General features: G+C 72.6%; 47 protein-coding genes, 3 tRNA genes and 2 pseudogenes (1 of these 52 running past the window's edge). 28 read left to right on the forward strand and 24 right to left on the reverse strand.

Annotation, left to right across the window (positions count from 1 at the left end; genetic code table 11):
- The 6 genes from IO29_RS22520 to IO29_RS22545 form a co-directional block, all read left to right on the forward strand.
- Positions 1 to 564, forward strand: a 564-nt coding sequence (locus IO29_RS22520) for a CbiX/SirB N-terminal domain-containing protein (protein WP_324608210.1), incomplete at its 5' end; no start/stop codon positions are given.
- A gap of 41 nt (positions 565 to 605) precedes the next feature.
- Positions 606 to 1,853, forward strand: a complete 1,248-nt coding sequence (locus tag IO29_RS22525; RefSeq protein ID WP_051707654.1) for an FAD-dependent oxidoreductase — start codon at positions 606 to 608, stop codon at positions 1,851 to 1,853.
- 82 nt (positions 1,854 to 1,935) lie between these two features.
- Positions 1,936 to 3,273: a deoxyguanosinetriphosphate triphosphohydrolase gene (locus IO29_RS22530; RefSeq protein ID WP_030383286.1), complete on the forward strand. Its 1,338-nt coding sequence runs from the start codon at positions 1,936 to 1,938 to the stop codon at positions 3,271 to 3,273.
- Between the two features lie 144 nt (positions 3,274 to 3,417).
- Positions 3,418 to 4,683, forward strand: coding sequence for an NAD(P)/FAD-dependent oxidoreductase (locus IO29_RS22535; protein ID WP_030383287.1), 1,266 nt, complete (start codon positions 3,418 to 3,420; stop codon positions 4,681 to 4,683).
- A 226-nt stretch (positions 4,684 to 4,909) separates the two neighbouring features.
- Positions 4,910 to 6,820: a DNA primase gene (gene dnaG / locus IO29_RS22540; RefSeq protein ID WP_030383288.1), complete on the forward strand. Its 1,911-nt coding sequence runs from the start codon at positions 4,910 to 4,912 to the stop codon at positions 6,818 to 6,820.
- A 263-nt stretch (positions 6,821 to 7,083) separates the two neighbouring features.
- Positions 7,084 to 8,091, forward strand: coding sequence for an RNA polymerase sigma factor (locus tag IO29_RS22545; protein WP_324608195.1), 1,008 nt, complete (start codon positions 7,084 to 7,086; stop codon positions 8,089 to 8,091).
- A 196-nt stretch (positions 8,092 to 8,287) separates the two neighbouring features.
- Here the strand turns inward: IO29_RS22545 and IO29_RS22550 are convergent, their stop codons facing one another.
- The 4 genes from IO29_RS22550 to IO29_RS22565 all read right to left on the reverse strand — a co-directional run bounded on the left by IO29_RS22550 (position 8,288) and on the right by IO29_RS22565 (position 14,228).
- Positions 8,288 to 10,219, reverse strand: coding sequence for an ABC transporter ATP-binding protein (locus tag IO29_RS22550; protein WP_030383290.1), 1,932 nt, complete (start codon positions 10,217 to 10,219; stop codon positions 8,288 to 8,290).
- A complete protein-coding gene (locus IO29_RS22555; RefSeq protein ID WP_030383291.1) occupies positions 10,219 to 11,952 on the reverse strand; it encodes an ABC transporter ATP-binding protein in 1,734 nt (577 codons plus the stop codon). The genes IO29_RS22550 and IO29_RS22555 overlap by 1 nt, the downstream gene beginning before the upstream one ends.
- 172 nt (positions 11,953 to 12,124) lie before the next feature.
- Entirely contained in the window at positions 12,125 to 13,579 is a 1,455-nt protein-coding gene (locus IO29_RS22560) for a xylulokinase (protein WP_030383292.1), read from the reverse strand.
- 343 nt (positions 13,580 to 13,922) lie between these two features.
- Positions 13,923 to 14,228 carry a hypothetical protein gene (locus tag IO29_RS22565; RefSeq protein ID WP_030382086.1) on the reverse strand — a complete coding sequence of 102 codons (306 nt, stop codon included), beginning with the start codon at positions 14,226 to 14,228 and terminating at the stop codon, positions 13,923 to 13,925.
- Between the two features lie 168 nt (positions 14,229 to 14,396).
- On the opposite strand from IO29_RS22565, the gene IO29_RS22570 reads away from it, so the two are divergent.
- The 3 genes from IO29_RS22570 to IO29_RS22580 all read left to right on the forward strand — a co-directional run bounded on the left by IO29_RS22570 (position 14,397) and on the right by IO29_RS22580 (position 14,858).
- Positions 14,397 to 14,469 (forward strand) — tRNA-Asn (locus IO29_RS22570).
- A 5-nt stretch (positions 14,470 to 14,474) separates the two neighbouring features.
- Positions 14,475 to 14,547 (forward strand) — tRNA-Asn (locus IO29_RS22575).
- A 234-nt stretch (positions 14,548 to 14,781) separates the two neighbouring features.
- Positions 14,782 to 14,858 (forward strand) — tRNA-Ile (locus tag IO29_RS22580).
- 54 nt (positions 14,859 to 14,912) lie between these two features.
- Here the strand turns inward: IO29_RS22580 and IO29_RS22585 are convergent.
- Positions 14,913 to 15,491, reverse strand: a complete 579-nt coding sequence (locus tag IO29_RS22585) for a hypothetical protein (RefSeq protein ID WP_030382087.1) — start codon at positions 15,489 to 15,491, stop codon at positions 14,913 to 14,915.
- Positions 15,492 to 15,719: 228 nt separating this feature from the next.
- Here IO29_RS22585 and IO29_RS22590 point away from each other — a divergent pair, with 228 nt between their 5' ends.
- On the forward strand, positions 15,720 to 15,941 hold the full coding sequence (locus IO29_RS22590; RefSeq protein ID WP_158709336.1) for a hypothetical protein: 222 nt from the start codon (positions 15,720 to 15,722) through the stop codon (positions 15,939 to 15,941).
- Between the two features lie 260 nt (positions 15,942 to 16,201).
- Positions 16,202 to 16,363 carry an FxSxx-COOH cyclophane-containing RiPP peptide gene (fxsA, locus tag IO29_RS36025; protein WP_234307635.1) on the forward strand — a complete coding sequence of 54 codons (162 nt, stop codon included), beginning with the start codon at positions 16,202 to 16,204 and terminating at the stop codon, positions 16,361 to 16,363.
- 157 nt (positions 16,364 to 16,520) lie between these two features.
- On the opposite strand, the gene IO29_RS22595 is transcribed toward fxsA, so the two are convergent.
- On the reverse strand, positions 16,521 to 17,252 hold the full coding sequence (locus IO29_RS22595; protein ID WP_030382089.1) for an SDR family oxidoreductase: 732 nt from the start codon (positions 17,250 to 17,252) through the stop codon (positions 16,521 to 16,523).
- A 70-nt stretch (positions 17,253 to 17,322) separates the two neighbouring features.
- Here IO29_RS22595 and IO29_RS22600 point away from each other — a divergent pair, with 70 nt between their 5' ends.
- The 7 genes and pseudogenes from IO29_RS22600 (at position 17,323) to IO29_RS22625 (ending at position 27,894) form a co-directional block, all read left to right on the forward strand.
- The gene (locus IO29_RS22600; protein ID WP_030382090.1) at positions 17,323 to 18,180 is read left to right on the forward strand and encodes a LysR family transcriptional regulator; all 858 of its coding nucleotides are present in this window, start codon (positions 17,323 to 17,325) and stop codon (positions 18,178 to 18,180) included.
- 198 nt (positions 18,181 to 18,378) lie between these two features.
- Complete coding sequence (locus IO29_RS22605) at positions 18,379 to 19,635, forward strand: TIR-like protein FxsC (RefSeq protein ID WP_051707655.1); 1,257 nt, start codon at positions 18,379 to 18,381, stop codon at positions 19,633 to 19,635.
- A complete protein-coding gene (fxsT, locus tag IO29_RS22610) occupies positions 19,632 to 23,639 on the forward strand; it encodes an FxSxx-COOH system tetratricopeptide repeat protein (RefSeq protein ID WP_030382092.1) in 4,008 nt (1,335 codons plus the stop codon). The genes IO29_RS22605 and fxsT overlap by 4 nt, the downstream gene beginning before the upstream one ends.
- Positions 23,640 to 23,746: 107 nt before the next feature.
- Positions 23,747 to 25,030: an FxsB family cyclophane-forming radical SAM/SPASM peptide maturase gene (locus IO29_RS22615; RefSeq protein WP_033225753.1), complete on the forward strand. Its 1,284-nt coding sequence runs from the start codon at positions 23,747 to 23,749 to the stop codon at positions 25,028 to 25,030.
- A gap of 248 nt (positions 25,031 to 25,278) precedes the next feature.
- Positions 25,279 to 25,983: pseudogene (locus IO29_RS39615) on the forward strand (aKG-HExxH-type peptide beta-hydroxylase); the annotation flags it as partial.
- A gap of 108 nt (positions 25,984 to 26,091) precedes the next feature.
- Positions 26,092 to 26,901 (forward strand): AAC(3) family N-acetyltransferase, encoded by an 810-nt coding sequence (locus IO29_RS39620; protein WP_051707672.1) that lies wholly within the window; start codon positions 26,092 to 26,094, stop codon positions 26,899 to 26,901.
- 99 nt (positions 26,902 to 27,000) lie between these two features.
- Positions 27,001 to 27,894, forward strand: coding sequence for a DUF4231 domain-containing protein (locus IO29_RS22625; RefSeq protein ID WP_030382095.1), 894 nt, complete (start codon positions 27,001 to 27,003; stop codon positions 27,892 to 27,894).
- A gap of 22 nt (positions 27,895 to 27,916) precedes the next feature.
- On the opposite strand, the gene IO29_RS22630 is transcribed toward IO29_RS22625, so the two are convergent.
- The 4 genes from IO29_RS22630 to IO29_RS22645 form a co-directional block, all read right to left on the reverse strand.
- A complete protein-coding gene (locus IO29_RS22630; RefSeq protein ID WP_030382096.1) occupies positions 27,917 to 28,402 on the reverse strand; it encodes a hypothetical protein in 486 nt (161 codons plus the stop codon).
- A gap of 145 nt (positions 28,403 to 28,547) precedes the next feature.
- A complete protein-coding gene (locus IO29_RS22635) occupies positions 28,548 to 29,585 on the reverse strand; it encodes a rod shape-determining protein (protein ID WP_030382097.1) in 1,038 nt (345 codons plus the stop codon).
- Between the two features lie 154 nt (positions 29,586 to 29,739).
- The gene (locus IO29_RS22640) at positions 29,740 to 30,729 is read right to left on the reverse strand and encodes a S66 peptidase family protein (protein ID WP_030382098.1); all 990 of its coding nucleotides are present in this window, start codon (positions 30,727 to 30,729) and stop codon (positions 29,740 to 29,742) included.
- A 99-nt stretch (positions 30,730 to 30,828) separates the two neighbouring features.
- Positions 30,829 to 32,295 carry an acyl-CoA synthetase gene (locus IO29_RS22645; protein ID WP_030382099.1) on the reverse strand — a complete coding sequence of 489 codons (1,467 nt, stop codon included), beginning with the start codon at positions 32,293 to 32,295 and terminating at the stop codon, positions 30,829 to 30,831.
- 211 nt (positions 32,296 to 32,506) lie between these two features.
- Here IO29_RS22645 and IO29_RS22650 point away from each other — a divergent pair, with 211 nt between their 5' ends.
- Positions 32,507 to 33,382 (forward strand): ATP-grasp domain-containing protein, encoded by an 876-nt coding sequence (locus IO29_RS22650; RefSeq protein ID WP_030382100.1) that lies wholly within the window; start codon positions 32,507 to 32,509, stop codon positions 33,380 to 33,382.
- A 52-nt stretch (positions 33,383 to 33,434) separates the two neighbouring features.
- On the opposite strand, the gene IO29_RS22655 is transcribed toward IO29_RS22650, so the two are convergent.
- Positions 33,435 to 33,962, reverse strand: coding sequence for a MarR family winged helix-turn-helix transcriptional regulator (locus IO29_RS22655; RefSeq protein WP_234307637.1), 528 nt, complete (start codon positions 33,960 to 33,962; stop codon positions 33,435 to 33,437).
- A 91-nt stretch (positions 33,963 to 34,053) separates the two neighbouring features.
- Here IO29_RS22655 and IO29_RS22660 point away from each other — a divergent pair, with 91 nt between their 5' ends.
- Positions 34,054 to 34,860: an oxidoreductase gene (locus IO29_RS22660; RefSeq protein WP_051707657.1), complete on the forward strand. Its 807-nt coding sequence runs from the start codon at positions 34,054 to 34,056 to the stop codon at positions 34,858 to 34,860.
- A gap of 279 nt (positions 34,861 to 35,139) precedes the next feature.
- Here IO29_RS22660 and IO29_RS22665 read toward each other — a convergent pair whose 3' ends face one another.
- The gene (locus IO29_RS22665; RefSeq protein ID WP_030382103.1) at positions 35,140 to 36,450 is read right to left on the reverse strand and encodes an NsdA family TPR-like regulatory protein; all 1,311 of its coding nucleotides are present in this window, start codon (positions 36,448 to 36,450) and stop codon (positions 35,140 to 35,142) included.
- 279 nt (positions 36,451 to 36,729) lie between these two features.
- Between IO29_RS22665 and IO29_RS40085 the strand changes: the two are divergent.
- Together IO29_RS40085 and IO29_RS22670 are read left to right on the forward strand one after the other, a co-directional pair.
- Positions 36,730 to 36,864, forward strand: a pseudogene (locus IO29_RS40085) (epimerase); the annotation flags it as partial.
- An 88-nt stretch (positions 36,865 to 36,952) separates the two neighbouring features.
- Positions 36,953 to 37,726: an NAD-dependent epimerase/dehydratase family protein gene (locus IO29_RS22670; protein WP_267881986.1), complete on the forward strand. Its 774-nt coding sequence runs from the start codon at positions 36,953 to 36,955 to the stop codon at positions 37,724 to 37,726.
- On the opposite strand, the gene IO29_RS22675 is transcribed toward IO29_RS22670, so the two are convergent.
- Positions 37,723 to 38,598 carry a glycosyltransferase family 2 protein gene (locus IO29_RS22675; protein WP_030382104.1) on the reverse strand — a complete coding sequence of 292 codons (876 nt, stop codon included), beginning with the start codon at positions 38,596 to 38,598 and terminating at the stop codon, positions 37,723 to 37,725. The genes IO29_RS22670 and IO29_RS22675 overlap by 4 nt on opposite strands.
- A gap of 88 nt (positions 38,599 to 38,686) precedes the next feature.
- On the opposite strand from IO29_RS22675, the gene IO29_RS22680 reads away from it, so the two are divergent.
- Positions 38,687 to 39,382, forward strand: a complete 696-nt coding sequence (locus tag IO29_RS22680; RefSeq protein WP_063738122.1) for an LbetaH domain-containing protein — start codon at positions 38,687 to 38,689, stop codon at positions 39,380 to 39,382.
- Positions 39,383 to 39,557: 175 nt separating this feature from the next.
- Here the strand turns inward: IO29_RS22680 and IO29_RS22685 are convergent, their stop codons facing one another.
- The 5 genes from IO29_RS22685 to IO29_RS22705 form a co-directional block, all read right to left on the reverse strand.
- Positions 39,558 to 41,063, reverse strand: coding sequence for an arabinosylfuranosidase ArfA (locus IO29_RS22685; RefSeq protein WP_030382106.1), 1,506 nt, complete (start codon positions 41,061 to 41,063; stop codon positions 39,558 to 39,560).
- A 29-nt stretch (positions 41,064 to 41,092) separates the two neighbouring features.
- Positions 41,093 to 41,956 carry a carbohydrate ABC transporter permease gene (locus IO29_RS22690; RefSeq protein ID WP_030382107.1) on the reverse strand — a complete coding sequence of 288 codons (864 nt, stop codon included), beginning with the start codon at positions 41,954 to 41,956 and terminating at the stop codon, positions 41,093 to 41,095.
- Positions 41,953 to 42,897, reverse strand: coding sequence for a carbohydrate ABC transporter permease (locus IO29_RS22695; protein WP_030382108.1), 945 nt, complete (start codon positions 42,895 to 42,897; stop codon positions 41,953 to 41,955). Before IO29_RS22695 ends, IO29_RS22690 begins: the two co-directional genes overlap by 4 nt.
- Positions 42,894 to 44,252, reverse strand: a complete 1,359-nt coding sequence (locus tag IO29_RS22700) for an extracellular solute-binding protein (protein WP_030382109.1) — start codon at positions 44,250 to 44,252, stop codon at positions 42,894 to 42,896. The genes IO29_RS22695 and IO29_RS22700 overlap by 4 nt, the downstream gene beginning before the upstream one ends.
- Positions 44,253 to 44,576: 324 nt before the next feature.
- The gene (locus tag IO29_RS22705; RefSeq protein WP_030382110.1) at positions 44,577 to 45,491 is read right to left on the reverse strand and encodes a LysR family transcriptional regulator; all 915 of its coding nucleotides are present in this window, start codon (positions 45,489 to 45,491) and stop codon (positions 44,577 to 44,579) included.
- 217 nt (positions 45,492 to 45,708) lie between these two features.
- On the opposite strand from IO29_RS22705, the gene IO29_RS22710 reads away from it, so the two are divergent.
- The 3 genes from IO29_RS22710 (at position 45,709) to IO29_RS22720 (ending at position 49,408) form a co-directional block, all read left to right on the forward strand.
- A complete protein-coding gene (locus tag IO29_RS22710; protein WP_078618466.1) occupies positions 45,709 to 47,274 on the forward strand; it encodes an MFS transporter in 1,566 nt (521 codons plus the stop codon).
- Positions 47,271 to 48,029, forward strand: a complete 759-nt coding sequence (locus tag IO29_RS22715) for an SDR family NAD(P)-dependent oxidoreductase (RefSeq protein WP_030382112.1) — start codon at positions 47,271 to 47,273, stop codon at positions 48,027 to 48,029. The genes IO29_RS22710 and IO29_RS22715 overlap by 4 nt, the downstream gene beginning before the upstream one ends.
- A gap of 236 nt (positions 48,030 to 48,265) precedes the next feature.
- Positions 48,266 to 49,408, forward strand: a complete 1,143-nt coding sequence (locus IO29_RS22720; protein WP_051707660.1) for a DUF3500 domain-containing protein — start codon at positions 48,266 to 48,268, stop codon at positions 49,406 to 49,408.
- A gap of 10 nt (positions 49,409 to 49,418) precedes the next feature.
- Here the strand turns inward: IO29_RS22720 and IO29_RS22725 are convergent, their stop codons facing one another.
- The 3 genes from IO29_RS22725 to IO29_RS22735 all read right to left on the reverse strand — a co-directional run bounded on the left by IO29_RS22725 (position 49,419) and on the right by IO29_RS22735 (position 51,965).
- On the reverse strand, positions 49,419 to 50,024 hold the full coding sequence (locus tag IO29_RS22725) for a DinB family protein (RefSeq protein ID WP_030382114.1): 606 nt from the start codon (positions 50,022 to 50,024) through the stop codon (positions 49,419 to 49,421).
- Positions 50,025 to 50,337: 313 nt separating this feature from the next.
- Entirely contained in the window at positions 50,338 to 51,195 is an 858-nt protein-coding gene (locus tag IO29_RS22730) for an SMP-30/gluconolactonase/LRE family protein (RefSeq protein ID WP_030382115.1), read from the reverse strand.
- Complete coding sequence (locus IO29_RS22735) at positions 51,192 to 51,965, reverse strand: IclR family transcriptional regulator (protein ID WP_030382116.1); 774 nt, start codon at positions 51,963 to 51,965, stop codon at positions 51,192 to 51,194. Before IO29_RS22735 ends, IO29_RS22730 begins: the two co-directional genes overlap by 4 nt.
- Before the next feature lie 169 nt (positions 51,966 to 52,134).
- Here IO29_RS22735 and IO29_RS22740 point away from each other — a divergent pair, with 169 nt between their 5' ends.
- Positions 52,135 to 52,725, forward strand: coding sequence for a hypothetical protein (locus IO29_RS22740; protein WP_030382117.1), 591 nt, complete (start codon positions 52,135 to 52,137; stop codon positions 52,723 to 52,725).
- Positions 52,726 to 52,820: 95 nt separating this feature from the next.
- A complete protein-coding gene (locus tag IO29_RS22745) occupies positions 52,821 to 53,279 on the forward strand; it encodes an RrF2 family transcriptional regulator (protein ID WP_030382118.1) in 459 nt (152 codons plus the stop codon).
- A gap of 31 nt (positions 53,280 to 53,310) precedes the next feature.
- Here IO29_RS22745 and IO29_RS22750 read toward each other — a convergent pair whose 3' ends face one another.
- The 3 genes from IO29_RS22750 to IO29_RS22760 all read right to left on the reverse strand — a co-directional run.
- Complete coding sequence (locus tag IO29_RS22750) at positions 53,311 to 54,906, reverse strand: substrate-binding domain-containing protein (RefSeq protein WP_030382119.1); 1,596 nt, start codon at positions 54,904 to 54,906, stop codon at positions 53,311 to 53,313.
- 453 nt (positions 54,907 to 55,359) lie between these two features.
- Positions 55,360 to 57,090 (reverse strand): pyridoxal phosphate-dependent aminotransferase, encoded by a 1,731-nt coding sequence (locus IO29_RS22755; protein ID WP_037840579.1) that lies wholly within the window; start codon positions 57,088 to 57,090, stop codon positions 55,360 to 55,362.
- A 153-nt stretch (positions 57,091 to 57,243) separates the two neighbouring features.
- Positions 57,244 to 57,671: the 3' portion of an aldose epimerase family protein gene (locus IO29_RS22760; protein WP_030382120.1), read on the reverse strand. It continues 787 nt past the right edge of the window; only the last 428 of its 1,215 coding nucleotides appear in the window; its start codon lies beyond the right edge, outside the window; it ends in the stop codon at positions 57,244 to 57,246.

Below are 57,671 nucleotides of genomic sequence, written 5' to 3' on the forward strand. Positions count from 1 at the left end.
ATCCCCACCGCCGCCCACCAGACACGCGCCCCCACCCTCGTCGCCGCCCCCCTCGGCCCCCACCCCCTCCTCGTCGACACCCTGCACACCCGCCTCCTGGAGGCCGGCTGGCGGGCCGAGCCGGACGCCGCCCTCCGCCACCGCACCGCCGTCGTCCTCGCCGCCGCCGGCTCCCGCGACCCGCACGCCGCCGTCGACACCACCCGCACCGCCGCCCTCCTCGCCGACCGCCTCGGCGTCCCCGTCGTCCCCGCCTACGCCTCCGCCGCCACCCCCACCGTCCCCGCCGCCGTACGCGCACTGGCCGCCCGGGGCCGCGACCGGGTCGCCGTCGCCTCGTACTTCACCGCACCCGGCCGCTTCCACACGGAGTGCGCCGCGGCCGCCCCGTGGCTCGCCGCCGCCCCGCTCGGCGCCCACCCCGCGATGGCCCGCCTCGTCCTGCACCGCTACGACGAGGCACTGGCCCAAGCCGCCACCCCGACCGGCCCGCCACCCCGATTCCATGCAGCGAAAAGAGTCCCTGCCAAGGTTGCACTGGTGTCAATCGGCCACCGTTCCTAACGTCGATCGCGCACACCCGCGACGACGGAAGGAACACGCGCATGAACATCCACCCCCGCCCGCACTCCCGCCCGCCCACGAAACGCGCCGTGGTGATCGGCGCCGGGATCGTCGGCCTGACGACCGGGCTCGCGCTGCGCCACGCAGGGTTCGACGTCGTGGTCTGTGAACGCGCACCGGAGATCCGCGCGGCCGGGGCCTCGCTCGGACTGTGGGCGAACGCGCTGGCGGTCTTCAACGCGCTCGCCGTCGGCGACCAGGTGCGCGCCATCGGCGCGCCCACCGAGATGCGCTTCCACGACCCGGCCGGAAGGCTGCTCGACACACCGGAGTTCGGCCCCGGGGACCGCCGGTACCTGCTCGTCCACCGCGCGAAGCTCAACGATCTGCTCGCCGACGCCGTGGGGCGGGCGAACATCCGTCCGGGCACCGCTTTCGAGGCGTACGAGGAGCACGCGGACCGGGTGACGGTCCGGCTGTCCGACGGCGGCACCGAGGACGCCGACGTGCTCGTCGGGGCGGACGGCGCGTACTCCGCCGTGCGCGCCCGGCTCGTGCCGGGCACCCCGGCGCGGGAACACGCCGGTCACCACGCCTGGCGCGCGGTCATTCCGCCCGGCGGCGTCACCGTCCCCGGGGACCGGCTGATCCTGGGCGGCGACCGCTGCCGGGGCGGCTACGTCCGCACGTACGACGGAAGCGTCTACTGGCTCGTCAACCAGTTCGACTCGCCCCCGCCGACCGGCACACCGAAGGAGCAGGCCATGGCCCGCGCCGCCCGCCTGGAGGAGCCGGGAGGCGGCGGCGTCCTGTCCGCGCTGATCGCGGCGACACCCGACGAGGCGATACTGCACCACCGGATCACGCGGGTGCCGCCGCTGCCCCGCTGGGTCTCCGCCCGGGTCGCGCTGGCCGGGGACGCCGCCCACGCCATGTCCCCGCACATCACCGCCGGTGCGACGCTGGGCATCGAGGACGCCGCCCTGCTCGGCCGTCTCCTCGCCGGCACCGACGACGGCGTCCCTACCGACGGCGTCCCTACCGGCGGCGTCCCGACCGACGACGCCCCCGCCGTCGACATCCCCGCCGTCGACATTCCGGCCGCGCTCGCCGCGTACGAGGCCGACCGCATCCCCCGGTACGCCCACGTCGCCGAGCTGTCCGCCGCGGTGGAACACGCGCCCACCCCGCGGGAGTTCGCACGGCACTACGCCGCGTTCAGCCACTGGATGCTCAACCAGCGCCCCGCCGCACCCCGCACCGGAACGGGGGCCCGGCGCATGACGTGAACGGGCGCCGCGACGGCGCCGACACCCCCGTCGCGCCCGACCGGACCCGGCACTGTCAGTGGTGGCGTCTACTGTCGTACCCATGGAAGGAACCGCATCCGGCGCGGGCGCCGTCCCGCGTCGGCCGTACGAGCAGTACGCCACGCGTGGCGGGTACGACGCGGCGGCGGTGGAGCGCTGGGCCCCCGAGCCCGACAAGCGCCCCGGGCGCACGGCCTTCCAGCGCGACCGCGCACGCGTCCTGCACTCCGCCGCGCTGCGCAGGCTGGCCGGCAAGACCCAGGTCGTCACCCCCGGCACCACGGGCTCCGACTGGGACGCCAGCCCCCGTACGCGGCTGACGCACTCCCTGGAGTGCGCCCAGGTCGGCCGCGAGCTGGGCGCCGCCCTCGGCTGCGACCCCGACCTCGTCGAGGCCGCCTGCCTCTCGCACGACCTGGGGCATCCGCCCTTCGGGCACAACGGCGAACAGGCGCTCAACGCTTTCGCCGAGGACTGCGGCGGCTTCGAGGGCAACGCCCAGTCGCTGCGTCTGCTCACCCGCATCGAACCCAAGCGGTTCGCCCCCGACCCCGCCACCGGCGCCCTCGTCGGCGTCGGCCTCAACCTCACCCGCGCCGCCCTGGACGCCGCCGCCAAGTACCCCTGGCCGCGCGGCGCCCACCCCCGCGATCCGGCCTCGCCCAAGTTCGGGGTGTACGAGGACGACCGCCCCGTCTTCGACTGGGTCCGCGAGGGCGCCCCCGGCGACCGCAGCTGCTTCGAGGCCCAGGTCATGGACTGGTCCGACGACGTGGCCTACTCGGTGCACGACGTCGAGGACGGCCTGCACGCCGGCCACATCGACCCCCGCACCCTGCGCGACGACACCGAGCGGCAGGAGATCTTCGCCGTCGCCCGGCGCCGCTACGTCCCCCCGGACACCGATCCGGCGGCACTCGCCGAGGCCCTCGACCGCCTCCTCGCCCAGGACTGGTGGCCGCACGGCTACGACGGCTCGGCGATCGCCCAGGCCCGCCTCAAGGACGCCACCAGCCAGCTCATCGGCCGCTTCTGCCTGGCCGCCGAGGGCGCCACCCGGGCCGCGTACGGCTCCGGGCGGCACACCCGCTACGGCGCCGAACTGGTCGTACCGCCCGGCATCCGCCACGAGTGCGCGGTCCTCAAGGCGGTCGCCGACCGGTACGTCATGCAGCGCGCCGAGCAGGAGCGGCTCCGCGCCGACCAACGGGTCGTCGTCGCCGAACTGGCGGACGCGCTCACCGCCCGCGCGCCCGACGGGCTCGACCCCCAGTTCCGGGCGCTGTTCGAGGAGGCGGCCGACGACCGCGCCCGCAAGCGGGCCGTCGTCGACCAGATCGCCTCACTCACCGACGCCTCGGCGCGCTCGCTGCACGCGCGGCTGACCGGGCGGGTGTGATCATGGGCCGACGGGTGGGGAGGGGGTGGCGGGAAAGGCGCGCCGGGGCGGCCCGGCGTGCGCCGATCGGGCCACCCCCTCTTCCCGCACCGGGCCGCGTGCGGGAGGCTCGCATGTGGCGACATCCTTACGAGGAGGCATCAAGTGGTCGACGCGGATCAGACGTTCGTCATCGTCGGAGGAGGCCTGGCCGGGGCCAAGGCGGCCGAGGCGCTCCGTGCGGAGGGGTTCACCGGGCGGGTGATACTGATCTGTGACGAGCGCGACCACCCCTACGAGCGCCCGGCGCTCTCCAAGGGCTTCCTGCTCGGCAAGGAGGAACGCGACAGCGTCTTCGTCCACGAGCCCGCCTGGTACGCGCGCAACGACATCGAACTCCACCTCGGCCAGACCGTCGTCGCGGTCGACCGCGCCGCCAAGTGCGTCCGCTACGGCGACGACGGCACCGTCGTGCACTACGACAAGCTGCTCCTCGCCACCGGCGCCGAACCCCGCCGCCTGGACATCCCCGGCACGGACCTGGCCGGCGTCCACCATCTGCGCCGGCTCGCCCACGCCGAGCGGCTCAAGGGCACGCTGACCGCGCTCGGCCGGGACAACGGCCACCTGGTGATCGCCGGCGCCGGCTGGATCGGCCTGGAGGTCGCGGCGGCCGCCCGCGAGTACGGCGCCGAGGTCACCGTCGTCGAACCCTCCGCCAGCCCGCTGCACGGCGTGCTCGGCCCCGAGCTCGGCAACGTCTACGCCGAACTCCACCGCGAGCACGGCGTCCGCTTCCACTTCGGCGCCAGGCTCACCGAGATCGTCGGCCAGGACGGCATGGTGCTGGCCGCCCGCACCGACGACGGCGAGGAGCACCCGGCGCACGACGTGCTCGCCGCGATCGGCGCCGCGCCCCGCACCTCGCTCGCCGAGGCGGCCGGCCTGGAGATCGCCGACCGCGCCCACGGCGGGGGAGTCGTCGTCGACGAACGGCTGCGCACCTCCGACCCCGACATCCACGCCGCCGGCGACGTGGCGTCCTTCCCGCACGCCCTGTTCGGTACCCGGCTGCGCGTCGAGCACTGGGCCAACGCCCTCAACGGCGGCCCGGCCGCCGCGCGGGCGATGCTCGGCAAGGAGAGCGTCTACGACCGGGTGCCCTACTTCTTCTCCGACCAGTACGACGTCGGCATGGAGTACTCCGGCTGGGCCCCGCCCGGCTCCTACGACCAGGTGGTGCTGCGCGGCGACGCCGGGAAGCGGCAGTTCATCGCGTTCTGGGTCAAGGAGGGGCGGGTGCTCGCCGGGATGAACGTCAATGTGTGGGACGTCACCGGGCCGATCCAGAACCTGATCACCAGCGGCACCCCCGTGGACACGGAGGCGCTGGCCGACCCGCACACGCCCTTGGAGAGCCTTCTCACCTGAGCAGCGGGAGCGGCGGGAGCTGTCGGTGGGCCACCACAGGCCCTGTCGTCACAGTCCCGTCTGCCTCACGACGCCATGCACGCACTCTCGCCGCACCGGGCCCAGACCCAAGTACGGTCCAGTACGAGGGCCTGGGCCCGGCACGACGAGAGCACGCACCTGACGCCGCGAGGCCCGCCCTGCGGGCGGACGACAGGACTGTGACGACAGGACCTAGAATTCACGCGTGGCAGGACGGATCAATGACGAGGACGTGAAGGCGGTCCGGGACGCGGTTCCCATCGACGCCGTCGTGTCCGAGTACCTCCAGCTGCGCAACGCCGGCGGCGGCAACCTCAAGGGGCTGTGCCCCTTCCACGACGAGAAGTCGCCGTCCTTCCAGGTCAGCCCGAGCAAGGGACTCTTCCACTGCTTCGGCTGCCAGGAGGGCGGCGACACCCTCACCTTCGTGATGAAGATCGACCACCTCTCGTTCTCCGAGGCGGTCGAACGGCTCGCGGCCCAGGCCGGCATCACCCTGCGCTACGAGGAGGGCGGCTACAACCCCTCCCACCAGCGCGGCGAGCGGATCCGCCTGGTCGAGGCGCACAAACTGGCCGCCCAGTGGTACGCCGAACAGCTCGGCACGCACCCGGAGGCCGACACCGGCCGCACCTTCCTCGCCGAACGCGGCTTCGACCAGGCCGCCGCCGTCCACTTCGGCGTCGGCTACAGCCCCCAGGGCTGGGACCACCTCACCCGCTACCTGCGCGGCAAGGGCTTCACCGACAAGGAACTCCTCCTCTCCGGCCTCGCCCAGGAGGGCCGCCGGGGCCCCATCGACCGCTTCCGGGGCCGGCTGATGTGGCCGATCCGGGACATCGGCGGCGACGTCGTCGGCTTCGGCGCCCGCAAGCTCTACGAGGCGGACAACGGCCCGAAGTACCTCAACACGCCCGACACCCCGATCTACCGCAAGTCCCAGGTCCTCTACGGCATCGACCTCGCCAAGAAGGACATCGCGAAGGCCTCCCGGGCCGTGGTCGTCGAGGGCTACACCGACGTCATGGCCTGCCACCTCGCCGGCGTGACCACCGCCATCGCCACCTGCGGCACCGCGTTCGGCGGCGAGCACATCAAGATCCTGCGCCGGCTGCTCATGGACAACGGCTCGGCCCGCGTGATCTTCACCTTCGACGGCGACGCGGCCGGCCAGAAGGCCGCCCTGCGCGCCTTCGAGGACGACCAGAAGTTCGCCGCCGAGACGTACATCGCCATCGCGCCCGACGGCATGGACCCCTGCGACCTGCGGCTGGCCAAGGGCGACGAGGCGGTCGCCGAGCTGGCCGAACCCCGCACCCCGCTGTTCGAGTTCGCGCTGCGCCAGATCGTCGGCCGCTACGACCTCGACACCCCGGCGGGCCGCGCCGCCGCGCTCGACGAGGCGGCGCCGATCGTGGCCCGCATCAAGAACAGCGGCGCGCAGCACGAGGTCGCCGTGCAGCTCGCCGGGCTGCTCGGCATCCTCGACACCCAGTTCGTCGTCCGCCGCGTCGGCCAGCTCGCCCGCTGGGCCCGTGAGCGCGGCGGCCGGGGCCCGGCACCCGCCGCCGACCGGCGCCCGCAGCAGCAGTACGCCGCGGGACCGGCCCGGTCGGGACCGCGCGGCCCCGCGCTCACCCTGCGCAACCCCGTCTACGCCACCGAGCGCGAGCTGCTCAAACTCGCGCTCCAGCGGCCCGAACTGGTCTCCCCGGCGTTCGACGCGTACGGCACCGACGAGTTCACCGCGCCGCCCTACGCGGCCGTCCGCGAGGCGATCCAGGAGGCGGGCGGCGTCGAGCAGGGGGTGCGGGACCCGCAGGAGTACCTGCTCCGGGTACGCGAGGCGGCCCCCGACGACGTGGTCCGCTCGATGGTCACCGAGCTGGCCGTCGAGGCGATCCTGCGCCGCACGGTGGACGAGCACTACGCGGGCGAGCAGCTGGTCACGGTGCGCCGCCGCGCGGTCGAGCGGCGGGTGCGCGACATCCAGAGCCAGCTCACCCGCCTCACCGCGCACGGCGACCCGGCGCAGTTGAGCGCCGTGCAGAACGAACTGTGGGTGCTCCAGCAGTACGACCAGGCGCTGCGGGCGGGCGGCGCGGCGGCGCTGTGAGGGCGGGCCGCCCGTAGCTCCCGCCCCCTGCCGGTAACCGACGGGTCACGGACCGGACGCAAAAAGTCACCGCACGCCCCTCGTGGCGGAGATGTGTCGTACCCCACACTGGGGGCGGTGCCTCAAGTCCTCGGAGCGCGGCCGGCCCGCACCCCACGGATCCCGTACGCCCCCGCGCAGCGACTCATCCGGAGGTCGCCCCCGTGCAGACGCAGACCCTCACGCAGACAGACGGCGCGACAGACGGCGCGACAGACGGTGCGATGGCCGACGCGACGGGCGGTGCGACGGGCGGTGCGGTGGCGGCGGTGGTGCCCGTCGAGCCGCCGCGCGGCCGGGCCGACACGGGTGGCTCCGGGGGGCCCTCCTCCGATCTGTTCCGTCAGTATCTGCGCGAGATCGGCCGTATCCCGCTGCTCACCGCGGCCGAGGAGGTGGACCTCGCCCGCCGGGTCGAGGCCGGGCTGTTCGCCGAGGAGAAGCTCCGCTCCGCCCTCGACCTGGACAGCCGGCTCGCCCTCGACCTCGACAAACTGGTCGTCCGGGGCCGGATGGCCAAGCGCCGGCTGATCGAGGCCAATCTGCGCCTCGTCGTCTCCGTCGCCAAGCGGTACGTCGGGCGCGGGCTGACCATGCTCGACCTGGTGCAGGAGGGCAACCTCGGGCTGATCCGCGCGGTGGAGAAGTTCGACTACGCGCGCGGCTACAAGTTCTCCACGTACGCGACCTGGTGGATCCGTCAGGCCATGTCCCGCGCCCTGGCCGACCAGGCCCGTACGATCCGCGTGCCGGTGCACGTCGTCGAGCTGATCAACCGGGTGGTGCGGGTGCAGCGGCGGATGTTGCAGGAGCGGGGGTACGAGCCGACGGCGGAGGAGGTCGCCGCCCATCTCGACCTGCCGCCGGAGCGGGTGGGGGAGGTGCTGCGGCTCGCCCAGGAACCGGTGTCGCTGCACGCGCCGGTGGGCGAGGAGGAGGACGTCGCGCTCGGCGACCTCATCGAGGACGGCGACGCCGCGAGCCCCGTGGAGTCGGCGGCGTTCCTGCTGCTGCGGGAGCATCTGGACGCGGTGCTGTCGACGCTCGGGGAGCGGGAGCGGAAGGTGGTGCAGCTCCGGTACGGCCTGGCGGACGGCCGCCCGCGCACGCTGGAGGAGATAGGCCGCATCTTCGGCGTCACGCGCGAGCGGATCCGCCAGATCGAGTCCAAGACCCTGAACAAACTCCGCGACCACACCTACGCCGACCAACTCCGCGGCTACCTGGACTGACGCAACGGTTGCGCCCACGCGGCGGAGCCGCAGATCGACACAGCCCCGCGTCCCTTCAGGGGCGCGGGGAACTGCGCACGGGGCGAAGCCCCGTCCGGGGTCAAAGGGGCGGAGCCCCTTGAGGACGGGACGGGTAGGGGCGGCGGGGGCGAGGAAAAAATCCCCCAGCCCCCACGCACCCCCGCAAGGACCCCCCTCAGTCCACCTCCGCCACCGCCTGGGCGAACTGCGCCCGGTACAGGCGGGCGTACGCGCCCCCCGTGGCGAGGAGCACGTCATGGGAGCCCTGCTCCACGATGGAACCGTTCTCCATCACCAGGATCGTGTCCGCGTCCCGGATCGTGGACAACCGGTGCGCGATCACGAACGACGTCCGCCCCGCCGCCAGCTTCGCCATCGCCTTCTGGATCAGCACCTCCGTCCGCGTGTCCACGGACGACGTCGCCTCGTCCAGCACGAGGATCACCGGGTCGGAGAGGAACGCCCGCGCGATCGTGATGAGCTGCTTCTCACCCGCGCTGACCCCCGTCCCCTCGTCGTCGATCACCGTGTCGTACCCGTCCGGCAACGTCCGCACGAACCGGTCCGCATGCGCCGCCCGCGCCGCCTCCTCGATCTCCCCGCGCGTCACCTCGCGCGCGGCCCCGTAGGCGATGTTCTCCGCGATCGTGCCGCCGAACAGCCAGGTGTCCTGGAGCACCATGCCGATGCCCGCGCGCAGTTCGTCGCGGGACATCTTCGCGATGTCGACCCCGTCGAGCGTGATCCGCCCGCCGGTGACGTCGTAGAACCGCATCAGCAGATTGACGAGCGTGGTCTTGCCGGCGCCGGTCGGGCCGACGATGGCGACCGTGTGGCCCGGCTCGGCCTCCAGCGACAGGTCCTCGATGAGCGGCTTGTCGGGGTCGTAGCGGAAGGAGACGTGCTCCAGGGCGACCCGCCCGCGCAGCTCCGCCGGCTTCTCGCCGGGCACGGGGTCCACGCTCTGCTCCTCCGCGTCGAGCAGCTCGAAGATCCGTTCGGCCGAGGCGACGCCGGACTGCACCAGGTTGGCCATCGAGGCGACCTGCGTCAGCGGCATCGAGAACTGCCGCGAGTACTGGATGAACGCCTGCACGTCACCGATGGACAGCGAACCCGTGGCCACCCGCAGCCCGCCGACGACGGCGACCAGGACGTAGTTCAGGTTGGAGACGAACATCATCAGCGGCTGCATGATCCCGCTGTTGAACTGCGCCTTGAACCCCGCCTGGTACAGCTCGTCGTTCTGCTCGGCGAACGCCTTCGCCGACTCCTCCTGCCGCCCGAACACCTTGACGAGGGTGTGCCCGGTGTACATCTCCTCGATGTGCGCGTTGAGCTTGCCCGTCGTGCGCCACTGCTGCACGAAGTGCGGCTGCGACCGCTTGCCGACGCGGGTGGCGACGACGAACGACAGCGGCACGGTGACCAGCGCCACCAGGGCCAGGATCCAGGAGACGTAGAACATCATCACCAGCACGCCGACGATGGTCAGCAGTGAGTTGACGAGCTGGCCCATCGACTGCTGGAGCGTCTGCCCGATGTTGTCGATGTCGTTGGTGGCGCGGCTGAGCACCTCGCCGCGCTGGCGCTTGTCGAAGTACGACAGCGGCAGCCGCGACATCTTCTCCTGCACGTCCCTGCGCAGCCGGGACACCGTCAGGTTGATGGCCCGGTTGGACAGCCGCGTGGACACCGCCATCAGCAGCCCGGCCACCAGGAACGTGCCGAGCGCGAGCAGCAGGACGTTGCCCACGGCGCCGAAGTCGATGCCCTTGCCCGGGGTGAAGTCGGTACCGGAGAGCATGTCGGCGACGTCGCCGTCGCCGCGCTTCCGCATCGAGTCGAGCACCTGTTCCCTGGTGGCGCCGGAGGGCATCTGCCGTCCGATGATGCCGGCGAACACCAGGTCGGTCGCCTTGCCGAGGATCTTCGGCCCGACCACCGACAGGGCCACGCTGAGCACACCGCACGCCAGCATCACCAGCATCGTGGCGCGCTCGGGACGGAACTGGGCGAGGAGCCGTTTGCCCGATCCCTTGAAGTCCATCGATCGCTGGTCGGGGGCGCCCCGTCCGGCCGCCATCCGCCCCATGGGCCCGGCCATCAGGCAGCCTCCGCTTCCGTGAGCTGGGAGAGCACGATCTCCCGGTAGGTCTCGTTGTCCGCCATCAGTTCGTGGTGGCGTCCGGCGCCGACGACCCGGCCCTCGTCCAGGACCAGGATCCGGTCGGCGTCGCGGATGGTCGCCACCCGCTGGGCGACGATCACCACGGTCGCCTCGGCGGTCTCGCGGGCGAGCGCCGCGCGCAGGGCCGCGTCGGTGGCGTAGTCGAGCGCGGAGAAGGAGTCGTCGAAGAGGTAGATCTCCGGGCGCTGCACGAGGGTGCGGGCGATGGCCAGGCGCTGGCGCTGACCGCCCGACACATTGGTGCCGCCCTGCGCGATCGGCGCGTCGAGGCCGCCCTCCAGTTCGCTGACGAAGCCCTTGGCCTGCGCCACCTCCAGGGCGTGCCACAGCTCCTCGTCGGTCGCGTCCGGGTTGCCGTAGCGCAGGTTGGTGGCGACCGTCCCCGCGAACAGATACGGCTTCTGCGGCACCATGCCGACGGTCTTCGCGATCACCTTCGGATCGATCTCCCGCACGTCGACGCCGTCGACGAGGACCTCGCCGTCGGTGGCGTCGAACAGCCGGGGGACCAGGCCCAGCAGCGTCGACTTGCCGCTGCCGGTGGAGCCGATGACGGCGGTGGTCTCGCCCGGCCGGGCGACCAGGTCGACGTGGCGCAGCACCGGCTCCTCGGCGCCCGGGTAGCGGAAGCCCGCGCCGCGCAGCTCCAGATGCCCGTGCCGGCGCAGTTCGAGGACCGGGGCGAGCGGCGGGACCACGCTGCTGGAGGTGTTCAGCACCTCCTGGATGCGCTCGGCGCAGACCTCCGCGCGCGGCACCATCATGAACATGAAGGTGGCCATCATCACGGACATCACGATCTGCATCAGATAGGCGAGGAACGCGGTCAGGTCGCCGATCTGCATGCCGCCGCTGTCGATGCGGTGCGCGCCGAACCAGAGCACGGCGATCGAGGAGAGGTTCACCACGGTCATCACCATGGGGAACATCAGCGCCAGGATGCGCCCGGTGCCCAGCGACACCTCGGTCAGCTCGCGGTTGGCACCGGCGAACCGCTCCTTCTCGTAGTCGTCGCGGACGAAGGCGCGGATCACGCGATTGCCGGTGATCTGCTCGCGCAGCACCCGGTTCACCGTGTCCAGGCGGACCTGCATGCTCCGGAACAGCGGACGCAGCCGGCGCACCAGCAGCGTGACGCAGACGGCGAGCACCGGGACCACCGCGACCAGCACCCCGGACAGCGGCACGTCCAGGCCGAGCGCCATCACGATGCCGCCCACGCACATGATCGGCGCCGACACCATCAGCGTGAACGTCATCAGCGCCAGCATCTGCACCTGCTGGACGTCGTTGGTGGTGCGGGTGATGAGCGAGGGCGCCCCGAACTGGCCGACCTCGCGCGCAGAGAACGACTGCACCCGGTCGAAGATCCCGGCCCGTACGTCCCGGCCGAGCGCGGACGCCGTACGGGCGCCGAAGTACACGGCCCCCGTATTGCACACGACCTGGACGAGCGAGATGCCGATCATCAGCGCGCCGGAGGTCAGGATGTAGCCCGTGTCGCCCTTGACCACGCCGTTGTCGATGATGTCGGCGTTCAGGGTGGGCAGGTAGAGGGAGGCGCAGGTCTGCAAGAACTGAAGCAGGACCAGCAGCGCGATGGGTTTCCGGTAGGGCCTGAGATAGGCCCGGAGAAGTCGTATGAGCACGCGGGAACTCTCGGATCGTCGGCGGCAGGGATGCGGTGATGCACCACCCCCTATCGTCGAACACTCCACCCGTGTTACCTCAAGCGATTAATCCGACTGCGGCACGGGTAGGCGCACGGATTCAGTCCTGAGACGTACGCCACATGGGCGGTTCCGCGGTTCCACGGGCGCCTCACACCCGGAACGCCCCGGGATGTGTCTGTTCGCGTACCGACACATACTGCTGGCGCACCGCCTGACCCACCGCCAGGTCCTCGCCCGCCTCCAGCACCTGCGCGGCCGCGCCCTGCCACACCGGCGGAGTGCGCGGATCGAGCGTGCCCTGCGAGGCACCCAACGCCCAGGCCGCCTGCCGGGCGGCACCGATCGCCGCGTAGTCGGCCGGCTGCGGGACGACGACCTGCGCCGCGAACAGCGAGGGCGCCGCCGCCTGTACGGCGGGCAGTTCGGCGGCGGCCCCGAGCAGGAACACCCGGCGCACCTCGACCCCGCGCCCGCGCAGCACGTCCAGCGCGTCCGCGAGCCCGCACAGCATGCCCTCGAACGCCGCCCGCGCCAGGTGCTCCGGCTTCATCGACTCCCGCCGCAGCCCCGCCAGCGTGCCCGCGGTGTGCGGCAGGCTCGGCGTGCGCTCGCCCTCCAGATAGGGCAGCAGGACGAGGCCGTGCGAGCCCGGCGTCGACTTCATCGACAGCTCCGACAGCGCCTCCAGGTCCGGTACGCCGAGCAGATCGGCGGCGCCGCGCAGCGCCCGTACGGCGTTGGTGGTGGTGACCACCGGCAGATGCATCCCGGTGGCGTCCGCGAGCGAGGTGATCATCCCCGACGGGTCCACCAGGGCCTCGGGGTGCACGGCCGTCACCGAACCGGAGGCGCCCAGCGACACCACCGCGTCACCGAGGCCGATGCCGAGCCCGAACGCGGCGGCCATCGTCTCGCCGGTCCCCGCCGAGATCAGCAGCCCCTCCGGGGTGTGCCCGGCCGCGTCGGCGGGACCGAGCACCTCGGGCAGCATCGCCTGGTGGCCGAGCGCGAGTTCCACCAGGTCCGGCCGGTACGCGCCGCTCGCCGCCGACCAGTAGCCGGTGCCGGACGCGCCGCCGCGGTCCGTGGTCCGGCGCACCGGCCGGCCGAGGAGCTGCCACACCAGCCAGTCGTGCGCCTGCAACAGCACGGCGGTGCGTGCCGCGTTCTCGGGTTCGGTCTTGGCCAGCCAGCGCAGCTTCGTCACCGGCTGGGCGGCGCCCGGCACACAGCCCACCGACTGCGCCCACGCCTGCCGTCCGCCGAGCGCGTCGATCAGATCGGCGGCCGCGACCTGCGCCCGCTTGTCGCCGCCGACGAGCGCCGGGCGGACCGTGCCGCCCTGGTTGTCGAGCGGCACCACCGCGCCGGCCTGCGCGGAGACGCCGATGGCCTGCACCCCTTCGAGGAGACCGCCGCTCGCCGCGTCGCCGAGGGAGAGCAGCCAGGCCTGCGGATCGACGTCGGAAGGGCGCCCGCCGCCCTCCCGCGCCTCCAGCGGATGTGGCGCATACCCCTGCCTGAGCACGGCCCCCGTGTCCGTGTCACACACGACGATACGAGTGAAATCGGGCGAACTGTCCAACCCGGCGACTATCCCCATGGCGGAATTGTGCCGCACGCGTACGACAAGCCGCGCCGCCACCCGGGACGGTTCGTCCGGTTCCACGGGGCGGTCCCCCCGGCTTCGCGCCGCGGACGGTGTCGCTGTCCGGGCGGGCGGTGCCGCCCGCCGGGCCGGGGCGGCGCCGCGGACGGCGTCGCCGTCGGGGGCGTGGCGGTGTCGTCCGCGGGGCCGGGACGGCCGGGGTGCGTACGGGGCCGGGCCCGGGGCGGGGTGCGTACGCGGCCGGGCCCGGGGAGGGGGCGGGAGGGTGGCCCTGGCCTCCCTCGCCGCCCGTGCCCGGGCCCGGCGTACGGTCGTACCGCGGCAGCGCGCCGCGGGGTCACGTCGTGCTCGTGCCCCAGTCGTCGCGGCCGGAGCCCGCCGTGCTGCGGTCGCGCAGCGAACGGACCCGCCGGCTCACCGAGTCCGGCATGCGGTCGCCCACCCTGTCGCTCACCGCGCCGTAGGCCTTGCCGGCGAATTCCCGGCCCTGCTGGGCGGCGGATTCCGCGGTGTTGCGCACCGCGGGGTTCTCCGCCACCCGCCGTGCCGACTTCTTCAGCTGCTCGTAACGCTCGCGTCCGGCCCGTGTGCCCAGTACGTAGCCCACGGCCAGCCCGACCACGAACGTCAGCCGATAGCGCATGACGGCCACCCTTCCCTTGCTCTTGCGTCCCGGTCCTTGCGCGGGCGCCGGTCGTGGGGGATACCGATTGGCGAAGCACCCCCCTGCTTGCGCTAATGTATGTGTCGCAGCGAGCGCGCGCCCTCCGGGGCGGCTACCCGGGTAGCTACGTTCGATGCGACGAGGCATTCCTCCGTAGCTCAATTGGCAGAGCAGCCGGCTGTTAACCGGCAGGTTACTGGTTCGAGTCCAGTCGGGGGAGCTCAATCCTCCGTAGCTCAATTGGCAGAGCAGCCGGCTGTTAACCGGCAGGTTACTGGTTCGAGTCCAGTCGGGGGAGCATGCTGAACGAGGACCCTTCAGGGGTCCTTTTTCATGTCCGCCCGCAGTCGCGCCCAGTGGCCGATCCGGGTCCGGCCGCATGTCCGGTTCACGTTCCGGGAACCGCGTGGGCCGACGCGGAGTCTCCAAGGACAGCAAGGTCGCCGAGCCCCCGCCCACCTGGAGCAGGAGATCGTATGAGCGGCTATGCTGCGGCAGACGGCGCGCACACGTGTACGCGACGCGCCGCAACGGGGCGGTAGCTCAGCCGGTTAGAGCAGCGGACTCATAATCCGCCGGCCGTGGGTTCGAGTCCCACCCGCCCCACCACTGCGGGCGCCTGACGGAGACAGGGGCTCCGTCAGGCGGCGGGTTCGGGGGACGTCACTTCTGCTGGAGGACCGGCGGGCACGTGCCCGTCTCCTCGCCGATGGAGTTGATCTCGGCGTTGGAACGCGAGTCGTCGGCGTAGTTGATCTGGTCGGTGCACTTCGTGTCCGGGTCCTTCGGCGTACCCGCGGACTTGTCGGACTTCTCGACCGGCGGGCAGGTGCCGGTGTCCGCGCCGATGGAGTTGATCTCGGCGTTGGAGCGGGAGTCGTCGGCGTAGTTGATCTGGTCCGTGCACTTCACGTCGGACGGCGACTTCTGGACCGGCGGACAGGTGCCCGTGTCCGCGCCGATGGAGTTGATCTCGGCGTTGGAGCGGGAGTCGTCGGCGTAGTCGATCTGGTCCGTGCACTTCATGCCGGACTTGGCGGGCGTGCCCGCGGACTTGCCCGACGACGTACCCGACGACGTTCCCTTGCCCGACGCCCCGTCGGACTGCGCGGTGCTCGTGGCCGCCGGCTTGCCCGTGGCGGCGGAGGGCGCACTGGCCATGTCGTCACCGTTGCAGGCCGTCAGGGACAGGCCGAGGGCCACCGCGGTCATGGTCAGGATCGAGATCTTCCGAGTGCGCATTGTCGTGTCCGTCCTCGTGTGGGGCTGGGTCGGCCGTTCGGGCCCGGGTGGCTTTCCGTCCCCCTAGACGGGCGGCCCGGTCGGCACCGTTGCGTCGCGGCTGCCGTCACGACACTCCCGTGACATGGCAGTGGCAGCGGCGTGAAGTTCCCACCGGGCGGACCACGTTCCTGTGACACACCGAAGGGGATCGGCTCCCGCGCGCCCGGCGCGACGGTCACCTACCACGTGTACGCCGACCGACCGGGCACAGCGGTCACCCCGTTCGTCCGGGACGACGGCCACCGGGCGACCCGGACCACGCCCGTCGCCCTGCCCGCCGGCGCCGGCCGGTGGACGACGGTCACCCGGACCGTTCCGGAGGCCGACCCGGTCGGCGCCCTCGGCCTGGGCGCGTCGCCGGGCTCGGGCGCGGTGACCCTCGACGGGCTGACCTGGTCGGCGGCGTAGGCCGCGGCGGCGCCCTTTCCCGCTGCCGGGAGGGGCGCCCGGCGTGCGGGACGCGTTCCCGCGGTGACAATGGCATCAGACGACTCGTCCGGTGCGTTCCGGACACCGTTCGGACACGTGTGCGCGCCGCCCGCACGAACCGGTCCCGAGGGCTCGACGGAGGGTGCGTTCCTCTATAGTTCTGCCGTTGCCCGGACCCCGGCGCGGCACCGTACGACGCGCGTGCACGCACGCCTTCAGGGAAGGGCACGTACGTGCTGATGGACACGAGCGAACCCGAGTACGCCTCGGTTCTGGTGGATGTCGCCCACGTGCCCATGGACGCGCTCGACGAACTCCCGGAGACGGCGCTGGCGGCGGTACTGCGGGAGCTGCGGCAGCCGTCGGCGGAATCCTTCGCGGCCTTCGAGTCGGCACTCTAGGGCTGTTGCCGGGGCGGTCCGTCGGGTGACCCGGGTGCTGCGGTCCGTCGGGTGACCAGGGCGCTGCGGCCCGTCGAGCGTCGGCGCGGTCTCCGGCTCGTTCGTCCCGTCCGGGCCGACGCCCACCACCCCGTCCCTCGGTTGCCCGACAGGCGGCTCACCAGGGGACCGGGCCGTGCTCGTCGAAGAAGCCGCCGGTCGGCCCGTCGTCGGGCAGCGTGGCCAGCCGGACGACCACGGCCGCGCCGTCGGCCGCGGTGCGGGTGAGGCCGGGGAACGCGGTGGTGAAGTCCGTCGCGCACGGCCCCGGATCGGCGGCGTTGACCAGGATGTCGCGGCTGCGCAGATCCTTGGCGTACTGCACGGTCAGCGAGTTGAGCGCGGTCTTGGACGGGACGTACGCGGCCAACGGGGGCCGGGTGGTGAAGTAGTCCTCGGGATCGGTCATCCGGGTGAGGGAGCCCAGTCCGCTGCTGACGTTGACGATCCGGGCGGCGGGGGAGCGGGCGAGCAGCGGCAGCATCGCGGTGGTCACGCTGATCACGCCGAACACGTTGGTCTCGAACACCTCGCGTACGGCGGACAGTTCGGCACTGCCGGGGCTCTGGGCGGCGAGGTCGCCGGAGATGCCGGCGTTGTTGACCAGGATGTCCAGCCGGCCGAAGCGCTCCTCGATCCAGCGGGCGGCGGACAGGACGCCGGCGCGGTCGGTGACGTCCAGGGTGACCGGGTGCACCCGTGGGCCCAGTTCGGCCGCGACCGCCGCACCGCGGTGCGGGTCGCGCGAGGCGAGCAGGACGTTCGTGCCGAGCGAGGCGAGCTGGGCTGCCACCTCGCGCCCGATGCCCTTGTTGGCACCGGTGACCAGGGCAGTCGTGGTGTCTGTCATGCGTTCAGCCCATCACGGGGGCGGCCGGGAGCGCCAAGACCGATCAGGTGCGCGGCGATACCGTGAGGGTATGGAAAGACTGGAGGTCCGCGACTTCGTCTACTTCACCGCTGTCGCCGAGGAACTGCACTTCGGTCGGGCGGCCGCCCGGCTGGGGATGACCCAACCGCCGCTCTCCCGCGCCATTCGGCAGCTCGAACGACGGCTGGGCGTAGCCCTGCTGGAACGTGGCGGTCGCCGGGTCGCACTGACCGAGGCGGGGGCCGTCCTGCTCCGCGAGAGCCGTACCGTGCTCGACGCCGCGTCGGCCGCGGCGCGCCGCACCCGGCGGGCCGGCCGCGCCGACCCGCGTCTGGTCCTGGTCATCAAGCCGGGCGGCGACGGTGGCCTGCTGCCCGCGATCCTCGACGCGTATCAGGCTGAGCCGGGTGCGCTGCCGGTCGAGCTGGTGTGCAGCTTCGGCGAGCGTGAGGTCCTCCTGCGGGAGGGCCGTGCCGACGCCGCCCTGCTTCACCGCCCCCATCCCGACCTCACCGGCCTGGACACCCAGGACCTCCTGACCGAGACTCAGCTACTCGTGATACCGGGTTCGCACCGCCTCGCGGGCCGTACCCGGGTCTGCCTGGACGACCTCGCCGAGGAACCCCTGCCGCGCTGGCCGGACGTATCCGAGGGTGGCTCACACGGACCCGAGATCCACGACCTCGGGCAGCTTCTCCACCTCATCGCCCTGCGCCGCATGGTCGCCGTCCTCCCCTCCTCCATCCGCGACCAGCTCCGCGACGACCTGGTCGCCGTCCCGGTCGACGACGCCGAGCCCACCACGCTCGTCCTCGCCTGGCCCGAGCACGCCACCTCCCCGGCCCTGGCCGCCTTCGTCCGCGCGGCCACCGCCGTGGCGGGCGCGGCGACGGGCCACGGCGGGTAGGGCGGGGAGACACGCGGGGGCAGGTTCCCCCACGACGGACTCTGGCGTTGTCCGGTCACCCGGCATACCGTCAATTGCCGTGCGGCACGGGCCCGGTGAGGGTAGAGCGGTGAGCGGCATGGGTATGAAGGTGCCGCGTACGTGTCCCCGGCCCGGCGAGCCGTCGGTGGCCGAGCGAGGGGCGGTGGGGGTTGGGGGGTGCCCTTGGAGCTGGAGTCGTACTTCTTCCTCAGCTATGCGCGCCAGGACGACCGCGATGACGTCTTCGTGAGCCGTTTCTACGAGGACCTGGTGGCCGAACTGGACCGCCTGGGAGAGGATTGCAGCAGACAGCGCCCCTTCCGGGACGTGGAGCGGCTGGCCCTCGGCGCGGACTGGGAACGCACGCTCGGCCGGGAAGTGGGGCACTGCCGCGCCATGGTCGCCCTGTGTTCCCCCTCCTATGTGCACAGTCTCTACTGCGGCAAGGAGTGGGCGGCCTTCCAGTCCCGGCTGGAGGACTACCGGGCGCGCACCGACATCGACGCACGCGCCCTGATCCCCGTCGTCTGGGCCCCGCTGCGCGGTCCGGTCCCCGAGGTGATCAACCGTTACCAGTACTCCGAGCACGAACTGGGCCGGGAGTACGCCGAGCAGGGCCTGATGAGCCTGCTGCGCGGTGACCCCGCCGCGTACCGCAGAGCACTGCGGCTCATCGCCAGACGTGTGCAGTACGCCGCCGGATCGTTCCGGCTGCCCACGGTCAAGGGACTCGACCTGGGCGCCGTGCGCAGCCCCTTTCCGGCCCAGAGCACGATGGCACCGCCTGGACGGAGTACCGGCCACGTACGTCTCTTCGTGGCGGCGGGAGCGACCGACGCCCTTCCCGCCGGCCGGCGGCGGCACGAGTACTACGGCCGCTCACCACTCGACTGGACGCCCTACCACCCACCGGTCCACCCCACCGTGGCGCACCGCGCCCAGCGGGTGATCCTCGAGGAGGAGTACACCTCCAGCATCGAGGTCGTCGACGACACGCTCGGCAGCAAGCTCGACGAGGCGATGGGGGAGAACCAGCCCAGCGTGCTGCTGGTCGACGCCTGGGCCGCGCGCGGGGCGCCGTACCGCGCGCCGCTGTCCGACTACGACCGGCAGAACCACCCTCTCACCGGGGTCCTGATGCCCTTTCACCAGTCGGACGACGAGTCCGGCGACGGCGGACTGTGGGAGGACGTGCGCCAGGTCTTCCAGCGCAACTGGATGCGGCGCAACGACCCGTACGACCGTCTCTTCCGGGTCCAGGTGGACAAGGAACACTTCGACGACCGGCTCGCCGAGATGGTGATCGTGGCACACAGCCGGCTGATGGAGAACGCCGTTCCCCGACGGCTGCCCGCCGGACCGCCCGCACCGCCGATGCCGGGACTCAACGTCCCCGCGCAGCCCCCTCCCCTCGCAGAGGACCCCGAACGATGACGACTGAGGCCGGTACCCGGCGCAACGGGCGGATAGTGACGTTCTACTCGTACAAGGGCGGAACGGGACGCACCATGGCACTGGTCAACGTCGGCTGGATCCTGGCCAGCAACGGCCTGAGGGTGCTCCTCGTCGACTGGGACCTCGAGGCTCCCGGCCTGCACCGGTACCTGCGGCCGCTGTTCGTCGACTCCGAACTGCGGCGCAGCAACGGCCTGATGAACATGATGACGTCCTACGTCGGGCAGGTCATGGGCTCGGGAGAGCCCGCCCCGCCCGCGGACGGCACCGCCGCCGCGGGGGACACGGTCATCGAGAGCGAGGAGTGGCTGCGCTCCTGCGCCCGCCTGCGCCCGTACACCACCGGGCTCGACCTGACCCTGCCGCCCGGCGGGCGCCTGGACTTCCTCCCGGCGGGCCGGCAGAGCGCCTCCTACTCCGCCGCCGTCACCACCTTCGACTGGCACCGCTTCTACGACCGGCTCGGCGGCGGCTCCTTCCTCCAGGTGCTGCGCGAGGAGATGAAGGCCGAGTACGACTACGTCCTCATCGACAGCCGCACCGGCGTCAGCGACACCTCCGGCATCTGCACCATGCTGCTGCCCGACGTGCTGGTGAACGGCTTCGCGCTGAACCTCCAGAGCATCGGCGGCTGCGCCGAGGTCGCCGCCTCGGTGACCACGTCCGCCCCGCACCCGGTGCGCATCCTGCCGGTGCCCATGCGGGTCGAGGACGCCGAGCAGGAGCTGCTCCAGCAGGGCAGGGACTCCGCGCGGGCCGCGTTCGCGCCGTACCTCTCCTGGTTGGACAAGGACAACCGGGAGAAGTACTGGGGGGAGGTGGAGATCCCCTACAAGACCTACTACGCCTACGCCGAGATCCCGGCCACGGTGGGCGACCGCCCACTCCAGGCGGGGTCACTGCTGGCCGCGTTCGAACGGCTCACCGCGTGGATCACCGACGGCCAGGTGCGCGGCCTGAAACCGCAGCCCGCCGAGGAGCGGCGACTGCTCAACGCCGAGTACCGGCGTGACCCGCGCGCGGTGCCGCCCCGCTTCTACATCAGTTACGCCCCGACCGACCGGATGTGGGCCGAGTGGGCGGCCGGCCACCTCCGGGCGGCCGGGTACCGGGTGTCCCTGCACGGTACCGTGGAGCCCCTGAACAGCATCCCCGCCGAGGCGACCGCCGTTCTCGAGCGGCGGGGCCGGCTCCTCGCGCTGCTCTCCCCGGACTACGTCCACCAGCCGCGCGCCGCCGACGTGTGGTCCCGGGTGACCAGCCGCGAGTCGGCCGGAGTGCCGGCGCTGGTGGCGGTCCGCGTCCAGGAGCCGGACGGCTCCGGCCCCACCGACGGACTCTTCGACGACCGCCTCAGCACCGACCTGACTCGCTGCACCCCGGAGGATGCCGCCCGCAGGCTGCTGGAGGCCGTCGGTTCGGCCTCGACACCGCGAACCCCGGCCGCGGGCGCGATCCCACCGCCGTTCCCGGCCGCCACGCCGACCGTGTGGCGTGTCCCCGCGCGCAATGTCGCCTTCACCGGACGCGGCCCCCTCCTCGAAGAACTGCGTGACCGATTCGCCACCGGATCCCGGCAGGTGCCCCAGGTGCTGTACGGGCTGGGCGGGGTGGGCAAGACACAGATCGCCCAGGAGTACGCCTACCGTTTCAAGGCCGCCTACGACGTGGTGTGGTGGCTGCCCGCGGCCCAGCCCCATCTGATCCGCCCGGCGCTGGCCGACCTCGCCCCCCGGCTGGGGATCGAGGCCGGGGAGGACACGGCCGGCACGGCGGAGGCCGTGTTGCGCGCACTGCGGGAGGGCCGGCCGTACAAGCGCTGGCTGCTCATCCTCGACAACGCCGGACGGCCCGAGGTGCTCGAGGAATTCCTGCCCGGCGGGCCGTCCGGCGGCCACGTCCTGATCACCTCCCGTGACCGGACGTGGGTCAACAGCGCCGGCCTCGTCGACGTCGACGTCTTCCAGCGCCGCGAGAGCCTGGAACTGCTCCACCGGCTCAACCCCCGGCTGCCGGCGCCCGAGGCCGAGCAGGTCGCCGTCCGGCTCGGCGATCTGCCGCTCGCGGTCGGCCAGGCCGCCGTCTGGCTCAGCGACGGCAGCATGCCGGTGTCGACCTACCTCGCCCTGCTCGACGACCGTCTCACCGAGGTCCTGAACGACACCCGGCTGCCCGAGCGCGACTATCCGCGCTCCGCCGCGGCGACATGGCGACTGGCCGTGGACGAACTGCGCCGGGTCAACCCGCCGGCTGCCGAGATGCTGGAGATCTGCGCCTTCTTCGGCCCCGATCCCATCCCCATGCGCCTGCTCTACGGCCGCGCCGTCACCGAGGCCCTCACCCTGGGCGAGGGGGACCCGCGCGACGAGATGACCATCGCGCTGCTGCTGCGCGCCATCAACCGTTTCGGCCTGGCCAGGAGCGACCAGACGAGCGCCACTCTCACCGTGCACCGGCTGGTGCAGGCGGTCATCCGGGACCAGGTGCCCAAGGAGCACAGATTCAGGATCCGCGCGGTGGTGCACGCGGCCCTGGTCGAAGCCGCCCCCGGCGACCCGGACATACCGGCCAACTGGGAGCGTTACGCGGAACTCCTGCCGCATCTGCAACCGTGCCGGGCCGCCAAGAACCCCGACCGGGAAGTCCGTAAATGGATCACCGATTCGGTGCGCTACCTCTGGAAGCGCAGTCTGTTCACGGCCGGACTGGACCTCGCCGGAACCACCCTGGCCACCTGGGAGGAGCGCGGCATCGGACACCCCGACGACCCGCAGACCCTCATGCTCCGCACCCAGCAGGGCAATCTGCTGCGCTCCCAGGGCAGACTGCTGGAGTCCTACGCGATAGACCAGGACACCTTCGAGCGGTTCCGGCGCACCCGGGGGGCCGAGTACGCCCACACCCTGATCGTCGCCGGCAGCGTGGGCGCCGACCTGCGCGCCCTCGGCCGCTACCGGGAGGCGCGCGAACTGGACCGGGAGACGCTGGCCGCCGCCCGGCGGGTCCTGGGGGACGACCACCCCCGCACCTCGATGTACACCAACAACCTCGGCATGTCGGAGTACCTGGCGGGCGACCGGCAGGAGGCCTTGCGCCTGCACCGCGGCGTCTACCGGCAGCAACGCGAGACCTACGGACCCGAGAACCCCTACACCCTCACCCGCGCCGACAACTACGCCCGCGATCTGCGGGAGACCGGAAGTCTGCGCACCGCCCTCGAACTGCTGGAGGGCACCGTGCAGTTGTGTGCGCGGACCTTCGGCGACAACCACAACGACACCCTGCGCGTCCGCAAGAACCTGGCCGTGGCCCTGCGCAGGAACGGCCAGTACCAGCAGGCCGAGGAGATGGACGAGGAGCTGCACAACCGCTACGTCGCCGCCCACGGCCCCGAGCACGCCGACACCCTCGCCGCCGCCTGCAATCTCGCCGCCGATCTCGCCGCCCTCGGCAACACCGCGCGCGCCGTCGAGCTCGCCGAGCGCGCCATGTCCCGCTACGAGACCTACCTCGGCGCCGAGCACCCCGTCTCCCTCGCCTGTGCCAACAACCTCTCCGTCTATCTCCGCCTCGAAGGGCACACCGCGCGGGCGCGGGAGATGTCGGGGCGGGCGTGGGAGCAGATGACGCGGGTGCTGGGCGAGAAGCATCCCTACACCCTCAGCTGCATGGTCAACCACGCCAACGACCTCGCGCTGGCCGGGGCCACCGACCCCGGCTGCTTCGTGGCCGCCGCCGAACTGGACGTGCGAGCCCACGACTTCTTCGTCGAGGTGCTCGGCACCGACCACTACGACACCATCGCCGTCACCGCCAACCTCGCCCTCAGCCTGCGCGCCGTCGGCCGTACCGAGGAGGCGGACGCGCTGGCCGCGGAGGCCCTGCGGCGGGCCCGGGAGACGCTGGGGGAGGACCACCCCACCACCCGGGCCGTGCTCGCCGGCGCCCGGCTCGACTCCGACATCGAGCCGCCGACGACATGAGCCGGACGGACGCGGCACACACGTGCGCCAAGTTCCGCGCGGTCACGCGCCCTTGGACCCCGTAAGGTGACGCCGTCACTGACGCCCCACCAGAGCGACCGATGCCGATGCACGCCACCCGCTCCCTGAGCCCCGGGCCCGGCGGCCCGGACGACGACCCCGCCGCCGGGCACGGACCCCTCGTGCCGTTCCGCCAGTTCCTGCTGAAGATCCACAGCCGCTGCGACCTCGCCTGCGACTACTGCTACATGTACGAGGCCGCCGACCAGAGCTGGCGCGGCCGCCCCCGCCACATGGAGCCCGGCACCGTCCGCCGCACCGCCGCCCTGATCGCCGCGCACGCCCGCGAGCACCGCCTGGCCGAGGTCCGCGTCGTGCTGCACGGCGGGGAGCCGCTGCTCGTCGGGGCCCGCCGGCTCGACGAACTGCTCGGCATCCTCACCCACGCCCTCGACGGCGTCACCGCCCCCCGCTTCGTGCTCCAGACCAACGGCGTGCGGCTCGGGCAGGATCCCGCGCTTCTGGACGTGCTGGAGCGGTACGGCGTACGGGTCGGCGTCAGCCTCGACGGGACCGCCGCCGACCACGACCGGCACCGCCGCCGGGCCGACGGCCGCGGCAGCCACGCCGCCACCGTCCGCGCCCTCGACCTGCTCGCCGCCGGCCCGCACCGGCACCTGTACGCGGGTGTGCTGTGCGTCGTCGACCTGGCCGCCGACCCCGTGGAGACGTACGAGGCGCTGCTCGCGCACACCCCGCCCCGCCTCGACCTGCTGCTGCCGCACGCCACCTGGGACGCCCCGCCGCCGGGTCTGGGGGACCGTACGACCCCGCCCGACCGGCCACCGGCGCCCCCCTACGGGCCCACCCCCTACGGCGACTGGCTGTGCGCCGTCTTCGACCGCTGGTACGGCGCCCCCGTGCGCGAGACCGGCATCCGGCTCTTCGAGGAGATCATGGTGCTGCTGCTCGGCGGCACGGCACGCAGCGAGGCGGTCGGGCTGACCCCCGTCGACCTCGTCGTCGTCGAGACCGACGGGACGATCGAGCAGGCCGACTCGCTCAAGGTCAGCTATCCGGGCGCCCCCGAGACCGGCCTCGACGTGTTCCGGAACACCTTCGCCGAGGCCGCCCGGCACCCCGCCTTCCGCGCCCGGCAGCGCGGCACCGCCGGGCTCGGGCCGGTCTGCCGCGCCTGCCCCCGCGCCCGCGTCTGCGGCGGCGGCCTCTACGCGCACCGCCACCACCCCGGCGCCGCCCCGCCGTTCTCCGCGCCCTCCGTCTACTGCCACGACCTCGCGCTCCTCGTCGACCACATCGCCGCCCGCGTCCGGCGGGACGTCGCCCGGCTCACCGGCGGCACGGAAGACCCGGAGGCGGCCGGGCGATGAGCACCATGGACACCCACAGAAGCGCGGACGCCCGCCTGGCCCGCCATGTCGTCGGGCGTGAGGACTTCCTCGCGCTGGCCCGCGCCCGCGGCGGTGCGCCCCGCGTCGCCCTGCTGCGCGACGGACAGCTCAGCAAGCGGATGCTGCTGGTGCGCGCGCTGCGGGAGGCCGTCGGGGAGCCCGTGGAGGACGCCTACCGGCGGCTCGTCGCGCTCAACCGCCGCGACCCGGCGGCCTGGCGCGCGGTCATGCTCCAGCCCTACCTCGACGAGGGCGTCGCCCGCACCCTCACCGCCCCGGAACGCGGCGAGAGCGCCGACACCTCGTGGTTCGACCGGCTGGTGCGCGCCCCGCACGCGCCCGACGGAACGCCCTGGCCCCGGGTGCGCACCGAGTGCGACGGCCGCGTCCTGGACGTACGGCTCGCCGACCGCGGCCCCTTCCGCGACGCCCACGGGCACGTCCTCGCCGCGCCCCTCACCGACCGGGAACGGGAGCGCTGGGCGGCGACGCTCGCCGCCGCCTGGCGGATCCTCGTCCATCGGCACCCCTGGCACGCCGACGCCGTCGCCGCCTGTCTGACCACCCTCGTCCCGCTGGAGCCGGGCCCCGACGGCGGCGGCGTCAGCTCCGCCGCCCGGCGCGCGTACGGGGCCGTCGCCGCCTCCCTGCCCGACGACCCCGTCCTGCTCGCCCTCGGCCTCGTCCACGAGTTCCTGCACGTCCAGCTCGGCGCGCTGCTCGACCTGGTGCCGCTGCACGGCCCGCCCACCGCCGCCCGCCACCACGCCCCCTGGCGCCCCGACCCGCGGCCGGCCGGCGCGCTGCTCCAGGGCACGTACGCGCACCTCGGCGTCACCGACTTCTGGCGCGCCGAACTCGCCGCCGGCACCGGCGGTGCCCGCGCCCGCCGCGAGTACGACACCTGGCGCGGCCACACCGACACCTCCGCCGGCACCCTGCTCGGCAGCGGCGAACTCCTGCCCGCCGGGGAACGGTTCGTCACCGAACTGCGCCGCGCGGTCCGCCGCCCGGACCCCGGGGCGGCACACCGGGCCGTCCTGTACACCCGCGACCAGCTCGCCGCCGGCCTCCGGGCCCTCGGGCTCGCGAGCGGCGACACCGTGCTCGTGCACTCCTCCCTGCGCGCCCTCGGACCCGTCGAGGGCGGCGCCGAGACCGTCGTGGACGCGCTCCTCGACGTCCTCGGCCCGGCCGGCACCCTCGTCGTCTACACCCAGACCCCCGACAACTCCGACCCCTCCCGCTGGCCGCACACCCGCGGCTACGCCGTCCCCGAGGAACAGTGGGACCAACTGCGGGCCGCGATGGCCCCGTTCGACCCGGACACCACCCCCGCCTACGGTGTCGGCGTGCTCCCCGAGACCGTACGGGCGCGGCCCGGCGCCCTGCGCAGCGCGCACCCGCAGAGCTCCTTCACCGCGCTCGGCCCCCGCGCCCGCGCGCTCACCGCCGGCCACGCCCCCGACTGCCACCTCGGCGAACGCTCCCCGCTGGCCCGCCTGGAGGAGGCCGGAGCGCGGGTGCTGCTGCTCGGGGTGGGCTGGGAGGTGTGCACGGCGTTCCACCTCGCCGAGTACCGGGTGCCCGGGCGGCCCCGGCAGACGTACTCCTGCGTCGTCGGCGACGGGCGGGGCGGCCGCGCCTGGTACGCGTACACCGACGTGCGCCTCGACTCCTCGCCGTTCGCCCGCGTCGGGGCGTCCTACGAGGCCGCCGGGGACCTCGCGCGGGGGCGGGTCGGCGGCGCCGAGGGGCGGCTGTTCGCTCTGGCGCCGGCCGTCGCCCACGCCACGCGGTGGCTGACGGCGACGACGGACCGCCCCGCCGTCCCCGGAACGGATGGTTAGGCCGACCCACGTCTGGCGCCCGCCCGGCGACGGCGCGACCATGGTGGGTCCGAACGGAGGCCGCAACGGGGGGCCCGGACAACGGAGTTGGTCGACGTGCTGGACGACAGGGCGCTGCCGCCGCTATTCATCGAGAACGACCGCTGGGCGCTGAGCCGGCAGAGCGAGGCCTTCCGGGCCACCCGCACCCAGCTCACCGTACTTCTGTCGGGCACCGCCGCCGCCACGCTCACCGAGCACTGGGCGGGCCGCTTCTGGGCGACGCTCGCCGCCCTGTGCTACGCGCTCGCGGGCATCCTCGGCCTGTACACCGCGCGCCGCAGGGCCCGCGCCCACTGGCAGGCGCACCGCGCGGCCGCCGAGGTCGTCAAGTCGCTGGCCTGGCAGTACATGGTGCACGGGGGGCCGTTCCACACCGGCGTCGTCGACCCGGACGGGCTGTTCGCCGAGCGGCTCGCGGACCGGCTGCGGGAGCTGCGCAAGGTCGGCTGGGAGGACCACGGCGGCGGCACCGGCGGGCTCGCCCTCGTCCGCATCGCCGAGCAGATCACCCCGCAGATGCGCACCGTGCGCGCCAAGCCGTTCGAGGCCCGGCGCGACTACTACGTGCGCGAACGGGTCCTGGAACAGCTCGTCTGGTACGGGAAGCGGTCCGCGCAGGCCCACCGCGCCTCCTCGCGCTGGTCGGCCGCGACCGCCGTCCTCACCGCGCTCGCGCTCGTCACGGCGGCGCTGCGGGCCTACGGCGTGCTCGGCAACTGGGACCTGACCGGACTGTTCTCCGCCGCCGCGGCGGCCGGGGTGGCCTGGCAGGAGGTGCGCAGACACCGCCCGCTGGAGTACGCGCACGCCCTCATCGAACAGGACCTGGACACCGCACGCCTCGCGATGGGCACCACCGTCACGGAGGACGGCTGGGCCGACGCGGTCGCCGACGTGGAGCGGCTGTGCAGCCCGCAGCACACGGACTGGCTGGTGCGGTTCGGGTCGTGAGGGCGCGCCCTCGGACCGAGGTTCACGCGCGGGTGACGCCCGGCCGCCACAGCACCCGTACGGGAACGCCCGTACTGCGCGCGTACGCCACCACGTCCGCGGTGCCGCCCAGACCCCGCGCGGGGTGCCCGTCCCAGACGGCGATCAGCCGGTCGGCGTGGTCGACGATCCAGCGGCCCGCCGCGTAGTACGCCTCCTCGTGCGTGGGCTCGCGGGGCAGCCGGACGTGTTCCGCGCAGGCGGCGAGCAGCCGCCGGTAGGCGCCCCGCACCCGCTCGTCGCCGAGGTGCGCCTCGTAGTCCATGCCGGGGATGACGGCGGTCACCGGGACGCCGTGGTCCAGCGCGAGCTGGGCGAAGAGCTGGTCGCTGCCGGCGGCCAGCGCGCTGAGCGCCTGCGCGGCCGGCTCCGCGTTCAGCTCCTTGAGCTCCGCGACGATGCCGGCGCGCACCGCGGGCAGCGCGGCGGCGGGAACGCAGCGGTGCCCGGTGATACCGATCCGGGGCACGGACACCACCTCCGCGGCATGGTCGTCACGTGCACCTTAACGGTCACCCGCCCCCGGAACCTATCGCTCACCCCCCGGCGCCGACCGTCGCAACTGTGGTGCGCCCCCCGCGCGTTGACGGCGGTCGGGAGGTCCGCCCCCGGGTTCAGGCGGCCAGCGGGTCGAGGACCAGCGGCTCGATCCGCCCCTCCAGCATCTCGCCCAGGCCCTGCACCGCGCACACGTCCGGCCGCTCGGCGATGTGCACGGGCATCCCGGTGGCCTGCCGCAGCATCTGGTCGAGCCCGGGCAGCAGGGCGCTGCCGCCGACCATCATGATGCCCCGGTCGGCGAGGTCGGCGACCAGGTCGGGCGGGCAGTCCCGCAGCACCTTGCCGATGCCGTCCAGGACGGCGGTGAGCGGGGTCTGGATGGCGGTGCGCACGGCGGCGGTGTCGACCTTCACCGAGCGGGGGAGCCCGGTGGCCACGTCCCGGCCGTGGATCTCGGTGACCTCGGGCCCGCCCGGGGTGAGCCCGTTGCCCGACAGGGCGATCTGAAGCGGCCGTACCGACTGGCTCGGCAGCATCAGCTCGTGCTGGTGGCGCAGGTGCTGCACGATCGCGTGGTCCACGGCCTCGCCGCCCACCGGGATCCGCTCGGCGGTGACGATGTTGCCCAGCGACAGCACGGCGATCTGGGTGGCCGCCGCCCCGCACACCATGATCATCGAAGCCTCGGGGCGCTCCACCGGCAGCCCGCAGCCGACGGCCGCGGCGACCAGCGTGTCCACCAGCTCCACCCGCCGCGCCCCCAGCCCGACCATCGTCTCCACGGTGGCGCGCTGGGCCAGCGGATCGGCGTCGTGCGGGGTGCAGGCGGCCGCCCGCAGCCGGGGCTTGCGGCGCAGCGTGCGGCGCAGTTTCTCGCCGAGCAGCTGGCGCAGCATGCGCTGGGCCATCTCGATGTCGACGACCGTCCCGCCGGAGACGGGCCGCACCACCCGGATGTACGACGGCGTGCGCCCGGTCATCTTCTCGGCGAACTCACCGACCGCGATCAGCGCCCCGGTCTGCGTGTTGACGGCGGCGGCACTGGGCTGGTCGACGACCAGCCCGACCCCCTTCACATAGACACGGGTCCTCGCCGCCCCCAGATCGACGGCGAAGTGGCAACGGCGCAACTGCTCCAGACTCGCGGTCACGGCGACATCCTCCCGAGGCACGGACCGTGGGGCCTCCGGCCGGCGGCCCCTCACTCGCATCGTGGGACCGGCCGTGCGATGCCGCGCGCGGAGCTGGGCCGAGCGGGCAGCACCCGGACGGGTGAACTCGGGATGCGTGCTCGGGAAGACGAGGTCAGCCCTCCGTGACCGCCGGCTCCAGCAGGGTCAGCGTCCGGTGGTCCGCGTCCACCTCCGCGCGGACGCCGAGGGGCAGCGGCAGGTTCGGCGAGTGGTGGCCGAAGTCGACCTGGGCGAGGACCGGGATGTCCCGCCGCCCCAGGACGTCGAGGACCACGTCCCGCAGCTCCGCGCGCTGCCCGCCGCCCTCGTGCGGCTCGACCTCGGTCGGGACGCCGACCACCATGCCCGCGATCCGGTCCAGCACCCCGGACAGCCGCAGCGTGTGCAGGTCGTTCCAGACCCGCGAGACCGGCCGCTGAAGCTCCTCCCAGAACAGCACGGCGCCGTCGAACAGTTCGGGGGCCGGGGCGAACGGCGTCGCCTGCAACAGGATCAGCCGGTTCAGCAGCCCGCCGAACAGCGGGCCCCGCGCACGGCCCGGCCGCCAGGTCTCCCACACCTCCCGGGCCGGCAGCGCGCCCGGCGCCTCGGCCTTGGTGAGCACCCGGGTGTAGAGGTCGACGAGCTCGGAGCGGCGGGCCTCGTCGCCCAGCGTGTACCAGTCACTGCCGAAGCCGTGGGTGGCGAGGTCGGCGTGCAGGCCGACGAGGCCGGTGCGGGAGTGCAGCGCCATGTGCAGCAGCGAGATGTCGCTGTAGCCGATGAGCGGCTTGGGGTCGGCCCGGATCGCGTCCAGGTCGATCAGGTCCAGATAGCCGATGGTCGTCTGCCCGCCGGTGTGCGCGACGATCGCCCGCACCTCCGGGTCCCGGAGCAGACCGTTGAGCTCGTCGGCCTGCTCCGCCGGGGTGCCCGACGCCCACCAGCGGGTGCGCGCCGGGTCGACCAGCGGGCTGACCCGTACCCGGAAACCCATCCGCTCGAGCATCGCCACACCGCGGGCGAGCAGCGGTTCCTCGCCCGGCTCGAGCTGGCCCGAGAGCGCGGTGACGACCACGAGGTCGCCGGGACGCAGCGCACGGGGACGAAGGGTCGCGGGCATGGGGGTCTCCTCCTCGCTGATCAACAACGGCCGGGCAACAAGACCCGTGCCACCGATATTCCGCCGCCGCACACCGGTGAGCCGGCCGTGCCGGCGGGCCTACGGCACCCGCAGCGCCCGCTTCAGCAGCTTGCCCATGTCGTTGCGCGGCAGGGCGGGCACGAAGTGGACGGTGCGGGGCCGCTTGTGCGGCGCGAGCCGCTCCGCCACGTGCGCCGACAGCGCCTCGGCGGCCGGCGGCGCCGCCGGGTCCGCGGCCACCACCCACGCCACCACCCGCTCGCCGAGATCCGCGTCCGGCTCGCCCGTGACGGCGGCCTCGCTCACCCCCGGGTGCTCCAGCAGCGCGTTCTCGATCTCCCCGGCGCCGATCTTGTAGCCGCCGCTCTTGATCAGGTCCGTCGCCTTGCGGCCCACGATGCGGACGTAGCCGTCCGGCTCCCGTACCGCCATGTCCCCGGTGCGGAACCAGCCGTCGGCGGTGAACGCGCCGGCGGTCGCGTCCGGGCGGTGCAGATAGCCGGTGAACAGGTTCGGCCCGCGCACCTGGATCTCGCCGACCGTCTCCCCGTCGTACGCGGCGATCGGCGCCCCGTCCTCCTCCACCAGTCGCAGCTCCACCCCCGGCAGGGGCAGCCCGACGGTGCCCGGCCGGGCCTCGCCGTCGGCGCGGACGGCGGTGTTCATCAGCGTCTCCGTCATGCCGTACCGCTCGACGACCCGGCGCCCGGTCGCCGCCGCGATCCGCTCGTGGTCGTGGACGGGCAGCGCGGCCGACCCGGAGACCAGCAGCCGGGCCCCGGCGAGGGCCCTGACCAACTCCGGGTCGCCGGGCAGTGCCTCGGCGATCCGGTGGTACATCGTGGGCACCCCGAACAGCATCGTCGCCCCGTCGTTCAGCTCCCGGGCCACGCCCTCGGCGGTGAACCGGCCCAGGTGGCGTACGACACCGCCGCGCCGCAGCGGGCCGAGGACGCCGAGGATCAGCCCGTGCACATGGAACAGCGGCAGCCCGTGCACGAGGACGTCGTCGCCGGTCCACTGCCAGACGTCGGCCAGCGCGTCCAGCGTGGCGGCGACGGCCCGCCGGGGGATGACGGCGCCCTTGGGCGGACCGGTGGTCCCGGAGGTGTAGACGACGAAGGCGGGGTCCTCGTCCCCGGGCTCCCCGTCCACTGCCGTAGCCCCGCCGCCGGGGGCGTCGACCTCGACGTCCAGACGCCGCAACCCGCTCACCGCCTCCGGTAGTTCGTCCCCCGGAGCCGCGAGAAGGAGTTCCGGCGCACTGTCCGCGAGGATGTGCCCCAACTCGGCATGCCCCGACCGGGGGTTGAGGGGAACGACGGGGAGGCCCGCCTCGAGCGCGGCCACGACCCCCACCGCCGTCTCCAGCACCGGTGTCGCCCACACCGCCACCCGCCCACCGCCCGCGGCCTCGCGGATCCGCACCGCGAGCGCCCGCGCGGCGGCGGCCAGTTCGCCGTGGCTCAGGGCGCGGGAGCCGAAGCGCAGGGCGGGCCTTCGCGCGGCCGAGTTGTCCGTGGACACCGGGAACAACAGGGACACGCGGCACACTCCTCGCTCGGGACGGCTACCCGACACGCGAACCTACGCGGCCACCACCACGTCCGCCACCACGCAGCTCACGTCGTCCGGGGCGCCCGCCCCCGGCAAGGGGGCGGCGGGCCCCGGGCGGACGCGTGTGCTTGTTAGCCTCGCGGGAGCCGGTCCGTGTCGGGGCCGTGCCCGTCGTCGTCCGAGGTCAGGAGTCCGTGCCATGTCCCGCATAGCCCTCGCCACCTACCGGCCCGGCCCGGACGCACCCCAGGACCGCGATCTGCCCGTGCTGGTGGCGGCGCTCGACGCGGCCGGGGCGCGGGCGGAGGCGGTGTGCTGGGACGACCCGGAGGCCGACTGGGCCGCCTACGACCTCGTCGTCATCCGCTCCACCTGGGACTACAGCTGGCGGGTGGAGGAGTTCACGGCGTGGACCGAGCGGTGCGGGAAGCTGACCCGGCTGGCCAACCCGGCCCCGGTCGTACGGTGGAACATGGACAAGCGGTACCTGGGCGAACTGTCCGCCGCCGGCGTTCCGACGGTCCCCACCCGCTATCTCGCCCCCGGCGACCCCGTCGACCTGCCCGGGGACCGGGAGTACGTCATCAAGCCGACGTCCGGAGCGGGCTCCCGGTACGCCGCGCGGTACACCCCCGGCGAGCGCGAGACCGCCGTACGGCACCTGGAGCGGATGCACGCGGAGGGGCTGACCGCGATGGTGCAGCCGTATCTGAAGGGCATCGACGCCACCGGCGAACGCCCGCTGCAATTCTTCAGCGGACGCCTGCTGCACGCGGGCCGCAAGCAGGCGGTACTGACGGCCGGCACGCCTTTCGACGTACGCAAGACGGCGCACCCGGGAATCGAGGTGTGGAAGCCGACGGAGGCGGAGACCGCGGTGGCCGAGCGAGCGCTGGCGGCGGTGCCGGGCGCCCCCGACCTGCTGTACGCACGGGTCGACCTGGTCGACGGCGACGACGGCCGGCCGTGCGTGATGGAACTCGAACTGGTGGAGCCGAACCTGTTCCTGTGGCTGCATCCGGGTTCGGTGCCGGTGGTGACGGCGGAGATCCTGCGGACGGCGGCCGGCGTCTGACGGTCGATCTTTTCCGCGTCGTCTGACACCGGCCTCCCCCTCACGCGGAAGCTCAGTGCGGCTTCCGGTCGAGCGAGGACGGTGTGGCGCAGTGCTCCTCGCCGTCGGTGAGGTCGTCGCGCACGCGCATCAGCAGCCGTGTCAGCTCGGCGCGCTGGGAGTCCCCCAGCGACCGGAAGAGGCCGTCCTCCACCTCGTGCTGCGCCGCCGTCGCGGCGCGCAGCCGCTGTGCGCCGTCCGCGGTGAGCACCACCACATGGCGACGGCGGTCGTGCGCGTCGCGGGTGCGGGTCACCAGGCCCTCGGCCTCCAGCGGGTTGAGCTGGGTGACCAGGACGCTGGCCGCCGTGTCCGTCTCGGCCGCCAGCTCCGTCTGCGCGAGCGGGCCGCGGTCGTGCAGGAGCCCGAGGATGTGGAACTGCCGGGGGCTGAGCCCGTGGGCGGTGTGCGCGTCCCGCAGCCGCCGCATCGCCTCGTGCCCGAGCAGGGCGAGCATCAGCCCCGGGCTGTTCCTCGGCTCGTCGGGCTGTGTCGCGCGCGGCGGCGTCGACGTGGGGGTGGGGGATGCCTTGGTCGTCACCCCCGGCACTCTACTCGGCTGGATCGTGTAGCTTCCTATATTAATCACGAAGACAAACGACCCAGGTGCGTACACCAAACCTAGGAGTGCCATGCCCGTCACCCCTTCCCCGCCGCTCTCCGACCCGACCGCCGACCTGGGCCTGCGCGGGGCCCGTGCGGTCGTCACCGGCGGCACCCGTGGCATCGGCGCGGCCACCGTGCGGCGACTGGCCGCCGCGGGGGCCCGGGTGGTCGCCGTCGCCCGGCGGGAGGCCGACGTACCGGCCGGAGTGCGGCTGGTGACCGGCGATCTGAGCGCCCGGGAGGGCGCCGAGACGGCGGCGCGGGCCGCGCTGGAGCACCTGGGCGGCATCGACGTGCTCGTCGACAACGCCGGGCGCAACACCCAGGTCCCGGACGGCGTCCTCGCCGCGTCCGACGACGACTGGCTGGCCAACCTCGACACCAACCTGCTGTCCGTCGTCCGCGTGGACCGCGTGCTCGTCCCGCACATGGTCGCGCAGGGGCACGGAGCCGTCGTCCACGTCTCCTCGAACGCCGCCCGCTACCCGCAGCCCAACGGCGTGCCGTACGCGGCGGCCAAGGCCGCCCTCAACTCGTACAGCAAGAGCCTCGCCCTCGCCTGCGGGCCGCACGGGGTGCGGGTCACCGCGGTCATGCCGGGCGTCGTCGAGACCGACGCCGTCGAGGCCAGCCTCCGGCAGGCCGCCGAGCGGACCGGCCGTGACCTTAAGGACCTCCGCACGGAGTTCCACCAGCGCCTCGCCGCCCCACTCGGCCGCCCGGGCCGGCCCGAGGAGGCGGCGGAACTCATCGCCTTCCTCGCCTCGCCCCGCGCCTCCTACCTCACCGGCATCACGGTCCCGGTGGACGGGGGGATCCTGCCCACGCTCTGAACAGACCCGCGGACCTCTTCCGCGTCATCCGACACCGGCCTCCCGAAGCACCCCGTCCCGCCTACCTGAACGAGGGCTTCCGCCAGCTGAGTTCGGTCATCGGGGTGCTCCTCGGCGGGTGTACAGAACATGCTGGATCAGACCCCAGGAGTCCCCTTCTTCATGGCGGTCCGGCGACGCCGAGGGGACGATCGCGGCCAGGGCGTCACGGGCCGGCGCGGCGGTGTTCGCCAAGAAGTGGCGGTCACTGTGACCGTCGGCCATCAGGGTGGTCAGCGCCTACGCGTCCACGAACTGGAGATGGCGGGCGACGGTGTCGTTGCGGGCGTGGGGGCGGACGACGGGGGTGAGACGCCGGACGAGTTGCTCGCAGCGCGGTGCGTGGGTGCGGCGGGCGAGTTCCAGTGCGGCGGTGGCGGCGTGCGCGGCGTGCTCGAGGTCGCGGTGGGCGAGGTGGCCGGCGGCCTGGTAGGCGAGGAAGATGCCGCGGGTCTTGTCCCGGGAAGCGGGAAGCAGCTCCTCGCCCTGGGCGAGGAGTTGGTGGGCGGGGCGGGTGTCGCCGAGGTCGAGGAGAGTCTGGCCGGTGTCGAGGGCGAGGTCGGCCTCGGACATCCATGTGCACCATGAGGGCCGGTCCGCCCCGGCTCGGGCCAGGTCGTGGTCGGCTGCGTGCAGGGTGCGGAGGGCTGCACCGCGGGCCGGGGCGGGCGCGGCGGCAAGGCTGCGGGCGAGGCGCAGGTGCAGCAGGCTGCGGGCGGCGGGGTGGCGTGCTCGGCTCAGAGCGTGGGTGAGGAGGTCCTGGGCGAGGGGGTGGTCCTGGCGCCAGGCGGCCTGGTAGGCGAGGTCGGAGACGATCCCCGCGCCGCGGTCGGTGTCGCCGAGGGCGTGGGTGCTGTGGAGAGCGGCCATCCAGTGCCGGGCCGCGAGGGGGTGGGCGCCGTCGTCGAAGTGGCGCCAGGCGAGAGTGTGGGCGAGGTCGGCGGCCAGCGTGTGCAGCCGCCGGAGGGTGGCGGGACGGTGGCTTCCGGCCTCCAGGATGTCGGTCACGGTGGCGAGGTGAGCGGTCAGCAGCCGGGTGGTGTGCTGTGTGTGGGCCGGGTCGGCGGCGGTGAGGCGGTCGGCGGAAGCACGAAGCATGCCGACGAGGTCCTCGTTGTCCGGTGCGTCGGCGGCACCGGCGAGGGCCTCGGTGGGCCGGGCCGAGGCCCATTGGCCGGCGAGGCCGGTCAGTCCGGCGCCGGAGAGGGTGAGGAAGCTACGGCGTTCCACGGAGGTGAGGGCCTCTCTCAGGGCGGGCACGACGCTGTGCGGGGTGAGCGGGAGGACTCCGTCGGGTGTGCGGGGGAGCCAGTGCGGCCAGGAGCGTGCCAGGGCGGCTTCGGCCGGCAGCCCGAGGGCTTCGGCGAGGTAGACCTGGGAGTCGGCGTCGGGCACCGTGTCCCGCTCCCACTTGCGTATCCGTGGCCGGTCGCAGCCGGAGCGCAGTCCCCGGCGGGCGGCGGCCTGGCGGACCCGCGCGGCAAGGGCCGTCTGGGAGAGGCCACGGACGCGGCGGGCTGCGGTCAGCGGGTGAACTTCCCTGTCGTCCACCCGTTCAGAGTGCCATCTCATGTGCAGCCGTGGTGGCGGTTCGGACGGAGCGGGACTCCCCCGGGACCCCCTGTGCCGACGGGCCGGGGTGTTCATGCTCAGGAGGGCGGGCGGTCGGCCCGCGTCCGAGATGAACCGGGAGAAGGGCACGGTGCCATGACAGAACATCACCCCACCACGATCGAGAGCGCAGGCGTGGAAAGCCTGGAAGGGGCGGTGGTCCTGGTGACGGGCGGCGCGGGGCTGATCGGATCCCGGATCGTGCGCCGCCTGCGCGAGATGGGCGCTCACCCGATCGCCCTGTGCACGAGAGACGCCTATCCACCCGCGATCTACCGGGACCTGTTCAGCGTCGATCCCGGCCACGTCGTCACCGGCGACGTCCGCGACACCGCGCTCGTGAACCGGCTGACGGGCAAGGCGGACTTCGTGGTCCATGCCGCCGCCCTGGCCGACGTGGCCGCCTGCACACGGCTGCCCCCAGGAGGCCATCGACCACAACGTGAGCGGCACCCAGACCGTCCTGTCCGCAGCCGCCGCCTCCCATCGCCTCAAGCGGCTGGTGTTCGTGTCGTCGGCGTCGGTGTACGGCAACGGCAACCCGGACGACTGGGCCGGCCCCGGCGACGAACACCGCGGCACACGGGAACTGCTGGGCAGCGTCTACGGGCAGCTGCCGCCCCGGTTCGGGGAGGAACGGCCGCTGCGGCCCCTGTCCGTGTACGCCAACACCAAAGCCTTCGGCGAGGTCCAGACCAAGCTGGTCCTGCGCCCGGCCGCCGTCTCCTACAGCGTGGTGCGCTACTTCTCCGTCTACGGCCCGCCGCAGGTCGTCAAGCCCGGCAGCCACTCGTGGGTGGTGGCCTGGTTCGCGGCCCGCGCCGCCGCCGGGCTTCCGCTGCACCTCAACGGCGGCGGCCGCCAGGTCCGCGACTTCGTCCACGTCGACGACGTCGCGGAGGGCACGCTGCGCGCTCTGACGGCGCCCGCCGCGGACGGGATGACGGTGAACATCGGCACCGGACGCCCCACCGCGATCCGCACGGTCGCCGACCTGGTCGCTGGGCACTTCCCCGGCGCCCGAGTGGTGGAGACCCCGATGCCGCCGGGCGACCCGCTGGGCGGCTGCGCTGGCACCGCTCTGATGCGGCGGGTTCTGGACTGGCAGCCCGGCATCAGCCTCGAGGACGGGATCGCCCAGTACGTGCGCTGGCTGAAGTCCACGCCCGCCGCGCTGCCCGGATGGCTGCGCCAAGAGACCGGGCGATGCGTCTAGATGACCGGTGGTCGCCCCAGACGCGTCATCCGTGCCACGGTCGCCCACCGCATCGGCCGGCGCGGTCCGCCCGACGCGCGCACCCCCTCGGCAAACCCTCCCGCCCAGGCCCGCAGACCACCCCAGGACCGCGTACGCGCCACCGTCAGCACCGTCCACATCCCCAGGTAGGCCGGGACCAGCACGGCGGGCAGATGCCGCTTGGCCAGCCACACCCGGTTGCGGGCCGTCATCCGGTAGTAGACCGCGTGCCGGGCCGGTGACGTCCACGGATGCTGGAGGAGCAGTGCCGGCTCGTACACCACCCGCCATCCGTCATCCAGCGCCCGCCACGCCAGGTCCGTCTCCTCGTGTGCGAAGAAGAAGGCGTCCGGCCAGCCGCCGATCCGGTCCAGCATCCGCATCGACAGTCCGTGCCCGCCGCCCAGGAACGTCGTCACCTCACCGGCGCGCAGCGGGTCCTTCGACCGCAGCCGCGGCACGTGCCGGCGCTGTGTGCGGCCACGTTCGTCGGCGATCCGGAACGACACGATGCCCAACCGCTCATCGGCCGCGTACATCGAGGCCAGGTGGGCGAACACGCTCGTGTCCACGAGCAGTCCGTCATCGTCCAGGTCGACGACGACGTCCACGTCCCCGCACGCCCGCAGGTGCTCGACGGCCACGTTCCGGCCGCCGGACACCCCGAGATTCTCCGCCAGCTCCACCCCGTCCACACCGGCGGGCAGCTCCGGCAACGGGCTGCCATTGCCGACCACCACAATCCGCGTGGCCGCCAGCGTCTGCCGCGCCACCGACTCCAGCAGAGCCTTCAGCTCGGCAGGCCGGTTGCCCATGGTCAGGACCGCGATCCCCAGACGTGGATGACTCACAGGTGAACTCCGATCGACTTCCCCGACCGACGCAGCCTATCGGCCCGCCCACCCCGCTCTGCGCACCCACGGACAGGAACCCACCACCATGACCACGACGCCCCACCTCCGGCTCGGGAGCTACCTCACCAACCCGACCCACTCCGCCCTCGCCGATACCCCGTACGCCCGCCTCGCCGCCGGCGATCTGGCCGAATGGCTCACCGCATGGCCCGACCTCCACGCCCAGGCACTGAAGACCATCCCTCACCGAATCCACCCGAGCGCCCGGATCCACCCCACCGCGATCATCGGCGACGACGTCATCATCGGCGCCGGCGCGCGCGTCTGGGAGTTCAGCACCGTCCGCGGCCACACGCTCCTGGCCCCCGGCGCACGCGTCGGCTTCAACTGCGAGATCACCAACACCTACCTCGGTGCCGGCACCGTCCTGGGCCACCGCATCGGCCTCAACCGCACCCTCGTGGGTGACCAGGCCCATCTCTCCGCCGACGTCATGGCAGCGGCGATCCATCTCACCGCCGACATGACCCGCCCCGGCCGCGACACGTTCCTCCGACTTCCCGACGGCATCTACCCCTGCCGCACCCCCCGCTTCGGCGCCCTCATCGGCGACCGCGTCCAGACCGGCAGCCGCTTCACCCTCGGACCGGGAACCGCCATCGGCCGCGCCTGCCACATCCACTCCCACACCGTGATCGGACCGACCACAGTGATCCCCGACCACCACACCATCACCCCCACCGACCGGCCCACCCACCACGCGCGCCCGCGCCGCGGATGAGCGCCGGGACGGCGGTCACAGCCCACGCACAACGTCGCTGGGGACTCCTGGCTCGGGCCGACGCCAAGGGTTTCCGGCGGCTGTCCACTTCCGCCTTCAGCGTCTTGGCGTCGGCCTCGGGCGTGGCTCTCTGCAACCGTGTTCAGCCACGCCCGCCACGCGGAGCAGTGCGCGCCTACGCCAGCCGGATCACGTTCCAGGACAGCGGCTCCAGCGTCGCCGTCAGGCGGCCGTCCGTCAGGGTCGTGCCCTCCACCCCGTGCGGGACGACCCGGTCGGGGTCGGCGAGGGTGTTGCGGGCCTCCGGGTCCTCGTCCGCGAGGGCCGTGTGTTCCAGGACGCTCGTCAGGTTCAGGCCCGACAGGGCGACCTCCAGCGGCAGCGGCTCCGTGCGGCTGCGGTTGACGGCGAAGACGGTGACCGCGCCGTCGTCCGCGCGGACCGCCGTCGCGTGCAGCAGGTCGGTCTCGCCGTACTTCCGCGTCGCGTACGTCGGGGAGTCGACCCGTACGTCCAGCACCTCGCCCCGGCCGTACCGGGACGCCTGGGCGAAGGGGAAGAACGTCGTCTGGCGCCAGGCCGGGCCGCCCGGCTCGGTCATGATCGGGGCGATCACGTTGACGAGCTGGGCCAGGCACGCCACCGTCACCCGGTCCGCGTGCCGCAGCAGCGCGATGAGGAGCGAGCCGAAGACGACCGCGTCGGTGACGGAGTAGTTGTCCTCCAGAAGGCGCGGCGCCTCGGGCCAGTCCAGGGCGCTGACCTGGGCCTCGGTCCGGGACATGTACCAGACGTTCCACTCGTCGAAGGAGAGATCGATCTTCTTCTTCGACTTCAGCTTGGCGCCGACGTGGTCGCAGGTGGCCACCACGTTGTCGATGAAGGACTCCATGTCCACGGCCGAGGCCAGGAAGGAGTCGACGTCGCCGTCGTGCGGCTCGTAGTAGGCGTGCAGGGAGATGTGGTCGACGAGGTCGTACGTCTCGGTCAGGACCGTCGCCTCCCACTCGGCGAAGGTCTCCATGGACTGCCCGGAGGAGCCGCAGGCGACCAGTTCGACGCCGGGGTCGATCTGGCGCATCGCGCGGGCCGTCTCGGCGGCGAGGCGGCCGTACTCCTCGGCCGTCTTGTGCCCGGTCTGCCAGGGGCCGTCCATCTCGTTGCCCAGGCACCACAGGCGGATGCCGAACGGCTCCTTGTCGCCGTGGGAGACGCGCAGGTCGGACAGGGCGGTGCCGGCCGGGTGGTTGGCGTACTCCTGCAACTCCAGCGCCTCGGCGACGCCGCGGGTGCCGAGGTTGACGGCCATCATCGGCTCGGCCTGCGGGCCGATCTTCTTCAGTAAGGCGATGTACTCGGACAGCCCGAACCGGTTGGTCTCCGTGGAGCGCCAGGCGAGGTCGAGGCGGCGCGGGCGGTCCTCGGCCGGGCCGACGGAGTCCTCCCACTTGTAGCCGGAGACGAAGTTGCCGCCGGGGTAGCGGATCGCGGTGACGCCGAGTTCGCGGACCAGTGCGAGGACGTCGGTACGCAGTCCCGCCTCGTCGGCGGTGGGGTGGTCCGGTTCGAAGACGCCGGTGTAGACGCAGCGGCCCAGGTGTTCCACGAACGAGCCGAAGAGCCGGGGGCTGACCGTGCCGACGGTGAAGGCGGGGTCGAGGGTGAAGCGGGCGGTGCGCATGGAGTCCCTTCGGGGAGGAGGTGGGGCGGTCACTGGCCGGCCAGGCCCGTGTGGGCGACGCCCGCCACGATCTGGCGCTGGAAGAAGACGAAGACGACGATCAGCGGCAGCCCGGCCATCAGGCCGCCGGCCATCAGCTGGGCCCACTGGATGCCGTAGGAGTTCATGACGGTCGCGATGCCGTTGGGCATCGTCATCAGGTCGGGGTTGTTGGTCACCATGTACGGCCACAGGAAGTTGTTCCACGAGGCGATGAAGGTGAAGATCCCGACGGCGGAGAGGGAGGGACGCGACAGCGGCACGATGATGGTGAAGAAGACCCGCCAGCGTCCGGCGCCGTCGATGAACGCGGCCTCCTCCAGTTCGCGCGGGATGCCCTGGAAGAACTTGTAGAGGATGTAGACCATCGCGGCGGGCGCGCACTGCGGCAGGATCATGCCCCAGTAGGTGTCGACCATCCCCATCTGCTGCACGGTGGTGAAGAGGGGAACGCCGAGGACGGCCGGGGACACCATGAGCCCCGCCATCACCACGCCCATCAGCGCGCCCTTGCCCCGGAACTCGGTGCGGGCGAAGCCGTATCCGGCGAGCGCGCTGACGACGAGCACCACGCTCGTCACGCACACCGAGACGACGAGCGAGTTGACGAACCAGTCGGTGATGTTGCCGGTCTCGAAGAGCGCCTTCCACGCCTGGCCCGTCCAGTGCTCCGGCAGCCAGTGCGTGGGCACCTCGACCGCCTCGGTCTCCGACTTCCATGAGGTGAACAGCGCCCAGGCGAGCGGGGCGAGGAACACCAGCGAGACGGCGACCCCGAGGAGGGTGAGGACGATCTGGCTGGGGGTCCAGCCGCGGCGGTTGTCGCCCCGTACCTGCGGTGCGGCGGTGGTCATCGGCCGCCCTCCTCACGGTTGCGCAGCAGCCACATCCGGGCGAGGGCGACGGCCGCGATGAGCACGAAGAAGATGATGGACATCGCGGAGGCGTAGCCCACGCGGTAGGTGGTGAAGCCCTGTTCGAGCGTGTACTGCACGAAGGTGCGGGTGGAGTTCTCCGGCCCCGGACCGAAGTCCTGCATGACGACGGCCTGGTCGAAGACCTGGAGCGAGGCGAGGATCTGGAGGGCGATGACGAGCCCGGTGATGTTGCGCAGCATCGGCAGGGTGATGTGCACCATGCGGTGCCAGGCGTTGGCCCCGTCCAGCTTGGCCGCCTCGTACAGGTGCGCGGGGATGCCCTGGAGGGCGGCGAGGTAGAGCAGGAAACTGAAGCCGACCGTCCACCACAGGGTGGTGATGACCACCGCGAGCAGTGCGTACGACTTGTCGGTCAGCCACGGCGTGTCCAGGCCGAAGACGTAGTTGACCATCCCCGTACCGGGGTTGAACAGCCACTGCCACAGATTGCCGGCGACGGTGGACGGCAGCAGGAACGGCAGGAAGAAGCACAGCCGCCACAGCCACTTCCCGCGCTCGATGTGGTGGGCGAGCATCGCGAGGAGGAAGGCCAGGACCGTGATGCAGGGCACGACGAGCAGCGTGAAGTACGCGCTGTGCCCGAGGGAGTCCCACATCAGCGGGTCGTGCAGCGCCTCACGGTAGTTGTCGAGGCCGACGAAGCCCGGGGAGTCGCCGGAGATGTTGGCGTCCGTGAAGCTGAGGTAGAGGCCGCGCAGCAGCGGCCAGACCACGAAGAGCGCGAACAGGAGCAGGAACGGGGCGACGAACCAGCCGCCGTGCTGGAAGCCCTGCTTGCGGCGGACGGTGGCGCTCCTGGCGGCGGCCCGTGTGCGGGCCGGGCGGCGGAGGACGGTCTCGGCGCTGGTCGTGCTCATGCGGCGGCACCTCCCTGCGCGGCCGTGCGGCCGTCCATGGGGTTCTCGCTCGCGAGCAGCTCGGTGAGCATGCTCTTCATCCGGCCCGCCGCGACCTGCGGCTTCGCGGAGCCCATCGTCGAGGAGACGACGATCGGGCCGACGCGCTGGGCGAGGATGCCGGTGGACCCGGCGAACCACACCTTCGGCTCGGTGGCCTGGTGGTTCATGGCGGAGACGTACTCGTTCTGCGGCTGGAGCTTCCGGTACGCGGCCGTGGACAGGGTCGGCGTGTACGCCGGGATGTGCCCGCCGGCCGCCCATTGCAGGGCGTGCTTGACGACGTAGGCGGCGAGCCGGTGCGCGCCGTCGTTGGCGGCGCCGCCGCGGCCGGACTGGTGCGGCAGGACGAAGGAGTGCGACTCGGCGTGGGTGGCCTTCTTGCCGAAGACGGGCGGCAGCGGGGTGGCGCCGTACTCGACCTTCGCGGTGTCGAAGACCGGCACCGACCAGTTGCCCTCCCAGCAGAACGGGGCGCCGTTGACGAACTGTTCGGCGCCGGCGCCGCCCGCGAAGGCGGGGTTGGCGTAGCCGTCGGTGATGTGCCGACGCAGGAACTCCAGGACCTCGGTGGCCTTGTCGGGGTCGAAGGTGACCTCGGTCCTGGCGTCGTTGAACCAGGTGCCGCCGAGCTGCGTGTAGAAGGCGACGAAGAACCACCACTGGAAGTTCTGGTCGTTGACCCACAGCCCGATGGTCTGGAGCCCCTTCTTGGTGGCCTTCTTGGCCTTCTTCAGCACATCGAACCACTCGTCGACGGAGGTGACCGGCACGATGCGGCCGTCGTCGCCGAGCAGTCCCGCCTTCTTCAGCACGTCCTTGCGGTAGAAGCAGAGCTGTACGTGGATGTCGAGCGGGAGGGCGTAGAGGGTGCCGTCGATGACGGCGCGCTTCCACAGCTCGGGGTTGAAGTCCTCCTCCCGTACGCCGTACTTCGCGAGCAGGTCGAGGTCCCAGGGGTCCAGGAGGCGGCCGGGCGAGAAGCCGGTGACGCGGCCGAGGTGCATCACGCCGAGGTCCGGGGCGCGGTTGCCGGCCGCGGCCATGGCGAGCTTGGTGTAGAAGGGGCTGCCCCACTGGAGGGTGGAGTCCTTGACGTCGATGTCCGGGTTGTCCTTACGGAACGAGTCCAGCATCGCGATCATGTTGTAGCCGTCGCCGCCGCTGAAGAGGTTCCAGTAGCGGACGCGGGTGCTCGCGTCGGAGGCGAGCGCGTCGGCGCCCGTGCCGAGGGCGGCGAAGCCGAAGCTGCCGGCGACGGCGAGACCGCCGGCGCCGGCCAGTAGTTGCCTGCGGTTCAGGCCAGGTCGTCCCATTGCCCTGCCCTTGCTTGTCCGTCGCGCTGCGCGCGGGGTGGATGCGTGCGGGTACGTGCGTGCGGGGGGCATGTTCCATATCTCGAACGTCGCACGGAACTTCGAACGGGACCGTAGAATCGAAGCGGTGGCGAGTCAATGGGTTACGCAGGAACAGGGCGAACCTGTGGGTGGGCTGAATGCGAGCCGGCTGATCGACATCGACCAGCGACCAAGGCGGCGGTGTCGCCTGTCACCGCCGCCTGCCCATGGGCTCCGTATGCACGAGGCCATGGCGTGCGCGGGGCGGGAACGCACACGCGTCCGTGGTCATCGGCCGGCACATCATGCCGGATCCTCGGCGGGAATCGTCGACCGGATGAGGCTTCGCAACCATCGGGTGGGTCGGTCGGTGTCGAGGCGTTGGTGCCATTGGATTCCGATGTTGAGCACTGGCAATGCGACGGGAAGTCGTAGCTGACGGAGTGGCAGACCTCTCGCGATGAGGTGGGTCGCGAGGAGTTGGGGCATGGGGACGATGAGGTCGTCTTCCAGGGCGAGGAGTGCGGCGGCGGTCATGGAGGGGGCGCTTGCCACGACCTGCCGTTGGTGGCCCGTCTCGTTGAGGGCTGCGTCGATGGGGCCGCGTGTGCGGCCACGGCGAGACGCTGTGACGTGCGGATAAGCGCAGAGATCCTTGACTGTCAGCGCTGAGAGGCGGGCGAGCGGCGAGTGGGCGGCGAACACGGCGACGTATTCGTCCTGGTAGAGGTGCTCGGTCCGTAGGTCGGCGACGACGGGGTCCGGCACTCCGATGTCGAGGTCGATCGTTCCGTCGCGGAGTGCCTCGGGACTCTCGCTGCCTTCCGCGACGAGCCGGACGGTGATGCCCGGAGCTTCGCGTCGGGCTCGGGTGAGGATCGCGGGGGCCAGGACGGGGACGAGTGCGTCGTTGATGCGGATGGTGAAGGCACGTCGCCAGTTGGCGGGGTCGCTTCCTTGGCTGTCGAGTCCGAGCTGGGCGGCTTCTTCGAGGAGCCTGCGCACCGTGTGTGCGGAGCGTTGGGCGAAGGGGGTGGGGGTGAGGCCCCGGCCGGCGCGGACCATGATCTCGTCGCCCATGGCGTGGCGCAGCCTGGCCAGAGCGCGGCTGGTCGCGGGGACGGAGAGGTGCAGGAGTTCCGAGGCGTCGGTCACGCTCCCGGTCTGCATGAGGGCGTCGAACACGCGGAGCAGGTTCAGGTCGAGGTTGTCATCCATGGGCGGGGGTCCTCTCGCTCTTCTACCGGCCGGTCGGCTCATCAGTGACGTGCAGCGGCCCACGTGCGGGACTGAACCGCGTGTGAGGGGGCCACGCCTCGCCCACTCTTGCACAAGACGCAATTCCCGTATGCACAAGTTGCAGTAGACATCATGTGTCGTGCTGGGTTGACTTCAGAGGGAGCGAAGTTCGCTCCCTCGAGTTCCGGGAGTTGTGATGTCTTCAGTCGCGGCCGTGTCCGTGGGCCGGCAGCGGGCGGTGCTCGCGGCGATGTGCGCGGCGAGCGTGCTCGTTGTCGGGTTCGTGGCCTCGATCAACCTCGCTGTGCCGATGCTCGCCGCCAGCGACCTGCATCCCACGGCGGCGCAGCTGCTGTGGATCATCGACGCGTACGTGGTGTTCTTCGCGTGTCTGGTGATCCCGGCGGGCGCCGCGGGTGACCGGTTCGGTCGCAAGGGCGTCCTGATGGCCGGCTTCGGCGTCTTCGCCGTTGGCGCGGTGTTGTCGTCGGCGGCCCCGTCGGTGGCGGTGATGCTGGCGGGCCGCGCGACCACCGGAGTCGGTGCGGCGCTGGTGCTGCCGAACACCCTCGCCGTGCTGCTGCACACCATCCCGCCGGCCCGCCGGCGCGCCGCTGTGACGACATGGGCGACCATGGGCGGCATCGGCGGTGCGCTCGGCAACGTCGGCGGCGGCCTCGCGCTGTCGTCGGGTTCCTGGCGGCTGCTGTTCGATGTCGTCGCGCCGGCGGCGGTCGTCCTCCTCGTGCTGGTCGCTGTCATCGTTCCCCGAAGCGCCAGGTCGGACGCCCCCCTGGACCCGGTGGGCGCGGTGCTGCTGACCGCCGCGACCGTGACCCTCATGCTGGGCATCATCCAGGGGCCGGAGCAGGGCTGGGGCAGTGTCCTGGTGGTCGGAGCGTTCGTGGGTTCGGCGGTGCTGTGGGCGGTGTGGGTGATCGTGGGTCTGCGCACCCGTCACCCGCTGCTTGATCCGCGTCTGTGCAAGCTCCCGGCCCTGGTCGCCAGTTGCGTGGGCATGCTGCTGGCGTTCTTCGGGAACTTCGGCCTGTTCTACGTCAACGCATCCCTGCTGCAATACGTGCACGGGTTCTCCGTGCTGGCCACGGGGCTGGGGATCCTGCCGATGATCGTGCCGCTGCTGATCCTTCCGCGGTTCGTGCCCCGGTTCGTGGCCCGGTTCGGGATCCCGGCAGTGCTCGCGTTCGCCTTCGCGGTGCTCAGCATCGGCATGTTCGCCCTGTCTCTGCACACCACCGGCAGCTACCTCGCCTATGCCCTCTGCCTGGTTGTGATCGGCGTCGGCATGGCGCCGGCCATGCCCGCCCTCACGGTGGAGATGACCGAGTCGCTCCCGGCCGCTCAGGCCGGAGTCGGAGGCGGGTTGCAGTCCGCCACGCGTGAACTCGGAAGCGCTCTCGGGGTTGCGGTGATCGGAACCATCATCACCCAGGCGTTCCGCACTCCCGGCGGAACCGCGCAGACCGTCTCCGAAGCCCTCGCCACCGACCCGGGCAGCCGCACGGCGATCATCGACTCCTACGCGAGCGCTGCCTCGCTCGGACTGGCCGTGACCAGCCTCCTCGTCCTCGCCGCAGGGATCGTCACCGTATCCCTGACGCTGTGGGCCGCCCGCCACCACCGACGCAACGCCCCCGCACCGACGACCGCCGCCCCCGCGCCCCAGGCGCCCGCCGGCACCACCGCGTCCGCGGCCACGGCGCCGGACTCCACCACCCATCAGAAGGAGAAGCACTCATGACCCGCATCGCGCTGATCACCGGAGGCAACCGCGGCCTGGGCCGCGCCGGCGCCGAAGCTCTCGCCGCTGACGGCACCGACGTCATCCTCACCTACCGCTCTCACCCGGAAGAGGCGGATGCCGTCGTGGCGCTGCTCCGCGGACAGGGCCGCAAGGCCGCCGCGATCCACCTCGACACCAGCCGCCACCAGACCTTCGACGGGTTCCGCGAACACCTCACCGGCGAACTGCGGAGCACGTGGGGCCGTACCGACTTCGACATCCTCATCAGCAACGCCGGCTTCGACGGGAAGACGCCCTTCGGGCAGACCGACGCCCGCACGATGGACTCCCTCTACGACGTCCACGTCAAGGGCCCGATCCTGCTCACCGAGACCCTCGCCCCGCTGATCCGCGACGGGGGCCGGATCGTATTCCTCTCCACCGGCCTGACCCGCTACGTCGCCAACCCCGTCTATTCGGTCTACGCCTCCATGAAGGGCGCGATCGAGGTGTACACGAAGTATGCGGCCAAGGCGCTGGGCGCCCGCCGCATCACCGTCAACGCCGTCGCTCCCGGCGCCACCGCCACCGACTTCGGCGGCGGGATGATCCGCGACGACGACGACTACCGCGCCATGCTGCTGCGCAACCACGCCGCCGGCCGGGTCGGAGAGCCCTCCGACGTCGGCGGCGCCCTCCTCGCCGTCACCAGCGAGTCCGCGGGATGGATCACCGCGCAGCGCATCGAAGCCTCCGGAGGCCAGAGCCTCTGACCGTCCCGGACTTCGGCCGGAATCGGGCCCATGCCGGGCATGGACTCGATGATCTCGGCGCGGTCATCGGTACGGAAGGTCTCGCGGATACCCCCACCAGCGATGACCGCAGTTCTCCCTCAGTGGTCGGAGCATCCCTGAGGACCGGGCGGCCATTGCTCGTGAGCCGTCAACGGCAAACACCCATCAGCCACACCCGGTCCTCCCGGGCCGCCAACCATTCTTGGGGAACACCCATGACCACCCCCGGCACCACCCGCCGCAGTCGGCGACATCGGCGCCTCGCCGTATCCGGCACCATCGTGCTCGCCCTCGGCCTGCCCGCCTGCACCGCTCCGGAGGACGACACCAGCATGAGCCCGCGCCCTGTCACTCCCGCCGGCGCGCCTGCGACCACGCACACCGGCACTGCCGCACCCGCGGCCGCATTCGACTATGCCGAACTACTCCGACTGGCAGAGGCATTCCGCGACTCCCTCAACGAGGAGCAGCGCGCCGACCTGCAACAGGACTACACCTTCGAGAACGCATCCCGCTGGCACACCTATCCCCAGTGGTACCTCGGCGAACGCGGACGCCTCGGCGTCGACCTGCGTACCCTGAGTGACGGACAGTGGGACGCCCTCAACGCCCTCCTTGCCGCCGCCACCGGCACTGGCACCAGCAACGGGTACGAGCAGATCCAGCAGCACCTGATCGCCGACGACTACCTCAACTCCATCGGCGCCGGCGACGGCTACGGGCGAGGCGACTTCCGCGTCGCCTTCCTCGGCACCCCCTCCGAGACCGGTCGGTGGCAGTTGCAGTTCGGCGGACACCACCTCGCCGTGAACAACACCTACGAAAACGGTGCCGTCGCCGGCGTGACACCTTCCTTCCGAGGCATGGAGCCCCCGGAATTCACGTATCGGGGAGTCGACTACCGTCCAGAAGGACACGAGTGGGACACCTTCGTCGCCCTCCTCGGCTCGCTGAGCGACGACCAGCTCGGCACCGCCCGTCTCGACGAGACCTTCCGGGACCTGCGCCTCGCACCCGGCACCGACTGGGACTTCCCCGACACCCCGCGAGGCGTGCCGGTGTCGTCACTGGATGAGCAGCAGAGGCCGCTCGTCATCGAAGCGATCGAGAACTACGTCCGCGACGTCGATGACGCCACCGCGCAGACCTACCTCGATCGGTACATCTCCCAACTCGGCGACACCTACGTCAGCTACTCCGGTGACCCCGGCCTCACCCACGCCGGCGACTACATCCGCATCGACGGCCCCACCCTCTGGCTCGAGCTCGTCATGGACACCCCCTACACCAGCGACGGCCCCCACCCCCACGCCGTCTGGCGCGACAAGAACGACGACTACGGCGGCACCCGACGCTGACCTCGCGCTGTCACGGGGTTGGCTGAGGGGAACGCGGCTGATCGTTCGAGGCCGATCTGGCGGCCTGCTCGATCTTCGCGCAGTAGGCCTCGCGGGCTTCCTGGTCGATCCGTATCTCGTGCTCGGGCCGCATTCCGGTCCGGCCGTCGACGTCCTCGCGCAGGATGTCGGCGTGCCCGGCGTGCCGGTTGGTCTCGCCGAGGACATGGACCAGGACGGCGAACAGGTTCGTGTGGACATGAGGCTCTGGCCACCACGGCACGTTGCCGGGGGCGTCGAGGGGAAGCTCCTTGATCGTCGCGTCCGAGTGTTCCCACGTACGCCGGTAGAACTCGATGATCTGATCGCGGGTCTCGTTCTCGGTCGCCCATCGATCGCTGTCGTCGGAGTCCTGCCACCGGGGCAGCGGTTCCGGGGAAGGGCGGTCGAAGACCTCACCGAAATACCTGGCCTCGACGGTGGCCACGTGTTTGACCAGGCCGAGGAGGTTGGTCCCGGTCGCCGTCAACGGTCGACGAGCGTCGTATTCGGACAAGCCGTCGAGTTTCCAGAGCAGCGCCTCGCGGTCCCGCCGCAGCCTCTCGTGCAGGCTGTCCTTCGCGAACTCATCGATCACGCGGCATGAGCCTGCCATGGCCGACTCGCGGCCTCAAGACCCGCGTCACTTCGCCGTCAGGGTCGCCCAGCGAGAAACGCACGCGACATCCTGCGTCGATCCGTTGTGGACTCCTCGACGGAAGTGAGCACCGAACCGGATGGCTGCCGCTTCCTGGGCGCTGCGAGGTGCGAGGGCAGCAACGTACGGACCCCCGCCCCGGCGCTCCCGTCCGGGACGGAGCCACGCCCCCAACTGCGAGAGAATCGACCGCAGTCGGGGGCGTTGCCGTGTCCGTCGGGACGGGAGGGGCGGCGGGGTGAGGGCAGAGGCGTCAGCCCGCGAACGGGGGCTGGGGGGTGCCCTTGCCCGCGCCGGGCAGGACCATCAGGGAGCCGGCCAAGGGGGGCGCGGGGGACAGGCCCACCCGTGCCGTCGTGATGTACAGGTCCGTCAGGTCGGGGCCGCCGAAGGCGCACGCCGTGACGCGGGGGACCGGGAGCGGGACCACCCGGTCCAGGGCGCCCGCCGGCGTGTACCGCCGCACCGCCGACCCGTCCCACAGTGCCACCCACACACACCCGTCCGCGTCCACCGTCAGCCCGTCCGGATAGCCCGCGCCCTCCTCCACGGTCGCCAGCGGGCGGCGCCCCGAGGCCTGCCCTGTCGTCACGTCGTAGTCGAACACGTCGATACGGCGCGTCGGCGTGTCGATGTAGTACATGAGCCGCCCGTCCGGGCTCCACCCCGTGCCGTTGCTCACCGTCACGTCGTCGAGGACCACCTCGGCCGCCCCGTCCCCGGTGATCCGGGACAGCGTGCCGCCGCCCGTCGCCTCGTCGTACCGCATCGTGCCGGCCCACAGCGACCCGTCCGGCGCGACGGCGGCGTCGTTGCCGCGCCGCCCCGGCACCGGCTCGTGCCGAAGCCACCGGAAGCCGCCGTCGTCGTCGACCAGCCCGATCCCGTCGCGCAGGTTGAGGACGAGACCGCCCCCGGCGCGCGGCTTGACGGCGCCGACGTGCTGCTCGGTCGTGCGGACCGTACGGCGCCCGGAGACCGGATCGTAGGTGTGCACCCGGGAGCGCAGGATGTCGAGCCACAGCAGCCGCCCGGCCGCCGCGTCCCAGGTCGGGCCCTCGCCCAGTTCCGCCTCCGCCCGTACGGCGACTTCCACTGCGTACGTCGTCATGCCACGCTCCGGTGTCCGAGATGTTCCGACAGTTCGGCGGCGCCCTTCGCGGCGAGCTGTTCCAGCTCGGCGCGGCGCTCGTCGCTCCATCGGATCATGGGGACGGAGATGGACAGCGCGGCGACCACCCTGCCGGTGCGGTCGCGCACGGGGGCGGCGACGCAGGAGACGTCCTCGTTGGACTCCCGGGTCTCCACGGCGATGCCCCGGCCGCGGATCTCGCTCAGCGCCTCGCGCAGCGCGGCCGGGTCGGTGATGCTGTTCGACGTCATCGCGATCAGCTCGGCGTCGGCCGGGATGCGGGCGTCGAGCTCCTGCTCCGGCAGCGAGGCCAGCAGCATCTTGCCGACGGAGGTGCAGTGGGCGGGCAGCCGGCGGCCGGCGGCGGACACCATGCGCACGGCGTGCGTGGAGTCGACCTTGGCGATGTAGATGACGTCCGTGCCCTCCAGGATGGCCACGTGCACCGTCTCGTCGCAGGTCTCGGCGACCGCGCGGGCCACCTGCTGGCCCTCGGCGGCGAGATCGAGGTTCTCGGCGTACCGGCTGCCGAGCTGGTACGGGCGGACGCCGAGGCGGTAGCGTCCCGGTTGCCCCGGAACCGGGACGATGTACTGGCGCGCGGCCAGGGTCGTGACCAGTTCGTGCACGGTGGTGCGGGGGAGCTGGAGCTTGCGCACGATGTCGGGGGCGGAGAGCGAGCCGTCACCGTCCAGGAAGAGCTCCAGTATGTCGAGAGCCCGGGTGACGGCGGGTACGAGGCGTCCCACGGTCCGGCCCCCTCTCTGTAGTCGTGTTCTCCGCAGTTTCCCTGCGGTCATGTTCGAAATCTCAACAGGCGATCGGGATGACGAACATAGGCTAGTCAACGGCCGAGGACAGCGGCAATGGGTTGCGTCCCCTACGGGCCCTACGGGCCCCTACGGAGAGGATGGACGCATGCCGCCCACGAAGCGTTCTGCCCCGGCCCCCTTCACCCCCCTCGACTTCCAGCTCGTCCTGCTGCGCCGCATGGCCGACCACAACCCGGACCTCGTCGAACGCGCCCGGCACGAGCTGGGGGTGTCGGTGGCGGAGATGCGGGAGGCGAACAGGCGGTGGCAGGCGAGGGTGCGGGCGCCGCGCTCGCGCGGGGCGGCGGCGCGTTACCGGTCCGTGCTGGGGGCGCCCGGGTCGGTGACCGCGCGCCGGGTCGGCGACCTGGACTGCGAGGCGCTGAGCTGGCCGGTGCCGCTCTGGCCCGACCTGCGCTTCGAGGCGCTGGTCGGGCCGGACGGGGCGGTCTGGAACGAGTGGCTGGTACGGGCTCCGGGGGCGTCGGCACCGGCGTTGCGGACGGTGGCGGACCTGACCCCGTGGTCCTGCACGGTCGACGAGGTCGCCCGGGCCTTCGCCCCGGCCCGCCCGCTGGAGGGAACGGCGCCGACCCGCTGGGGCCTGGCGTTCACGGCCCCGGACGGGGACGGGGTGCGGAGGGAGTGCGCGGCGGAGTTCACGTGGGGGCTGTTGCAGCGGGTGGGGGTGCGGTGAGCGGGACGACCGCCGGGCGGCCCGCTCGGCCGTGCCACCCGGAGCTACGACAGCCGGTGGTCACCGCGCGCCGGGTTCGGCACCACAATGGACGCATGAGGATCTCGGCGCGGGCGGACTACGCGGTACGGGCTGTGGTGGAGCTGGCGGTGCGGCAGGGCGACGGGCCGGTGAAGGCCGAGGCCGTCGCCGAGGTGCAGGACATCTCGCACAAGTTCCTGGAGGGCATCCTCGGCGATCTGCGCCGGGGCGGCCTCGTCGCCAGCCAGCGCGGCGGCAACGGCGGCTACCGGCTGGCGCGGGCGGCGGACGCGATCACCGTCGCCGACATCATCCGCGCCGTCGACGGCCCCATCGTCTCCGTACGCGGGGAACGGCCGACCCAGCTGAAGTACACCGGCCCCGCCGAGCCGCTGCTCCCGCTCTGGATCGCCCTGCGCGCCAACGTCCGCCAGGTGCTGGAGGGCGTGACGGTCGCCGACCTGGCCACCGGCGCCCTGCCCGGCCCCGTACGGCAACTGGCGGAGGACCCGGCGGCCTGGCGGAACCCGTGAGCCGGGCCCCGCGGTCCCGCGGCCGCACCGGTTACGCGGACGGGCGGCACAGCAGCGGCCTCGCCAGTTCCGCGCAGGGGCGGTCGCCGTGGGAGCGGATGACGTCCTGGCCGACCTGCTGGGCGAGGTAGCGCAGGAAGCCGGCGGCGAGGGAGTCGGCGGGCGGTTCGCCGTAGGTGTACGCGTACTCCGTCTGCCAGTACGGGTACGCGCCCTTCTCGACGCCGTCCAGGGTCGCCGGGTAGCCGTCGATCCGTACCGGGACGACGCCCTTGTGCCCGGCGACGTTGCCGGCCTCGCTGTGGCCGAGGGCGCCGGGGGTGCGGGCCACCGTGTCGAGCAGGACGTCCGTCCTGCCGACCTCGCAGCGGCCCGGCCTGTCGCGCTCCAGGGCCGTGCAGTCGCTCGTGGTCGTCGCCGGGAGCTTCTTCCCACCGAGCACCTTGCGCTCCAGCGTGGTGCGCGTGCCGGAGTCGGGGTAGCGGCTGACCAGGTGGATCGGGACGTTCTTGCCGTGCACCTCGTTCCAGTTGGTGATCTTCCCGGCGTAGATGTCCCGGATCTGCTTCAGGGTGAGGTCCTGGACGCCGGCGTCCTCGCTGACGACCAGGGTGAAGAGTGAGAGGGCGACGGGGCGGGGCAGCAGGCGGGGGTAGCCGGCGGGCTTGGCGCCGTCGCTGAACGTCAGCCGGTCGCCGAGCCCCGTGCCGTCACCGTCCGCGGGCTTCGCCCGGTCACCGGCGTCCGCGAGGGCGCGCAGGCCGGGGCCGCTGCCGCCGAAGTCGCTGTCGGAGGTGGAGATGTGCGCGCCGGGGCACGTCTTCGTGTACTGCTTCGCCGCCTCCTTCAGCACCGGCGCGAACGCGGTGGAGCCGGAGAGGGTGAGCCGGCCGCGCGCGCAGTCCAGCGGCGCCGCCCGGACGTCGTCGTCGCGGGAGAAGGTGAGCAGCGACTGCACCGCGCCGACCAGGGCCAGCACGACCAGCAGGGCGATGACGGGGCGGGAGGCGAAGGGGTGGTACTCGGTCTTCTTGATGGTCCCGCCGCGCACCCCGCCGACGACGCTCGCGACGACCTCCGGCTCGGGGAACGCCTCGCCCGGGACGCCCCGTTCGCGTTCCAGGACCGCCAGCACCTTGTAGTGGTCGCGGCGGTTGAGCTTCACCTTCGGCAGCTCGATCAGGCCGTCGGTGACGCCGAAGCCGGGGACGGTGCCCGGGACGAAGCCGTGGTTGCCGGTGCCCGGGGTGAAGAAGCCGCGCAGTTCGTCGCGGCTGAGTTCGGTCACCACCATGCCGGCGACGCGGCGGCCCCGGCAGCGGATGCGGATGCCCATGGGGCCCTCGGCGGGGGCGAGGTAGTCGTCCTCGACGATCGGGGCCCAGCCGCTGTTCTCGATGCGCAGCAGCACGAACGACGGGTCGCGGAGGGGCGCGCCGTCGGCGCCGCGCAGTTGCTGGAGGACTCCGGCGTACGGGGTGGCCGCCGCGTCGCCGGCGGTCGTGTCCATCTGGACGCGGTAGCCGAGGCGTTTGCGGCCGGCGAGGACGAACTCCCACAGGGCCGCGACGACGGGAACGGCGAGGCCCAGTACGGCGAAGACGGACTCCCAGGGAAAGCCGTTCACGGCCGGCTCCGGAATGGCTGGAGGGACGGTGGGGGGCCATCGTGACCGTGGGGGGTCCGGGAGTGCGAGGGTTGTGCGGTAATCACACGATGAGTTCACCGTGGTGACAGCGACAACACCCGGGCGTTCACCGGGTGTTGGCTGGAAGGGGGCGTTCCTCTTCGCCGAGGGTGCCGTCCGGGTGGGTAGGGGTGCGGGTCGACCTGCGGTCGGCTCGTACGCGGGGGTGTGACGCGGGCTTCTTTTCTTCGCCCCCGCCGCCCCTACCCTTCCCGTCCCCCAGGGGCTCCGCCCCTTCGACCCCGGGCGCGGGAGAGGCCGAGTGGTGCGGGACATATGGCGGGTGCGGGTGCGTCGTGGTTGCTCGCGCAGTTCCCCGCGCCCCCTAGAAGCAGGGGGCGCCCCCTGCTTCTAGGGGGCGCGGGGAACCCGCGTACGTTCCCCGGCCGGAGGTCAGCCCGCCTGGTACATCGCCCCGGCCGGAGGCCAGCCCCCCGCTTCGGGGGGCGGGTCCGGCTGCGTACGGCCGCGGACCTGCGCCGCGGTCAGGCCGCCCGCCGCCGGCATGCCCCGCCGGTTCTCCACCGGCGGCACCCCGTTGCCCGGGACGGACTGCAACCCGGGCCCACCCGGCTGCGCCGGCATCCCCGGCAGTCCGGAGCCCGGGCCCCAGCCCACGGTCCCCGCCGGCATGGACGCCGGCGCGGGCCCCGGCATCGGCGCCGAGACCGGCGGGGGTCCGGAGACCGGCGTGGGCGCCCCGCCGTAGACGGCCCCCGGCACCACCCCCGGCGCCGACGGCGTTCCCAGCCCCACCGCGGCCACCATCGCCCCGAGCCCCGGCGCGGGCGCCACGGCCGCCGGGGCGGGGGGCGGCGCAGCCGCCGGAGCCGGCCCGGGCACCGCACCCGCCACCGCGCCCGCACCCGCCACCGCGCCCGCACCCGCCACCGCGCCCGCACCCGCCACCGCGCCCGCACCCATCCCCGCCCCGTTCGTCTCGCTCACCAGGCGGTCCACCGCCGCCGTCCCCGAGCTGTAGCCGGCACCTGCCGTCGGCGCCTGCGTACCCGTGCCGTACAGCACCTGTTCCAGCCCCGTCACCAGCCGGCGCACGTCCACCTGGGGGCGTACCACGAGCCGCAGGAAGCGGCTGGAGGAGCCGATCTTGTTGCCGCACTCGCGGACCAGGATCCGGTGGCCGGTGAGCAGCCGGTCGCGCACGACCGTGCCCTCCGCCCCGACCGGCAGCCGTACGAAGAGGAAGTTGCCCTGGGACGGGTACACCGTGAGCCCCGGCAGCTGGGCGAGCTGCCGGGCCATGTCGGCGCGGTCCTGCCGCACCTGCCGCAGGCTCGCCGCGTACTCCGCGCCGTGCCGCTTCAGCATGAACACCACATGCTCGGCGAAGGAGTTGAGGTTCCACTTCGGCAGCATCGAGCGGACTCTGCCCGCGAGCGCCGGGTTGGCCACGAGGTATCCGAACCGGATGCCGTGCAGCCCGAAGTTCTTGCCGAGGCTGCGCAGCACGATCACATTGGGCCGCAGCATCGCGTCCTGGACGGTGCTCGGCTCCTCCTCCGCGTCGGAGAACTCCAGGAACGACTCGTCGATGACGATGAGGTCGAGGTCGGCCATGGCGTCCATGAAGTCGACCAGCGCCTGCCGGGGCAGGAACCCGCCGTCGGGGTTGTTCGGGTTGCAGACGACGGCGACCCGGGACCCGCGCTTGCGCAGGAACTCGGCGTACGCGCCGAGGTCGAGGGCGAAGCCGCCGGACTCCTGGAGCGGGAACATGTCGACCCGCTTGCCCGTCTCCATGGGCTGGTCGGTCCACCGTCCGAACGTCGGGACGGGCACGGCGAGGGATTCGGTGACCAGCAGATGGTCGATCCAGGTGATCAGCTCGGTCGAGCCGTTGCCCATCGCGACGCAGCTCGGGGGGAGTCGGAGCAGTTCGCACAGCTCGGCGGTGATGGTGTCGGCGCTGCTGGGGTAGTAGGTGATGATCTCGCGCAGCCGGCCGGCCAGTTCGTCGAACATGGCGGGGGTGGGGAAGTAGGGGTTGCACGGGATGCAGAAGTCCACCGGTCCGGGGCCGTCGCCGCCCTCGCGCGTCAGCGCGGCCATCGAGGGGCTGTGCGCCGCGGTGCCGCGGAACAACGAGGTGACGTTGTCGGCCATGAAGCCTTCGAACCTCCGTATGGGAACGGGCCGCCGGCGGGCCCGTCACGTTTGGGCGGCCCGTGCGGGGGAGCACGGGCCGCCCAGTCATACGGATGCGGGGGCGCCCTTGTTCAAGGCCGGCGCCCCGCTGGGCTCACCGCCCCGCCCGGTTCACCGCCCCGCGCCGAACGAGTGGACCGTCGTCGTGCGGTACGTCTGCCCCGGCCGCAGCACCGTCGAGGGGAAGGACGGCTGGTTGGGGGAGTCGGGGAAGTGCTGGGTCTCCAGGGCCAGCGCGTCGCCCTGCCGGTAGGTGCGCCCGGAGGTGCCCACCAGCGTGCCGTCGAGGAAGTTGCCGGAGTAGAACTGCACGCCGGGCTGGTCGGTGGCGATCCGCAGGGTGCGCCCGGAGGACGGGTCGCGCAGCGTCGCCACGTGCTCGGGCTCCTCGGTGAGGCCCTTGTCGAGGACCCAGTTGTGGTCGTAGCCCTTGGCGGTGACCTGCTGGGGGTGACCGGCGCGCAGATCGCGGCCGATCGCCTTGGCCCGCCGGAAGTCGAACGGCGTGCCGGAGACGCGCGCCAGCTCGCCGGTGGGGA

It is taken from the genome of Streptomyces sp. NRRL F-6676, assembly GCF_000725625.1.
Lineage (GTDB): Bacteria > Actinomycetota > Actinomycetes > Streptomycetales > Streptomycetaceae > Streptomyces.

Coding starts and splice junctions, on each gene's coding strand:
- IO29_RS22650 (WP_030382100.1), top strand. CDS start 32,507: ATGTCCCGCATAGCCCTCGCCACCTACCGGCCCGGCCCGGACGCACCC.
- IO29_RS22715 (WP_030382112.1), top strand. CDS start 47,271: ATGACCCGCATCGCGCTGATCACCGGAGGCAACCGCGGCCTGGGCCGC.
- IO29_RS22705 (WP_030382110.1), bottom strand. CDS start 45,491: ATGGATGACAACCTCGACCTGAACCTGCTCCGCGTGTTCGACGCCCTC.
- fxsT (WP_030382092.1), top strand. CDS start 19,632: ATGACGACTGAGGCCGGTACCCGGCGCAACGGGCGGATAGTGACGTTC.
- IO29_RS22740 (WP_030382117.1), top strand. CDS start 52,135: ATGCCGCCCACGAAGCGTTCTGCCCCGGCCCCCTTCACCCCCCTCGAC.
- IO29_RS22730 (WP_030382115.1), bottom strand. CDS start 51,195: ATGACGACGTACGCAGTGGAAGTCGCCGTACGGGCGGAGGCGGAACTG.
- IO29_RS22640 (WP_030382098.1), bottom strand. CDS start 30,729: ATGCCCGCGACCCTTCGTCCCCGTGCGCTGCGTCCCGGCGACCTCGTG.
- IO29_RS22685 (WP_030382106.1), bottom strand. CDS start 41,063: ATGCGCACCGCCCGCTTCACCCTCGACCCCGCCTTCACCGTCGGCACG.
- IO29_RS22660 (WP_051707657.1), top strand. CDS start 34,054: ATGCCCGTCACCCCTTCCCCGCCGCTCTCCGACCCGACCGCCGACCTG.
- IO29_RS22680 (WP_063738122.1), top strand. CDS start 38,687: ATGACCACGACGCCCCACCTCCGGCTCGGGAGCTACCTCACCAACCCG.
- IO29_RS22745 (WP_030382118.1), top strand. CDS start 52,821: ATGAGGATCTCGGCGCGGGCGGACTACGCGGTACGGGCTGTGGTGGAG.
- IO29_RS22755 (WP_037840579.1), bottom strand. CDS start 57,090: ATGGCCGACAACGTCACCTCGTTGTTCCGCGGCACCGCGGCGCACAGC.
- fxsA (WP_234307635.1), top strand. CDS start 16,202: ATGGACACGAGCGAACCCGAGTACGCCTCGGTTCTGGTGGATGTCGCC.
- IO29_RS22560 (WP_030383292.1), bottom strand. CDS start 13,579: ATGGGGATAGTCGCCGGGTTGGACAGTTCGCCCGATTTCACTCGTATC.
- IO29_RS22710 (WP_078618466.1), top strand. CDS start 45,709: ATGTCTTCAGTCGCGGCCGTGTCCGTGGGCCGGCAGCGGGCGGTGCTC.
- IO29_RS22595 (WP_030382089.1), bottom strand. CDS start 17,252: ATGACAGACACCACGACTGCCCTGGTCACCGGTGCCAACAAGGGCATC.
- IO29_RS22700 (WP_030382109.1), bottom strand. CDS start 44,252: ATGGGACGACCTGGCCTGAACCGCAGGCAACTACTGGCCGGCGCCGGC.
- IO29_RS22565 (WP_030382086.1), bottom strand. CDS start 14,228: ATGCGCTATCGGCTGACGTTCGTGGTCGGGCTGGCCGTGGGCTACGTA.
- IO29_RS22615 (WP_033225753.1), top strand. CDS start 23,747: ATGCACGCCACCCGCTCCCTGAGCCCCGGGCCCGGCGGCCCGGACGAC.
- IO29_RS22600 (WP_030382090.1), top strand. CDS start 17,323: ATGGAAAGACTGGAGGTCCGCGACTTCGTCTACTTCACCGCTGTCGCC.
- IO29_RS22690 (WP_030382107.1), bottom strand. CDS start 41,956: ATGACCACCGCCGCACCGCAGGTACGGGGCGACAACCGCCGCGGCTGG.
- IO29_RS22585 (WP_030382087.1), bottom strand. CDS start 15,491: ATGCGCACTCGGAAGATCTCGATCCTGACCATGACCGCGGTGGCCCTC.
- IO29_RS22550 (WP_030383290.1), bottom strand. CDS start 10,219: ATGGCCGGGCCCATGGGGCGGATGGCGGCCGGACGGGGCGCCCCCGAC.
- IO29_RS22695 (WP_030382108.1), bottom strand. CDS start 42,897: ATGAGCACGACCAGCGCCGAGACCGTCCTCCGCCGCCCGGCCCGCACA.
- IO29_RS22525 (WP_051707654.1), top strand. CDS start 606: ATGAACATCCACCCCCGCCCGCACTCCCGCCCGCCCACGAAACGCGCC.
- IO29_RS22545 (WP_324608195.1), top strand. CDS start 7,084: ATGGCCGACGCGACGGGCGGTGCGACGGGCGGTGCGGTGGCGGCGGTG.
- IO29_RS22720 (WP_051707660.1), top strand. CDS start 48,266: ATGACCACCCCCGGCACCACCCGCCGCAGTCGGCGACATCGGCGCCTC.
- IO29_RS22530 (WP_030383286.1), top strand. CDS start 1,936: ATGGAAGGAACCGCATCCGGCGCGGGCGCCGTCCCGCGTCGGCCGTAC.